We start from the raw sequence: 49,302 nt of genomic DNA, 5'->3' as shown, positions 1-49,302 counted from the left end.
ATGCCGGGTGGAGTTTATTCACCGGGTGGCTGGACTCCTACGGGAAGGTCTTCAACAAGGTGGTGGTGGCAGTGCCGCCCCAGTACACCAGTCAGGACTGTTCTCAGTGTGGTCACAGGGTGAAGAAGACGCTGTCCACTCGCACCCACCGCTGCCCGCGGTGTGGGACGGTGATTGACCGGGATGAGAATGCGGCCATCAACATCCTACGCAAAGGGCTGGAGTTGTTGGGTGAGGAGTGGAACAACGGTACCTTAGGGCATAAGGGAACCGCCCCGCAAGGGGGAACGCCTGGGGAGACGAGCGCCGCTGCCGTGGAGGGGAAGCCTGACACGGTAAGCGCTGTCGCAGAACCAGGAACCAGAATCCCCTGTCTTTAGGCAGGGGAGTATGTCAAATCCCCAAAGAGACTCACCGAGCCGTGAAGCGCATCCTGTTGGAATCGGATCAAGATCTTTCGGAGCTGATCGAGGCGCTGCTCAGCCAGTGGCTGCGTTCTCAGTCGGGAAAGGTTTGAAACCAAAATCTGGGGAAGGGGGGCATCGCGGACCCCACAGCCGCATAGGATCCCGCTGTCGGGGATCGGAGGGAGCACACAGATTCCAGATCAGAACCAGATAAGAATAAGATGAAGGGGCGTGAGGCAGGGATCCCCGAACGCGAGGTGGGGCCGTTCGCAATAGCGGGACGGAGTCCTTGGGCAAGTTGCGCGAGGGGAAGTCTGCGTTGGGAGGACGTCACGCTCTTTCAGGGGTAAAGGGATCCTTTATGCAAGCCATCACCTTGCTCGGCTCCACCGGCTCGATTGGCACCCAAACTCTGGACTTGGTGGCCCAGTATCCAGAGCGTTTTCAGGTTGTTGGCCTGACCAGCTACAGCAACGTTGCCCTCTTGGCCGAGCAGGTGCGGCGGTTTCGGCCCCAGATGGTTGCCATTGGCCGGGAGGAGCTGCTGCCGGAGCTGCGGTCGCTGCTGACCGGGATCCGACCGCTGCCGGAGTTGGTGGCCGGAACGGAGGGGCTGTGTCAGGTGGCGGCTCACCCGGCGGCCCAGCGGGTGGTGACGGGGATCGTCGGCTGCGCCGGTTTGTTGCCAACCCTGGCGGCCATCCGTGCCGGCAAAGACATTGCCCTGGCCAACAAAGAAACCCTGGTGGCAGGGGGGCCGGTGGTGCTGCCCTTGGTGCGGCAGTACGGGGTGAACCTGATCCCCGTCGACTCTGAGCATTCGGCCATTTTCCAGTGTTTACAGGGGGTGCCGGCGGGATCCCTGCGAAGAATCCTGTTGACTGCCTCGGGTGGCGCCTTTCGGGATTGGCCTGCCGAAAAATTGGATCAGGTCACCCTGGCCGATGCCCTCAAGCATCCCAATTGGGTGATGGGGCGCAAAATCACCATCGACTCGGCCACCCTGATGAACAAGGGCCTGGAGGTGATCGAGGCCCACTGGCTCTTCGGCCTGGACTACGACCACATCGACATCCTCATCCACCCGCAGAGCATTGTCCACTCCCTGATCGAGCTGGCCGATACCTCGGTTCTGGCCCAGTTGGGCTGGCCGGACATGCACCTGCCCATCCTCTACGGCCTCAGTTGGCCGGAACGCCTGGCCACCCCCTGGGATCCCCTCGATTTGGTCAAGCTGGGATCCCTCACCTTTAAGGCTCCGGATCACCGCAAGTACCCCTGCATGGAGTTGGCCTATGCCGCTGGACGGAGGGGGGGAACGCTGCCGGCAGTGTTGAATGCGGCCAACGAAGCGGCGGTGGCCCTGTTCTTGCAGGAGCGCATCCGTTTTTTGGATATTCCCCGTCTCTTGGAGCGGGTTTGTGAGCGGCATCAAGTCATTGCCGATCCCAGCCTGGAGGACATTTTGCAGGCAGATGCCTGGGCACGGCGGGAAACGGCGCAACTGGCCCAGCAAGCCCCGGCTCAGGTTCTGGCCTGATCCCTACCGGGGGGATCCGGCTGAACGCTAGAGTGGAAGAGGATGCAGGGAGCAAGTGAGTGACCGGATCCCATCTCCGACAATTGGCCCATTATCTGCGCCCCTATCGACGACAGGTGGGGTTGGGCATTGGATCCCTGCTCCTGGTCAATGGCCTGGGGGTGTTCCTGCCCTGGTACGTCAAGCTGGTCATCGATGACCTCAGCCAGAACCTGGCCACTTTGTCGGACCGGCGCATTGCCCTTTACGCCCTAACGGTGCTGGTCGTCTCCAGCCTGATGATGGGCATTCGCATTGCCTCGCGGGTGTGGATGTTTGGGGTGGGACGGCAGGTGGAGTTTCACCTCAAGCAAGCCATCTTCGAGCATTTGCTCACCCTGCAGCCTTCCTACTTTGCCCAGCAGACCATTGGGGACATTCTCACCCGCATCACCAGCGATGTGGAAAACATCCGCCGCCTGTTGGGCTTTGCCCTACTCAGTTTGGCCAACACGATCTTTGCCTATGCCACCACCTTGCCCGCCATGTTTGGCATCGAGCCCCGTCTGAGCACCTTGGCGCTGTCGGTGTTTCCGGTGATGTTGGTGCTGGTGAAGTTGAGCAGCAACCGCCTGCAGCAGGAGCAGCTCCAGGTGCAGCAGGAGTTGGCGGATCTGAGCGATCTCATTCAAGAGGACCTGAACGGCATTGCCCTGATCAAGGTGTACAGCCAGGAACAGCACGAGCAGCGGGAGTTTCGCCGCCAGAACCAGCGGCTGCTGCAGGCCAATTTGCGCTTGGCCCTCACCCGCAACTTGCTCTTCCCCTCTTTGGTGGCGCTGGTCAGCCTCAGTTTGTTGCTACTGCTGGCGGTGGGGGGGCCGCAAATTGCAGCCGGGACGCTGACCATCGGGGATTTTTCGGCCCTCACCCTCTACGTGGAACGGTTGGTATTTCCCACCGCCCTGCTGGGCTTCACCATCACGGCCTACCAGCGGGGGCAGGTCAGCTTGGAGCGGATCGATGCTCTGTTGGGGGTAGAACCCACCATCCGAGACGCCCCAGGCGCTTTGCCGTTGCCTCTGGAGAGGGTGCAGGGTCGCCTCGAGGCCAGAGGTCTCGCGTTTGCCTTCGCCGGCCCTGCGGCAGCTCCGGCTCTGGAGGGTTTGCACTTTTGCCTAGAGCCGGGTCAGATGGTGGCGGTGGTAGGGCCCATTGGGGCGGGCAAGTCCACCCTGGCCAATGCCTTGCCTCGGCTGCTGGAGATCCAGCCGGGGCAACTGTTTTTGGATGGGCAGGATATCACCCAGATTCAACTGGGATCCCTGCGGCGGGCCATTGCCTATGTGCCCCAGGAGAGCTTCCTGTTCAGCGCCACGGTCCGGGATAACATTCGCTACGGCAAGCCGGATGCCGAAGATTGGGAGGTGGAATGGGTGGCCAAAGCCGCCCACATCCACGCCGAGATCCTCAACTTTCCCAAGGGCTACGACACTCTGGTGGGAGAGCGGGGCATTACCCTCTCCGGTGGCCAGCGACAGCGGGTGGCCTTGGCCCGGGCTTTGCTGGTGGATGCTCCCATCTTGATCCTGGATGACTCTCTCTCCAGCGTGGACAATCAGACGGCTCAGGCCATTCTTCGCCATCTGCGTCGGGTCACGGCCCAGAAAACGGTGATCTTCATCACCCATCGCCTTACGGCTGCGGTGGAAGCCGATCAGATTTGGGTGATGGACAGGGGCCGCCTCGTGCAGAAGGGATCCCATGCCGAATTGCTGGCGGACGAGAAGGGCCTCTATGCTTCCCTGTGGGCCAAGCAGAAGCTGGAGGAGATACTGGCCTGATTTCTTCACCCCTGGCTCCTCTCCCAAGGTAAAGAGGGGATCTCGCTGGCGCTCTGGTCGGAAAGGGGGTTGAGCGGCTACCGTAAGCTGCAAAGCAGGGAGGAGTGGTGGAATGGAGACTGTTGGGATTGTTCGCGCTAGGGGTGCGGAGCGCCCTCTGTGGGAATTGCTCAGCCAAGCCGGGATCCAGCCTCAATTGGCCCAGGGATCCCTGGAGGGGGTGCAGGTCTGGGGCCTCTGTGCCGACTCTCGCCAGGTACAGCCGGGGGATCTCTTCTTGGGGATGCCGGGATCCCGCGTGGATGGAGGTAGCTTCGTGGCCCAAGCCCTGGCGGCAGGGGCAGTGGCGGCCATCATTTCCCAAGAGGCGTGGGAGAGCGTCAGCGGAGAGGCTGGATGGGGAAGTCAGCCCGTCCTGGTTTTGCCTCGCGCCAGCCTGAACAGGGCCGTGGCCCAGGTGGCGGCAGCTTTCTATGGGTTTCCCGCCCGCCAACTGACCTTGGTGGGGGTGACGGGCACCAATGGCAAAACCACCACCACCCACTTAATCGAACATTTGGTGCAAGCTGCCGGCCGCTCCGCGGCTTTGCTGGGCACTCTGTACAACCGCTGGCCTGGCTATAGCGAAGTGGCCTCCCACACCACCCTTTTTCCGCCTGAACTGCAGCGCAGCCTCAGGGAAGCCCAGGGAGCCGGGGCGGAGGTGGCGGTGATGGAGGTGAGCTCCCATGCTCTCGCTCAAGATCGGGTGTGGGGATGTTCCTTTGCCGCTGCCGTCTGGACCAACCTCACCCAGGATCACCTGGACTTTCACCAGACGCTGGAGAACTACTGGCAGGCCAAAGCCACCCTCTTCCGACAGGAGTATCTCCAAGGGCGGGCGGTGATCAACGCCGACGATGCTGGGGGACGGCGGCTCTTGCAAGCCATTCGGCCCGATCTGCAGCCCTGGGCCTACTCGCTGCAGCCCCTGCAGGGGATCCCCGGCCTCTGGCCCGGCCAAGTTCAACTGCGCCCCACCGGCCTGAGCGCGACCCTGCACACCCCTGCGGGCACGTTTGCCGTGGAGGCCCCCCTGGTGGGATCCTTCAACCTGGCCAACCTGCTGGCGGCGGTGGGGGTAGCCCTGCACTTGGGGATCCCTGTCGAGATCATCCAGTCGGCCCTGCCCCACTTTCCGGGCGTACCGGGGCGGATGGAGCGGGTGACCCTGCCGGGGCAGGATATCGCGGTAGTTGTGGACTACGCCCACACCCCCGACGGCCTGGAAAACCTGCTCAAGGCCCTGCGATCCCAGGTGCAAGGGCAACTTATCTGCGTCTTTGGCTGTGGCGGGGATCGGGATCGGGGCAAACGACCGCAGATGGGCCGCATTGCCGCCACCTGGGCCGATCAGGTGATCGTTACCTCCGACAACCCCCGCACCGAAGATCCCCAGCAGATCCTACGGGATATTTTGGCCGGGATCCCTGGATCCCCCAGGGCGGTGGAGGTGGATCGGCGGCAGGCCATTCGCCTGGCCATCCTCGCAGCCCAGCCAGGGGATACGGTGGTCATTGCCGGCAAAGGCCATGAGGACTACCAGATCCTGGGCACCGAGAAGATTCACTTCGACGACCGAGAAGAAGCCCGCGCCGCCCTGGCCCTGAGGGAAAAAAGCCGGGGGTGAGGCTAACGGGAGCGGTGCTGCAGCATCAGCTCCACGAACTCGCGGAAGAGGTGATCGGCATCATGAGGGCCGGGGCTGGCTTCCGGGTGATACTGCACGGAAAACAGGGGCAGGTGACGGTGGCGGATCCCGGCCACGGTACGGTCATTCAAGTTGAGGTAGGTGATTACCACCCCATCGGCAGGGATCGAGTCGGCATCCACCGCAAACCCGTGGTTTTGGCTGGTGATCTCCACTTGCTTGTCCAGCCCACAGGGATGGTTGAGGCCCCGATGGCCAAACTTGAGCTTGTAGGTGGATCCCCCCAGGGCCAAGCTGAGGATCTGATGGCCCAGGCAAATCCCAAATAGGGGCTTCCCGGTTTGCAGCAGAGCTTGGGTGGTGCGGATGGCAGTCGTCTCAGCGGCGGGATCCCCTGGCCCATTGGAGAGGAAGATCCCATCGGGGTTGTAACTCAAAATCTGCTCCGGGCTGGCATTGGCCGGCAACACCATCACCCGACAGCCATAGCGGGTGAGGCGGCGCAAGATGTTGCGTTTGATGCCAAAATCCAGGGCCACCACCCGCAGGGGCGGCTCCGGGATCGGGATCCCTTGGCTGCGCCCATAGTCCCAATCGGCAGGCGTAGGCTCCAGCCACTCGTAGGGTTGAGGAGTAGTAACTTCCGCCACCAAGCTCAACCCCTGCATGGAAGGAGCCTGGCGCACCCGCTCCAACAAAACCTGGGGATCCAAAGTCTCCGTGGAAAGGGCCCCGTTCATCACCCCCTGAGAGCGCAGCCGCCGCGCCAAAGCCCGCGTGTCCACCCCGGCAATGGCCGGGATCCCATATCGTTGCAGGTATTCGGGGAGGGTGGATGTAGCCCGCCAGGAGCTGGTCAGGCGAGACACATTGCGGGCGATGATCCCCGCAACCTGAGGCCGAGCCGATTCTTCGTCCAGCTCATTGACTCCGGTATTTCCCAGCTCCGGACAGGTGAAGGTAACCATCTGCCCCCGGTAGCTAGGGTCGGTGATCACCTCCTGGTAGCCGGTCATGCCTGTGTTGAACACCACCTCGCCCACCGCCGTGCCCGGCGCCCCAAAAGACCAACCGGCAAAGGAAGTGCCATCCGCCAGCACCAAGAGAGCCGGCTGACGAGTTTGCCAGGGAAAAACAAGCGGTGGGGAAGCCGTGAGCATAGAAGGAACCTACAGCATTACCAGCCCCCCAAACCCTCCTCTCCCTTTGGGAGAGGGGCCGGGGGTGAGGGCGGCAGTCCGACCATCCTACCTCAACTATTCTCCCTCTACCACGCTGCCACACTCAGGGTTGTTGTCCTTGCGAATGGTACCGATTGAGGTGCTTACCACCACACAGCGGTTTTCCCCCTGGGAGTAGGTGCTGCTGACTACAAAGCGACCCAGTTGACGGGCCCGGCCATCGGATTCAAAAACCGCCCTTCCGTCATTGAAGGTGTTGGCCACAGTTACAAAATTGTTCAGGCGTAGCCGCTGACAGGGGGTAGGTTCATCGCAGAGGCCCTCCTCATCCTGGATAACCAGAGTCGGCACGTTTGGCTCTGAATTGTCCACCCCCACCACCCAAGCTCGGCCCAGGAGAGAGGCTCTGGCGTTGGTGCGGGCAGTGCGCAAGGCTCGCTCCACCCTGTTCTGCGCATCCTCAAGCTGGATCCGCGCCCAGATGTTGATCCCAGAGGGAACGGACAGCACAGCCAAGATGCCGATGATGACAATAACCGCCAAGACTTCTATCAGCGTAAAGCCCCTTGTCTGGGCAGGTGCAATCCGTCTAAATCGGCTCACTGAGGCCAGCATAGGCAGGGATCCCCCCTCCGAATAAGTCACATAGGCTTGACTAGGCTTGACGATTAAACACACCACGGGCCAACACCCGAGTTTGCATTGTCGTCAGATACCGCGACACCTGCTCCGCATCAACGCTGGTGGCATCTTGGATGTAGCGCCGGAACAGGCCGGGATTGGCTCGCTCCATGGCAGTTGCCGTGATGGTAACAATCACATCTTGGGGAAGGCTGGCGTCGGTACTGCGCCGAACGCAAACATGGAAGCCCACGTCGTTTTGATTGACCTCTAGGCCTGAGAAAGTGACTCCGTCGGGCCTGCCCCCTCCAAAGGCATAGCCCTGTGGGCAATTCGGGGCAACCTGCGGGCTGCCCTGCCGGCTGCTGAAGATGTTGGAGACCAGAGTTACCAGTCGATTACCTTGATTGCCTGCCCCAGCAATGGGAGTTTGGCGAGCCCTAGCTTGCTCAGAGGGCCAAACCAGAAAGCCTTCCCGGAAGGGATCCGGATCCTCGACAAAAAATCGGCTGCGCTCAGTGCATGTGTCATTAAGAGGTTGCAACTCAAACCTAGCAATGCGCGCGTTGCCCTCCCAAGGGGTGTTGCCGTCTGGGTTACCGGCGTTGTTGTAGTTACGTTGCAAGTAGTACACAACCAAGGTGTAAATGTTACGGCGGCTGCGGATGTTATCCCAGTCAGCTTCGGAAATACCCGTAGGTCTCTCCCTCAAAGTTACTCGGCCTTCTCGAATTTGTTGCAACGTCGGAGGGCCTTGATAGCAATCGCGTGGGATCGGATTCAGCTTCCAAAAGGCGACCACTGGAATGGCCCCATCGGGGCGGCGAATCCATCCAGGAGTGTAAAGCCGCTCGATGAGATCCGGCGTTCCATTACCGTTGGGCTGTTCCGCATCGTTGTAAATGTAGAGAGCTTCCGCCAGATCCTGCTGAATATACCGCATGGCCTGGGTCAGCTCCGCCTGCACCTGGGTGCGGCCCGTCTCTTCCCGATCCAGCCGCATCGTCTCGATGACAATCATCGCGGTGGCCAGGAGAAAGATGGAGGCAACCAGCAGTGAGACCAACAGCTCAATGAGGGTAAACCCCGCACTCTGGTAAACCCTGTGGCGAAAAACCTTGAACATAGGAAAACACCACCTTTTTGTGAGCCTGCAGGAGGAGCTTACCCGTCGCTTCAAAGCGAGGTAGGGCTTGGGCTGGGCAGCGGGAAGGCATTGCAGTTGTTGGTCGGTGTTCCACCTCTGGCTTGAACATCGGCCAAAACGGCGCGGCAAACATCCCCCAAGTTGGCAGCAGGGTTAACTTCTACAAAGGAGGTGGCTAGTGGAAAGAGCCAGACATTGGCATTGGCCAAGTTCTGGTTAGCCGAAACCACCTCCGCCCTCAAGCCAGGCAGCGCTTGGCGAGTGTTTGGATCAAAAGAAAAGCGGTGGTAAACCCTCACACCCATGCGAAAGCTGCAGGGCACCCCCTGAATGACCCTGCTTTCACGGCGGTCGATGCAAGGTGCCCCTGCGTCGCGGAAGGTTTGGATGACGTATTCTTCGGGGTTACGCCCCGGCACTTGAACCCGAGCCACGCGAATGGAATAGTTGTTCCCCTCTCTGTCCATGTTGGTGGGAGGTGAGGTATTTGCCAGCGGGTTGGCTCCCACCTTGGGCAGACGGGCCAGTTGATCCTGAAAAGCGCGAGGGTTGGCAGCCAGCTCGATATCCACCAGAGTGCGGATGCGGTCTACCTCTTCCTGGGCTAGGCGGTTGGCCAGCTCCACCCGCTCGCTCATGGCGCGCCGGTAAGCAATTACCGTGAGGGTAGGGGCCAGGGCGGCCATGGCCAGGGCCACGAGGACGACCGAAGCCAAGACTTCAATGAGGGTGAAACCCTCCGCTTGGTGTTGCTGCCAAAGCCGCCACTTGTTCATGGATCCCTCCCTCTTCTGCCCCTACCCTAAATCTGCCCCTGACCGGCCAGGTCAATATCAGTTAAACTCCTCGCAGCCACCAATCCGGGCAGACGGATCCAACTGCACACCCGGCTGATTCTGGAGTGCGCAGCGCAGCCGCCGCACATACGGATCCTGAGGATCCAACTCCCGCAAGAACTCAGTGCGGGCATTGGAGGGGAATTGGAAGCGAGCCGACACCGCGCTGGGACGACGGGCAATTTGCAGACCCACGTCGTAGCCGAAGCGGCGGCTGGGTGGGTAGTAGTAGTCGTAACCGCGCACGAAGGTTGGATCGGCTACCAGATCGGGTGGCTCAAAGCTGTGCTGCAGGAAGGGGCCGGTAGCATAGGTGCTGTAGTTGAGCTGGATCATCGAGCCGCTGAAGAAGAGGTCGGTATTTCTCCACAGCTCGTTGAGGCGCAGGAAGTTGTGCATGCCCCCGCCCGTCTGATTCAGCCGAGACGGGATCACACCGCTGATGGCAATGGCATTTACCCGCGTTTCCCTGGCCGGCTGGAGCTGCCGGTTTTGGGTGCCGTTGTCGTTGCGGCGGCGCTGGTTCACATCGGTTGAAGCCAGCTCCTGGAAGCTCGGGATGGGAATGGGCCGACGGGTCACCTCATCCAGGATTACCCCCAGCACAGGGTTGTTGCCGGCAAAGCCGGTGGTGGGCTTGTTCAGATCCAGGGTGAAGGGCTCTACGTCCACCCACTCCGGTTTATTGCCACTGCCGCCATCCCGATCAACCTGCACCTGGATGGTGTTGCCGTTGGGCTTGACGTAGAAGCAGAGGCCATTGCGAATATCTTCACTGCCCTTGTGGTTAATGTAGTATCCGTCCGCATACTTGGACGCGGGAGTGTAGGCTTGGGTCGCGGCGCTTTTGTTGACGCGGGCGTAAGGGTTGAGCGCCATCTGGGGTTGGATCTCTAGCTCTGGCCGATCCGGCAAGTCTAACCCAAACAGTGGATCCCGCTCCAAAACATTTGAAGGCTCCTCCGGATCCCAAATGCCATTCTTGTTGAGATCCTCGAAGGTAGGATCGGCACCTTTAGGAGAGGTACGCAGAGTGCTGGGTCGGCTGTCACCGGTGTAGGCGGTGTACTTGAAGCGGTCGTTGAAGTTGGGGCGAAACACCCCCGGTACCCAGAAGCCACCGTCGGTGGGAGTGACCTTTTCTTCTGAGTCACAGCGAACAGTTCCATTGGGATTGAGCAATCGCCGCCGCAGTTGCCGCGCCCAGTCGTCGGTGCCTAGGCTAAGAGTTCCGGAAATCGGAGAAGCACCACTCTCGGCAGGGCGAATGCCGGGTTCTTTGCTGGGGTTGGCGATCTGGCTGGAGAGCAAATTGCCTCTCAGTCCGGCGCGGGCAGCATAGGCGGGCTCACCAAACATCCAATTGAAGGCCGCCTGCAGAGCCTCGGCAGGGTTGGGCCACTTGGGCGGCTTGGGCACTCCCGCCTTCACCTCCAGCACCGGCGAGAGCTGCGGCTCCAGAGCAATGGTCACGCCTTCAGTAGAAGCCTTGGCCACCGTGTTCACGCCGATCGTCTCCGGCTCTGGATCGGCTTGGATTTCGTGGACAGGGCGCAGCTCCACCGTGTTGGGCTTGGCTGCCATCCACTCGCCCAAGGGGCTCTTGGAAGGAGCTTCTGGGGCAAAGGTGCTCGACCCGCAAGGCCGCCCTTGACAGGTTAAAGATTGTGTCTGCGTTGTAGTGGGCGAGCAGGTGGGGCTGCTGGTGCTGGCGATGAGGGTGCCCGTCCGGGTTTGGGTAAAGGTTTTGGTTGTGCCGCAGGCGATTTGGTCGATGACCTCATCGCAACTGGCCGGTGACCAAGGGCCCCAGTTGTAGTTGCAGATCTTCTGGCAGGTGACCGTCTGGGTTTGCTGCCTGGTGGTGGTTCCGCAAATCGAGGTGCAGGTTTCGGTGCGGGTCTGAGTTATGGTCAGGCCGCCATTGGCCACCGTGCACGCAGGAGTCCAGTCTGTATAGGTGCAGGTAGCCCCCGGAGGTTGGCAAGTGATGGTTTGGTTTTGGGTTTCAGTAAAGGGGCTTTGGCTGGGACACAGCGGCGTAACCGTGCGGCTGCGGCTCTGCGTAATGGTAGCCCGGCTGCACTGCTGCTGCTGGGTACACTGAGGCGTCCAATCCGACCAAGGCCCGTAGTTGTACTGCGGCTGGCAGGTGATCTGCCGAGTTTCCGGCGTTGGCGCGCTGCCAGGGCAACCGGCAGGCAAGGTGGCAGTTCTGGTTTGGGTAATAGTGGTTTGCTGACAGATGTTGGGGTCACATGCAGGAGTCCAGACTCCCCAGATGGGATTGCAATTGAGAGGGGCTTCGCAGTACTTCTGGTTGGATAACAGAGGTTTATTCCGATCCGGCTGGCAAGGTTGGTTCACCCCCTGCAGCGGCTTCAGGTACCGCAGGTCGTAGTCTTCCAGATCGCTGTCATCGCGAGTGGCAAAGCGCAGGGAGGCACTGCCGGTATTTTCGTAAGTTTGGATCTCCACCAAGTAGGGCGAGGGCTGGGATGGATCCGCGCACTCCAGCTCTAATCGCAGGGTGACCAGGTTACCGCCGCCATCCTGCCAGGCTTCGGCACCCGCAGCATTGGGCCCTAGGCTGAGCGGAGTTCCGTTCCAGGCTCCATTGTTGACAAAAGTGGCACTGGAGCCGTCCCGCCGTCGAATGATCAGCCGCACGCCGTCGTCGCCGTTGAGAATGCGGTAGCTCTGTAGGCCAGGCCAACGCGGATACAGCTCCCCTACCCAGCGCACCGCGAAAAAGTCGTTGCCGTTGCTGTTGCCATTCGGCCCTGAGCCGCTTCTACGCCGCCAGCAGGAGCGCAGGAAGTTGAAGTGACCCGGGAAGTTGAGATCATCTGCGTCGGTCAGCAGATTCGTAAAGCCATTGTTGCCATCTGGCTCTCCGCAACTAGGCATCCAGAACCAGTCGCCGCGATCCCGTCGATCTGGGGTGCCAGCCGGCGCCGACAAGCGGCAAAGGGGCTGCCGAATGTCCGCCAACCTGTCGCACATAGAGTTGTTATACAGCCGCCGCTTGAAGGGAGAGTTGGAGTCCAGCGATGTGCTGCTGCCGAAAAAGTACTGGAAGCCTCCCCACCAGGGAAACTCAGGGCCACCGCTGCGGGCAAAGCGCCCTAGGCTGCTCGGATTGTTGATAGTATCGCGCACGCAGGCCCAGCGTTGGTCATTGTTGGCGCTGCCCAAGTTGGTCGTGGGGCAAGTGTGAGCACTGCTGGTAAAGCCGTTGTTAAACCGACCAAGGGCATCGGGCACGCCTTGCGCTGGGAACACTGGATCTGGCCAGCGCACTGCCCGCAGGTAGGGCAGGTTGCGATCTTGAGCCCCTGAGGGCAGAGGGCCCACAGTCCCGTTCGTGGCAAACTCTGTGTTGCGTTCGTACTGGTCTCTCGGGCTAGTCAGCCAGCCGTTGTAGTACTCGGCCAGCAACCCAGAGCCACCGGGATCCGGGCAGGGTCCCAGCGGAGCCACCAGCACCCAGCGGGAGGTATCCAGCACCGGGTTGCCCAAAGCCGAGATGCGCACACCAAAGTTGGCATAGCCCGTATCGGGCGCCCGCAAGGGCCGCACTGCCGGCACGCCACCGCCCGCCGTTCTGTCATCGTTATTGGGATCCGAATCGGCGTTGTCGAAGGGAGCCAGAATGGTGTCGCGGGCAAACACATCCGGCCAACCCGGCTGGTTGAGGTTGTCGCCCAGGTTCTGGGCCCCGTTCGTGTTGTCAAAGCGCAGAACCCCAGCGCTGTTGGGATCCGGAGCCGGCCAGTTGTTGCCCCGGATCACCAGCGCTTGGTTGAGGAAGGAGGTGTTGAATCCCAGGTTATCCCTGTCCTTCTCACCCCTGAGACAGCCGTAGTAATCCCACCGCCGAGGGGCTGATGCCCGCCCACCGTTGTAGTCCTGCCCGGGGTTGTAGTTAACGCCGCCGCCATTGAGGGTGCCATCCTGGACAAAGGCATCATCAATGCTGCCATCGCAGAAATCGGCAGAGAGGATGTTCACCGAGTCGCCCAACACGTCGCTCGGCCGCCAGAGATCCTCCGCCGCCCGGGCAAAGCGCCGGTCTTCCCGGTCCTCATTGGATCCGGATCGCCGCCGCCCGTAGAAGTTGCTGTAAAGACCGTCTGCTCCGAAGGCAAGGCGAGTGGTAAACTCCTCCAGGGGCTCGCCGCTCTTCGTCTGATGCAGGTTAAAGTCCCCTTGGATATAAACGGGGTTGTCGGAAATGAAGGAGAGGCCAAAAATCGCGTCATCAGGGTTGAACCCACCCCGGGCCAGCACCGCCCCGTTGCGCAGCCGGAAGCCGTAGGGCCGCCGATCCGGATCGGCATAGTAGTCCACCGGTTTGGGGCTGAGTCCACCTGGATTGGAAACAGGGGGATCCCAGACCGTTTGGTTGTTAGCCGTGCCGCGACCTGGCTGACCGGCGTTCATAATACCGGCGCTGCCCAAAGTGCCGCGGGCGTTTGCGTTGTGCCAGCTGGTTAGGTAGCTATCAAAAGTGCCCAAGGGTGGGCGGGCAATGGCATCTTCCCGCACGGCATCTTCCCGGAAGGCGTAGAAAATCCCCCCTTCTCGGTTCTCGCCAATGCCGGCAGGCAGCCAAGTGTCCCCGTTAATCAACCCCCTGGCCTGTCCGTTGACGTTGTTGGTCAGCAGGGCCAGGTCGATGTTGAGGGCCCGCACCGCCATCGCCTCGCGGCCATCGTAGAAGACGGAATCTTTGAAGGGCACGCGATGACACTGGTCGCCAATCCGAATGAGATCAAATTGGTTGCTATTGGGGCCAGCAGCAGTGCAATTGGCTGGGGCATGGGGCAAAGCCCAGTTGCCAATTCCAGAACGGGGCTCCAGAGCAACCTCGTTTAAGTTGGTTACAGCCTGATAGCTGACTGTGCTCGGAAGGAAGGAGTAAGCGCTGCGCCGCTCCGTTTCCAGGGTATCCGTCTGGTTGAAACTGGTGGTCGGGAAGATGTAGCGCAGCGGCAGATAAAACCGGTTGGCTGCTTCTCGGTTCCCAGCTCGGCTGGCTTGAATGTCGTTCCAGAGGGTTTGAGCCGCTGGATCCCCGGCATTGGCAGCCGCCTCAATGCGGAGCATGTTGTCGGCCAGCATGCCCAACATGCAGCCTGCCGTTTGCAGTGTCGATTGATCCGCCAAGCTGAGGTTTGTCGGGTTTTCAATGATTCGCCGCAGCTCCGAGAAGTTGCCAAAAGCCGTAATAAACGGATCCGGGTGAATGCGGCCCGCCTTTTGACGCGGCGGATAGGCCCCATCGGGATCGCCGGCAAAATTGGCCAGGTTGGTGAGGGCCGTCCACAAGGGGGTGCCCGGAGCTAGCCGAGCCTGCATCGGGGTTGGGTCATATTCCCAGACATTGGTGCCCTGCCCGGTAAAGAAGTTGATGCCCAGTTGGGTGCGCTGGTCGCCGGTGGGGAACGTGGAAGCCCGCTGCAAGCTCCAGGGAGAGCCGGGGTGGGCCACCGTAGCCAGGCAGGCTATCGGAAAGCGGCCATCTCTGTGGCTGTGGTGGTAAACGGCTGTAGCCTGCACTGCCGCCGGGTTATCCCGCAGCGTCAGGCGTTGCCGCGCCTCGTTGCTGATGAAAATGGGCTGCAACTTGGTGGGATCGTTGGGATCCCCGGGCGGCACCAGAGGCAAAGGCAAAGAATCTGTGCGAGTCAGCTCCAGCCGCTGGCCCACGATCACCCGCAGCCCTTCCACGCGGGCCCGCCGCTCCCAGTAGCCATCCAAGCCCACCTCGGAAAGGGCGCCTGGGGGTGGGTTGTCTTGCGTTAGAGATTCCCTCTGGTTGTTCTGAGCATCCCCAGGGATCGGAGCACCAGCACTGACACCAAACGTTTGAGTAAAGGTGTCCACATCGCAGCCCCTTGCCGGATCAGGGCTGACCGGTGGGCGGTCATAGCTGGCCTTGGGGCCAAAGCGGTTGTCGGCCCGGTAAACATCGTCCACGTAGGGGGGGCAGACTTGGTCTTCCGTTGACTGAAAGCCGCCTGCTTGAACTCGTCCTGGTGGGCCACTCTCTGAATTCCGCCTGACATTAATTGGAGAGACTGACCATCCCGCTGGATCCTGGGCGTAGGTTCCGCGGGTGCGAATGCGGCCAAAAAGCTGTAGCTCCAGCGGATCCAGAGCTACCATCTCAGGAGCTGCGGTGTTTTGAACCGAATCGAAATTGAGGTTATTCAGGCGGGGAAGCGGCGTACTTGGCGGCACTTTCGCCACCTTAGGGTGGGCATCAAAGATCAATGTATCGCTCGCCTCCTGTCCGGCGTAGCCAATGGCCCCTGCCACCAACTCTCCGAAGGCGGTAATCTCGGAGTTTTCCGGCGGCATGTAGAAGCAAGACTGCTCCGAGCTGATGGTGAAAGCTCGGAACAAATTGTTGCTGGCGTAACGGAAAAAGAGGCTGCCCCCCGCGTAGATGGCACCGTTCCAGTTGTAGCCAGGAGTGAAGAAATACTCTAGGTCGCCGCGGCTGAAGGCTCCCCATTTGTTAAGCAGATCCCTCCGCCGATCCTGCTGAAATTGCAAAGCCGAAATGGCACGGGTGGTGGAGTCGGCACCCGCAATAGGCAAGGTGACGGCATAGACTTGAAAGGGCTTGTACAACGCAGAGCCAACCTGGAACCAATCCCCCACGTTGGGGTTGACCGTCTGTTCAGCCGGAGAATCGGTACACCCCGCCAAGGCCGAACCCTGCAGTGGCCCACTGCGGATCAGCAGCCGCCGCGCCCGCTCGGTATCCGTCAGGTTAGCCTCAAAGTCGCCGCCGGCAGCCCGACGGGTGTTCAGAATAGTATAAACCGTTACGGAGTCATTGATGCCATTGTTGTCGGTATCCGCCAAGAACCACCAAGCGGGCGCCTGAACCCGGACGTTCAAGTTTTGTCCCGGATTTTGCGGATCCTCCACCTGAATGTTGGTGGCGATCACGAACTGAGTTTCGTCGGGGAGGATGTAGGGCTCATCGGGATCCCGAGGAAGCAGACCCCCTGCCCCATCGTTGATGAGGGCTGCGGCAAATTGCGCATCCGTCGGGGCGCTGTTGGGCAGGCGGGGATCCCGAACTAGGTACTCGATCTTAGCTCTAGCCCGGTCAATGGCCGTATTCAGTTGTCGGCTAATGGTTTGCCCCGCTCGTTCCACCTGGGTTTGGATGCTGCGCTGGGTAGAGCGGGTCAGCAGCCCCACCGTCACCAAGCTCAAGACCAGCACGATCAAAATGGCAACCGGCAGGACGAAGCCCCGCTCTCGAATCTTGCGCTGATCCACCCGTGCTTTCAAAGAGGCGAGCAAGCGCAGGGTGAGCTTGAGCAGCAGCGTGGAAGGAGCAGACATACCGTATCTCGGACAACGTGAAGGGGAAGGCGGCACCCCAGGGATCCCTTGTCAAGATGCCAAGCTAGCAACAGTATGGCGGTGATCATGGCCGCCGCAAATCCCCACCTCTGGGGGGAATCCCCAAGCCCTTTCTCCAATTCACAAGATCCCCAGTTGCTGCGCTTTGAGCAGGGCGGTGACACGGTCGCTAGCATCCAGCTTGCGGTAGGCGGTGCTGGCGTATTCTTTGACGGTTTCGATGCTGAGGCCCAGACGGCGGGCAATCTGTTTGTTGGCCAAGCCCTCGCTCATCAGTTGCAGCACACACAGCTCGCGGGGGGTGAGCTTGGGCAGCTCCTGTCGGGCAGGCAGCCAGTCTCGTTCGGGGTTGGACAAAATCTGACGGATGACGCGGGCCAATTCCGCCGGGTCGGTCTCTTTGGAAAGGTAGCCTTTGGCCCCGGCGCGGCGGGCTGCCTCAATCAGACCCGGCTCCTGAAAGGTGGTCATCATCACCACCACCACCGGCAGACCCAGCTCTGTGATTTGCTGGCAGGCGGCGATCCCATCCCCATCCGGCATGCGCACATCCAAAATGGCTACGTCGATGGGGCAACTGCGACAATGGTGGACGGCCTGGGATCCCGTCTCGGCTTCGGCCACCACCTCAAATCCTTGCGCTTGCAGGGCAAACTTCAGCCCCAGCCGGAAGAGGGGATGATCGTCGGCAATGAGAACGCGGACAGGGGAAGTCATGGCAGGGGATCCCAGCCGAGGGGGTGCTGGTTTTAATCTGCCCAAGGGGGGATCCCAAATCAAATGGCGGAGCAAGCGGTAACTCTTGGTCAAGATCCTTCTTTCACGAAAACCATGCCCCAAGCACTAGGGTTGAAGGTGGGATCCAGCCGGGTTTGGGCATTGTACAGGGCGCCGGTCAGATCCGCCCCCTCCAGAAAAGCGCCTCGCAGGTCGGCCCCCCGCAGATCGGCATTGTGTAACTTGGCCCCTGTGAGGTCGGCGCCGGTGAGGATGGCTCGACGCAAGTCGGCCCCGCTTAAGTTGGCCACCTGCAGATTGGCACCCGTCAGATCTGTCTGCTGCAGGTTGGCCTGCGCCAGATCAGCTTCCCACAAGAAAGCCCCTGCCTGAGCTGAGCCACTCAGATTGGCCCCTCTCAAATCGGCCAGATTGAGGATTGCTTGGGAGAGGTCGGCAGCTTGGAGATTGGCCTGTCTGAGGATCGCTTCTTTCAGGTTGGCCCCACTGAGGTCAGCTCCCGGCAGTTCTGCCCCCGTTAGGTTGCAGGCGGGGCAATCTTTGCTGGGAAAAACAATTTGGGAGCGGCCCAGTTGGGCATCCAACTCCAGTTGGGCAAAGGCCGCAGCCGTCGGGATCCCCAGCGCCAACAGCGCTCCCGACCAGAGGCGACTTCCCCTCATCAAGGGCTTTACAGGTTGGAGCCGTGCCCATCCCATGGTTTTCACCGGGATCCCCTCCTACTGCTGATGGTAGCCGCTCTGGCCCATTTCCCCAGGGATCCCCCATATCTTGAGGAGCGCCACTAGCTCTGTTGCGGCTGGCAGCGGGGGCAAAAGTGGGCCGAACGCCCTGCCAGCTTGATCCGCCGAATCGGATGGCCACAGAGGCGACAGGGATCCCCTTCCCGACCGTACACCCACGCTTGCCCTTGATAGTTGCCGTTGAGCCCACGCAGATCCCGGTAATCCCGCAAGGTGGTGCCCCGCTGCTCCAGCCCGGCCCGTAACACCTCGATCAAAGCTTCTCGCAGGCGTGCCTTGGCCACATCCGAAAGCTGAACTGCTGGCGTCAAAGGGTGAATGCCGCTCAGAAACAGGGCTTCGTCGGCGTAAATGTTGCCCACCCCGGCTACCAGCGATTGATCCAGCAGCGCGGTTTTAATAAGACGGCGGCTCTTCTGCAGGGCAGCCTGGAAATAGGCCTCAGAAAAAGCTGGCGAAAAGGGCTCCGGCCCCAAAGTCTGCAGGGTGGGGATCACCGCCTCCAGCTCAACACCGGCAGGCACCAGCCACATCTGGCCAAAGGTGCGCTGATCCACAAAGCGCAAGTCCCACCCTTCCTCGAAGGCCAAACGAACACGAGTGTGAGCTGATAAAGGGGTGGATCCCTGCACCCAGAGCAACTGCCCGGTCATGCGCAGATGCACGCCCAGAACAGCTCTCGAATCCAGGGATCCCAGGAGATACTTTCCTCGCCGCTGCCACTGGGTAAAACGGGTGCCAATCAAGCTCCGCCCAAACATCTCCCCTGCAGGGTAGGCAATGGTGCGGGCCAGGAGCACCTCCACCGCAAGTATCCGCGGCCCCAAGGTGAGGCGTTGCAAATCTTGCCGAACTGTTTCAACTTCCGGCAGTTCAGGCACAGAACGACTTGCTCAAGAACACAGTCCCCGGCATCAGAACCCTTGTTGGTTTAGCTGGCCGGAGCAGCTTTGGCCTTGGCCTTGGGAGCTTCCAACACTTCCAGCTCATCTTCGCGGAAGTTGTTGGTGTTGATGTTGTAGTAGTTGATCTTGTCAAAGCGGACGATCACCGGGTAAAGAATGCCGCTGGTATCCACCGCCGCAACCGTTCCCACATCCCGGTACCAGTAGGATTCTTTCCGCAGCACACGGACTTTGGCACCACGCTGAATTGCCATGAGGGTTATCTCCATTGACCTGAACTCAGATTACCCTAGTCCGTGAGAAGGCTGCGATTTCCGAATTTTTGTAACAGGGATCCGCTTTTGTCTGGCTGGGTTTTCGGGGCCAACAGCAGATGAACCGTCGCACCTGTGGAGCCTGGCTGTTGGGTTCTGCTTTGACCTGGGGCTTGCAGGGGAAATCTGCAGGGCTGCCCCATCCGCGCGATTTTGCCGCCGTCCTCAACCTGAACACCGGTCGTTTAACAAGGGTTTGGCAGCCGGAGCAGGCTTCCAGAATCAGGGCCAGCCCTGGCTCAACCGTCAAATGCGCCGTTGCCGCCGCTGCTCTGCAGACTGGGATCAGCTCTGGGGAGCGCTTGATCCACTGTCCGGGTTGGTGGGATCCGCCGCCGCAACTGGGGTTGGGCCGCCTACCCTGCTGGGATCCCCGCGGCCATGGGGCTTTGAACTTGCGCCAGGCCCTGGCCCACTCTTGCAACGTGCATTTTTACCAGTTGGGCTGGGAGCTGGGGGCCGATACCCTGGTGGAGTGGCTGCGGCGCTTCGGCCTAGGGAGTGTGCAGAATACAACTCCGGCTCCGCTCTTGGCGACCGGTCTGGCTGGGCCGGTGGATCCCTGGGAGCTGTTGGTTTATGGGGGCGTGATTGCCCGCCGAGGTGTACCCCTTTCTGGCGAGGTCTCTCTGCCCGCTTTCTCTTTACCGGCTTGGATTTGGGAGGCTCTCCATGCTGGCATGAGCCTGGCGGCAACAGCGGGCACCTGTCGCGGCATTGCCCCAGAAGGGATCCCAGTGGCAGCCAAGTCTGGCACCATCCTCAATCCTCAACGACGAGGACGACCAATTCTCTGGGCAGAAGATTTTCAAGCCTGGTTGCTGGCCTTTTGGCCCCTGCCGGATCCCAACTGGACGCTGGTGCTGCACCTGCATCAGGGCAAAGCCTATGAGGCGGCCATTCCCCTGGCGCGGCAGATCATCGCCGCCATCGGCAGCGGGTGACCACCTTGCTTGCGATCATGAAGAAATGCAAACTATACTGAAGGTCAAGTGCCGTTCTCGTTTTCGTTCTTTACGGATCCCACTCCCTGTCGTTCCCATTTACCCTGGAGGTTCTCATGTCTAATCCCAATTTGTCTGAGCCCAAGTTTGGCTTTAACGAGTATGCCGAGCGCCTCAACGGTCGGGCTGCCATGATTGGTTTTGTGCTGGCCATTGTCATCGAAGCGGTGACGGGCCAAGGCGTTGCTTCCTGGCTGGGCCTGATCTAAGAGACCTCAACTTACCGCCTTTTGGCTTTTCCTTGGGTCTGCTGGCTTGCAGGCCCTTTATTGTATTGAGCAGGGTATTGAGCAGGAAGCTTGACTGCACCAGTTGTAGCCGTTCTGAATGGCAACAAAGCTTGAGCGGGCACCAACTACTCCAAGCAATTCCGACAGCGCCGAATCTTTCCCTTTCTCCCTCTGACGGAGGAGCTGGTGTGAGGGTATCCCACTAGTTCCATTAGATGATCCCTTCTTGACGCTTGGCGATTGGCATGCGCCAGCCGGTGCCGAAGGCGCGATCGGTAATGCGTAGCCCAGGGGGAGCTTGGTGTCGCTTGAACTCGGCTTTTTGAACCAGCCGCAGCACCTGCTGCACGATGTCGGGATCGAACCCTTGAGCCACCAACTCGGGGCTGGATTGATGCTGCTCGATGTGCCGCTGCAGGATCTTGTCCAGCAAATCGTAGGGGGGCAAGCTGTCGCTATCTTGTTGGCCGGGTCGCAATTCCGCTGAGGGGGGCTTGGTCAGAGTAGCAAGCGGGATCCGCTCCTGCTGTCGGTTGATCCAGCGAGCCAAGCGGTACACCCAGGTCTTGGGCACATCGGAAATCACCGCCAGGCCGCCGGACATATCCCCGTAAATGGTGCAGTAGCCCACTGCTAGCTCTGATTTGTTGCCTGTGGTCAGCAGCAGCCGCCCGAACTTGTTGGAAAGGGCCATGAGGAGGGTGCCGCGAATGCGAGATTGCAGGTTTTCTTCCGTGATGTCTGGGGGGAGGCCGGCAAAGGGCTCTGCCAAAAGCTGGTGGTAGCTCTCCATGATGGACTGAATCGGCAGCTTCAGGGTAGGGATCCCCAGGTTTTGCGCCAGTTGGTAGGCGTCGGTCAGGCTGCCAGGGCTGGAATAGGGAGAGGGCATGAGCACCCCCAGCACCCGCTCCGGCCCCAAGGCATCGGCGGCGATCACAGCAGTGACGGCAGAGTCGATCCCCCCCGACAGGCCCAATAGCACCTCGCGAAAGCCACATTTGCTGACGTAATCGCGGGTGCCCAAAACCAACGCCTCGTACAGCTCAGCTTCCGGCTCAGTCGGCCAGCGGGATCCCGTAGTCGGTGGATTCTGGTCTGGGTTGGGAGACTGGGTCAACTCGTCCACATCCAGGATGAGGTGATCTGGCTGAAAGGCAGCCGCTTGGGCCACAACCCGACCCCAGCGATCCAGGGCGCAACTGGCCCCATCGAAGATGAGATCGTCGTTGCCCCCCACTTGATTGACATAGAGAATGGGCAGGGCGTGCTTGCGGGCCAGGGATCCCAGCATCTCCACCCGCAACTTCTGTTTGCCCAGGCTGAAGGGGGAAGCCGAGAGGTTAATCAGCAGGTCGGCACCGCAGCGGGCCATCTCTTCCACCGGATCCCAGTGGTAGCGACGGTGCTGCCAAAAATCGCGGTCGTTCCAAATGTCTTCACAAATGGTAAAGCCCAGGCGGCGGCCACGGTACTCGATGGGTTGGGGCTGGGATCCCGGCTCAAAATAGCGATCCTCATCGAATACATCGTAGGTGGGCAAGAGCGACTTCTGGAACCAGTGGCGGATCTGGCCCCCCTCCAGCCAGGCAGCAGCATTGTAAAGGGGCCGACCCTCAGGCAGAGGATTGGGCTGCACGGATCCCACGACTACCGGAATGCTGGCCTGTAACCGGCTGGCCAAGTGCTGCAAAACCTGGCTTGCCCTCTCGACCAGGGCCGGATAGAGCAACAAATCGCGGGGTGGATATCCCAGCAACGCCAGCTCGGAGGTGATGGCCAACTCTGCTCCCGCCGCCGCCACTGCCTCAACCGCTGAACGGATGCGCTCGGCATTTCCGCTTAGATCGCCGACGATGTAGTTCAGTTGCAACAGCGCTACCTTCACCCTGCCCCCCATATGGTAAATCTCACCATAAGTGGCCCAAACCGAATCGTCAACAAGATTCTGCTGCGGGCAAGCGAAGAATAAACGTGGTTTGGTGGGCAGTGCTTTCCACCTGCAAAGAGCCGCCCAAGTGGTTGGCAATGGCTTGGGCCAGAGCCAATCCCAAGCCTGTTCCCCCCTGCTGCCAGGGATCCGAGTGGGGGATGCGATAAAACTGCTCGAAAATGCGTTCTTGTTCTTCGAGGGGAATGGTGGTGCCCGTGTTGGTCAAGCGCAGCTCCCAGCGGTCGGAACCTAAAGCAACAGCCTCTAGGACAATGTGTTCGCCGGCGGGCGTGAATTTGTGGGCATTGGTCAAAAGCTCACAGACCAAGCGTTCCAACAGGCGGGGATGGGTGTGCAGATAGGGCAGGTGGGGATCCCAGTGAACTTCTAGGGTTTGCTGCCGCTTGCGCATCCGGTCTTGGAACCGATTGATAAGAGGTGCCAAAAGGAGAGGCAGGTTAACCTGCTCAGAGGGCAGCTTGAGCGTATTGCCCGACAAATTTTGTAGATCCAGAAGATCGTTAATTAGGGAGATCTCTCGCTCGCACGCCTGCTCCAGAACCTCAAGATACTGGATTTGCTTGGGGGTGAGAGGAGAAACTTGATGGCTCAGTTTCAGCAGGTGAACCGAGAGGCTAATGCTGGTAAGGGGAGTGCGCAGCTCGTGGGAGACGGCGGCCAGGAAGTTATCCCTAATTTGGCTGAGCTTTTTCAATTCCGTCACCTGAGCCTGGCTGCTGAGGTAGAGCCTGGCCTGTCGCAGGGCAATCGCACACTGGGCCGCCATTTGCTGGGCCAAATCGATTTCCCAATCGCTAAAACTCTCCTCAGGAGGCCGAGCCAGCCACAGATCCCCAAGAATGCCCTGATCGTCGGCAATGGGGCAGGCCAGCTTGGTCAAATAAGGGGGCAAAGTGTCGGGATCCCGTTGACGATCCCGAGCGCACAGTTGAAAGCACCAGCCTCGCCATAGCTGTTCGTAGAAGAGGGGAAAATCTCTCATCCAAACCCGAGCCCCGACCCCAGAGGTTGAAAGCGTCGTGTATTCATAGCTGATCAGGGAGTAGGTTCGGCGGCTATCGTAAAGGCCGACATTGCAAAAAAGAACGCCCAAAAATTTCCCCAGCTCGTTCACAACCGTCTGCAAGATCTGCTTTTCGTCCAGAGTTGCCCGTATCTGATGGGTAAGGCGGCGCAGAATCGATTCAAACTGCAGACTGCGTTCCAGTTGCTGGGTTCGCTGTTGCACCAGGGCTGTTAATTCAGCTTCTCGTGTTTGCTGGGCCAGCTCCAGGCGCTTGCGCAGGGTGATATCGCGCACCAAAACAATGGCCTCATCCGGCCCAAAGGGCAACAGACGGGCCTCGCGATATTCCGGCAATGCTTCCGCCGCGTCTTGAGAAATTTGAGGAAGCGGATATTCAATAACCTGAATTTCTCCCGTTTGAAAGGCTTTCTCTAGCAAAGGGGCAAAGTAGGTTTTCCAATGCTCTGGAAACAGATCTTGAATGTATTGGTTGAGATAGCGGTCATCGGGATAGGCGGATGCAAATCCTCTGGGGGGCTTATAGGACAAGACTAGCCCTTGCCGATCCACTTGCAAAAGCATATCTGGGATCGCTTCGTAAAGGGCGCGGTAACGTGCTTCGCTGCGGGCCAGATCGGCCAAACTTTCTCGCAGGTGAGTTTCGGCCCTTTTTCGCTCGGAAATATCTTCTAGAAATTGGATGGCAAACAGAGGCTCGTTTTGAGCGTTTCGCACCGCGAAGAGTTGTAAGCGAACCCAGATCTCTCTGCCATCTTTACGGCAAATCACCTTTTCATATTCATAGTTGTGGGTGTACCCGGAAAGCAGTTCATTCCAGAGTATCTCGCCCCGTTCTCGGTCTTCGGGATAGGGAGTGTAATCTTCCGCTTTCAGAGCCGACCAATCTTCCTCGCTGTACCCTGTAATCTCTGCCATTGCCGGGTTGAGGCTGAGATACCGGGGATCAGGATCCAAGCTCATCAGAGCAATCCCTTGGCTACAGAAGTTGAAGATCCCCTGCAATTGGTTTTGAATTTCCTCAAGAGCAGATTTGATGGATCGGCGCTCGCTAATATCATCCAGGAAGTAAACGGCAAACAGAGGCTTTTGTTCTTCATCTCTCACAACATAAACCTGAGACTTTACCCAGATGATTTGGCCATTCTTTCGGGTGTAGCGATGTTCCCATTCATAATGACTGCGCCGACCCTCGATCATCTCCTGCCAGAGGTTTTTTAGGGTTTCAACATCAGCCAAATCTGGGATATAGGCCTCCAGAGGCAAAGCTTTCAGTTCCTCTGCAGAATATCCTGTTATATCCTTGAGGGCTGAGTTCATGCCATGTGGCTTGGATTCTGGCTCAAGAGGCAGCAGAGAAATGCCCAAATTGCAGGATTCTACAATACCCCAGAATCGCTGTTGAATCTCTAACAAAGCCAGCTCTAGACGCTTACGCTCGGTAATATCTTGAATGCAGCCAAGCACGCAATTTGCTCCGTAGGGAACTATGCAAATTTCTTGGTAACGGAGCTCTCCCGCTGAGTTGGTTAGGGGATATTCCAAGGTTTGCCGGGATCCGCTGCTCAAGCAACGGTCAATCAGCCTCTGCAGTTGATCGCCAGCCTCAGGGCCGAACAGCTCTCCCACTGCTTTTCCCTGAATATGCTCTGCTGAGAGTGAAGCAAAATAAGTATTCTCCGGGGAAGAAATCAGCTCCAGGCATTGGCCTTCTCGGCTAAAAATCATCAAGGCTTGTGGAATAGCGCAAACCAGCCTTTCGTAGCGGAGCTGGCTCTCTGCAAGCGCTTGTTCAGCCCGCTTCTGTGCCGTGATGTCTTCCACATACCCCTCAAAACAGAGGGGATCCCCTGCTGGATTGCGGACGACTTGAATTTGTTCTCGCACCCATAAGTCCAAGCCCTTGTGACTGTGGATCAAAAACTCTTGCGCCACTCTCCCGTCGCCGACTTTGCCTGCAAGCAAATCCTGGAAAAACTGGCGACGACCGGCAGCGTCAGCATAGAGACGATGGCCAAAATCCGACAGATGGCGCATCAAATGGGCAGAGGAAGTATAGCCGTATATCTCGGCAAGCTTGGCATTGGCAAACCGGTACCGTCCCTGCAGATCCACACGAAAGATCCCAATGGGGGCATTTTCCAGGAGCACATCAAGTTCGGCCAGCATCAGGATCCCCTATTGGCAAGCAGTACCAGGGCACTGAGAACACCTGTCCTTGGGATTATGTATCATTTCTGCCTTAAGCGATGTTTCCTGCACTACAAGTTCCCCCCTAACCCCGTAAAATCACGGGCGAGGAAGGGCGCTTAGGTTTCTGTGGATGTTACCCCGTGGGCTGCCGGTAGGGCAGGGATCCCTGCGCGGATTCTCAACTACTCCACCTGCGCTGTCTCCGGGGATTCCGCCTGAGTTTCCGGGTGAAAGTAGCGGTAAATCTGCCGGGCAATCTTCGGGCCAATGCCGGGCACTTGAGCCAACTGGTCTTCTGAGGCCACCTGAATGCGGGCAATCGACCGAAATTCTTCCATCAGCAGCTTTTGCCGATACTTGCCCAAGCCGGGGATCTCGTCCAGCGTAGAGGCATGTTGACGCGCTTTCCGTTGCTGGCGATGAAAGGCGAGAGCAAATCGGTGGGCTTCATCTCGCAGGCGTTGCAACAACAAGCGAGCCGGATCTTGGGCCGGCAACCGCAAGGGCACGGGATCCCCCGGCAGAAAGATCTCTTCTTCTCGTTTGGCCAAGGCAATCACCGGCAGGTGATCCAGCCCTAAATCTGCCAAGACGGCCATGACTGCCGACAACTGCCCCTTGCCCCCGTCGATGAGCACCAAATCCGGCTGATCCTCAGGGGTCATTTTGCTGAAGCGACGCCGGGCCACTTCCGCATGGCTGGCAAAATCATCAGAACGACCGGGGCGCACCTCAGGGTTGCGAATCTTGTAGCGGCGGTAGTGCTGTTTGGCAGGCAGGCCATCGATAAACACCACCTGACTGGCCACAGCATCGGATCCCTGGATGTGGGAAATATCGTAGGCTTCTAGACGGCGGGGCACGTCCGGCAAATCCAAGACTTCTGCCAAGCGCTCCAAGGCCGCGGCATCCCGATCCGCCAAGCGCTGAGTGCGGGTTAGCTCCAGTTGGGCATTCCGCTCAACCAACTCGATCAGCTCGGCTTTGCTCTGCCGTTGGGGGGCAACAAGGCTGACCTTGCGGCCTTTTTTCTGACTCAGCCAAGACTCCAGAAAATCGTGATCGGGCAATTCATACTGGGTCAAAATCTCAGAGGGAATTTCCACCGGATCGCAGTATTGATAATGCTCTTGTAAAGCCCGCTGCAAGATAAGGCCTGGGTCGTCACCGCGGTTTTCGGCCACAAACCCCAGCCGCCCCACCAACTTGCCTGCCCGCACCTGAAACAATTGAATGCAGGCTCGTGAATCATTCATGGCCAAGGCCAGAGCATCACGGCTGACGGTAGAGTTAGGCAAAGAGACCTTCTGGGATTCTCCCAATTGTTCCAAACCGCGAATTTGATCCCGATATCGTGCGGCTGCCTCGTAATTTTCCTGTTCGGCGGCCTGGATCATCTTCTCCTGCAGCTCTCGGATCAGCTCATCTGTCTGGCCTTGGAAGATCATGGCCACTTGAGTCAGCGTTTTGCGATACTCTTCTGGGCTGATCAAGCCTTGGCATACCCCGGGGCAGCGCCCAATGTCGTAGTTCAAACAGGTGCGATCTTTGTACAGAGGTTTGGGCCGTTGGCGCAAGGGAAAAATTCGTTTGACCAACCCAAGGGTATGGCGCAACAGGCCAACATCGGTGTAGGGGCCATAGTATTTGTCTTGATTCCGATCAAGGCGACGATGGCGGGTGATGTAAAGCTGGGGATAAGGCTCCGACCAGGTAATGCACAAATAGGGATACTTTTTATCGTCCTTAAGGAGAACATTATAAGGGGGCTGATGGGTCTTAATCAGATTGTCTTCTAGGGCTAGGGCTTCACTTTCATTGTCGGTTACGATAAACTCGATCTCGCAAACCTGAGCTACCATGCGCTGAATGCGAGGGGACAGGTCGCCGGTGAAGCGGAAATAAGATCGCACTCGAGAGCGCAATTTCTTGGACTTGCCCACATAGAGGATCTGATCCGTGGCATCTCGCATTAAATATACGCCGGGTTCAGCAGGAATCTCCTTGAGACGGCTCTCTAGAACGTCACGGCTGTGAATCAGAGGGACGGTCATAAAGTTCAGTTCTACCGGGTAGAGTCAGGGATCCCATGACTTCAATCTAGCAAGGATATGGCTTTTCTCGGCAACACTGACTCCAACCCATGTGGAGACACGGTCATTCTGAACAATCATTCTGAACAAGTTTGGGAAGCTCGTCCTGCTTTCAAGCTCCAACCTGCTAGCACAAATGGCAATAGCTCGTCGCATCGCAGGATCAAAGTACCTCTTTTGACGGGTAGACCTCCATGATTTGGGAAGGATAAGTTGATTTGTGATTAACATAATTTTGTCCAGAGTTCTGGTAGTTCATTTACATAAGATATAGCAGCAATGGAAAGTCGCTTAAGTTTATTAACTAGGGATATATTGACTTCTGAGACAATCTTTTGAGTAGATTCAGGTATAAATTGCCTGTGACAATCCTGGCATCGATAATGCTGCTTTCCATTATGGATCTTGTCGTATCTAAGTTAAAAGAATGACGGCTTGGGCAAGTCAGCATGAGCTTACTCAGAAACACGAAAAATCTAGGGTAATAGTATCATTGCTCCCAGAGCACCACCAGTATAGTCAATAGGGCAAGGGCTCCGTCCCGCTGGCGCGACCCGAATCTCTGAGCTCTATCCTTACAATTGAGCTCCTGGATCCTGGCCTATGTCTTGCTGCAGGGCGGCCAAGTCTATCTTTGGCTTCTGGGTCTTGACTTTTGTCGGCCTGAGGTCTTCTAGGTTCAGCCAGCGATAGACCGTTGCACGCCTGACTTTGTACATTTGTACATCTGTTGTACATCTGTGGGGTTGCCCTCTTCCTGGACATACCCTACGGCTGTCTCCCTACCGCAGTTCTCCACAGGGCCAGTTGCCAGCGAGCGGAGCCGGTGTGAGCTGGCGCATTCGCCCTAGCTTTCTCAGATCGTCCGCAGTCCGTCGGGGAAAGCTGCAGAAGAAACTCGAAAAATCTGTTCATGGCGAGCTTTTTTGTCTTTACTTCGCTGATCCGATTGCCCCAACGGTTGCCCTGTTGGCAAGAGCCAGCCGTGACTTGAGACTGCCCCCCTTTTCCTGTCGGATTGGAGTGCGATATGCTGGTTTTCCACCTCTGAAAGCGTGATTTATTCCAAACTGTTTTTACTCCTATGAATCCCCATCCCTCTCAGGTCTCGGCCCCTATCCTGCAGGAAAACTGGCACTTTCAAGAGCGGGATGCTTGCGGGGTCGGCTTTTTGGTGAATCAGCAGGGGAGAGCCAGCCACGACCTCTTGCAGAAAACCCTTCAGGCCCTCACCTGTATGGAACATCGGGGTGGCTGTGGCGGCGACGGCCAGAGCGGTGATGGGGCGGGCATTGCAACGGCAATCCCCTGGTCGCTGTTGCAGGCAGAGAGGGAAGAAATTCGAGCTTGGGATCCCACTCACAGCGCGGTGGGGATGGTCTTTTTGCCTCAGGATCCTGCTGAGTGTCAGGCGGTGCAGCAGGTGATCGATGAGTACTTGACCACCACCGACTGGCAGCGGGTGGTTTGGCGGCAGGTACCGGTCAATCCCAATTGCCTGGGGCCGATGGCGCGGCAGACCATGCCCTCCATTTGGCAGATGCTCCTCACCCATCCCACGCTGGAAGGAGACGAGCTAGAGCAGCAGCTCTATCTGTTGCGGCGGCGCATTCGGCGGCGGGTAGAGGCTCGGTTTGGCTTTTATGCTCTGTATTTTGCCTCTTTGTCCTGCCGGGTTGTCGTTTACAAAGGCATGGTGCAATCGGCGGTTCTGGGCCAGTTTTATCGAGATCTGCAAAACCCCCTCTACACCACCACCTACGCCACCTACCACCGCCGCTTCAGCACCAATACCCTGCCGCGTTGGTCGCTGGCTCAGCCTTTCCGCTACCTCTGCCACAACGGCGAGATCAACACCTACCTGGGCAATGTCAACTGGATGGCCGCCCGCGAACAAACCCTTTCCCATCCCCGCTGGGGTACAGCGGTCGAGGATCTGAAGCCGATTATTGACCCGGGCACCAGCGACTCAGCAGGTCTGGACGCTGTGTTTGAGCTGTTGATTCAGTCGGGCTACTCCACTCAGCAGGCGATGATGGTGCTGATCCCGGAAGCCTATCGCAACCAGCCAGAACTGCAGAATCGCCCGGAAGTGGTGGATTTCTACGAGTTCTTCGGCGGCCTGCAGGAGCCTTGGGATGGCCCGGCGATGGTGGTTTTCTGCGACGGCAAAACCATCGGGGCCACGTTGGATCGCAATGGCCTGCGCCCAGCCCGCTACGCTCGCAGCCGCGATGGTCTGCTGGTGGTGGCCTCGGAAGCTGGCGTGGTTCCTCTGCCGGAGACCGACATTTTGGAAAAAGGGCGGCTAGGCCCAGGGCAGATGCTGACGGTGGATCTGCAGAGCGGGCAAATCTGCAAAAACTGGGAGATCAAAACCCAGGTGGCAGCCCAGCACCCCTACGGCGAATGGCTCAAAGCCCATCGCGTTCAGCTCAGCACCCAAGGCTTTGAAAATACCCCTCACCTCTCGGAAGAACAACTGTTACAAGCCCAAACCGCCTTCGGGTACTCCTCAGAAGATGTGGAGATGATCATCGAGGAGATGGCGGCTACGGGCAAGGAGCCCACCTTCAGCATGGGGGACGATGCGCCGCTGGCTGTGCTGTCCACCCAGCCTCATCCCCTCTACGACTATTTCAAGCAGCGCTTTGCCCAGGTCACCAACCCTGCCATCGATCCCCTGCGGGAGAGCCTGGTGATGTCTTTGGATGTGTATCTGGGATCCAAGGGCAACCTGCTGGAGATCCGCCCTGAGCATGCCCGCCTGTTGCAGTTGCGCAGCCCGGTGCTCAACGAAGCGGAGCTGGCCGCTCTGCAGCATACCCCTTTTCCCTGCCACACGCTCCCGATTCTCTACCCGGTGGCTGCCGGCCCAGAAGGACTGGAGGTCCAGGTACGGGCCCTCTGCCAGCAGGCGGCTCAGGCAGTGCGGGGGGGAGCTGAGATTTTAATCCTCTCGGATCGCGGCCTTGATGCCGAGCAGGCTCTGATCCCACCTCTGTTGGCGGTGGGCGCCATCCACCATCACCTCATCCAGGAGGGGCTGCGCCTACGCGCTTCCCTGGTGGTGGAGACTGCCCAATGCTGGAGCACCCACCACTTTGCCTGCTTGATCGGCTACGGGGCCAGCGCCGTTTGTCCTTATCTGGCCTATGAAGCTGTGCGGCAGTGGTGGCACAAGCCCAAGACGCAAACCCAGATGGCTGCCGGCAAGTTGCCCCAGCTTTCCCTGGCCGAGGTGCAACTGAAGTACCGCGCCGCCATTGAGGCAGGGCTGCTCAAGATTCTTTCCAAAATGGGCATTTCTCTGCTCTCCAGCTACCACGGAGCGCAGATTTTCGAGGCCATTGGCCTGAGCCAAGAGGTGATCGATCTGGCCTTCCGCGGCACGGTGTCGCGGGTGGGAGGCATGACGCTGGCGGATCTGGCCCGCGAGGGCATGGTGAATCACCAGCGGGCCTTTCCCGAACTCACCTCGAAAAAGCTGGAGAACTTTGGCTTTATCCAGGCGCGGCCCAAAGGCGAATACCACATCAACAGTCCAGAAATGGCCAAACTGCTGCACAAGGCCATCGAATCGGGTCAGCCTGCCCACTATGAGATCTACAGGGCGCACCTGCGCAGCCGCACCCCCACCGCGTTGCGAGACCTGCTGGATTTCCGCAGCGACCGGGATCCCATTCCCTTGGAGGAAGTGGAACCGGTGTCGGAGATTTTCAAACGTTTTGCCACAGGTGGGATGTCCTTGGGGGCCCTCAGCCGCGAGGCCCACGAGACCCTGGCCATTGCCATGAACCGCATCGGCGGCAAGTCCAACTCCGGTGAAGGCGGGGAAGATCCGGAACGATACCTCCCCATCACCGATGTAGGCCCAGATGGCACCTCGGCCCGCTTTCCCCACCTGAAGGGGCTGCGCATGGGGGACAACGCCAGCTCAGCCGTCAAACAGGTGGCCTCGGGACGTTTTGGCGTGACACCGGAGTATTTGCTCAACGCGCGGCAAATTGAGATCAAAATTGCCCAGGGGGCCAAGCCGGGCGAGGGCGGGCAACTGCCGGGCAAAAAGGTCAGCCCCTACATCGCCAAGCTGCGCCGCTCCAAGCCGGGGGTGACCTTGATCTCGCCGCCGCCCCACCACGACATCTACTCCATCGAGGATCTGGCGCAGTTGATCTTCGACTTGCACCAGGTGAACCCCCAGGCACAGGTGTCGGTGAAGCTGGTGGCGGAGGTGGGCATCGGCACGGTGGCGGCAGGAGTAGCCAAGGCCAACGCCGACATCATCCAAATCTCCGGCCATGAAGGGGGCACAGGGGCTTCCCCCTTGAGCTCCATCAAACATGCCGGGGCACCTTGGGAGTTGGGCCTGGTGGAGGTGCATCATACCCTGCTGGAAAACGGCCTACGGCAGCGCTCCATCCTGCGGGTGGATGGCGGCATTCGCACGGGTTGGGAAGTGGTGATGGCGGCCATGCTGGGGGCAGAAGAGTTTGGCTTTGGCACGGTGGCCATGATTGCGGAGGGGTGCATCATGGCGCGGGTGTGCCACACCAACAACTGCCCTGTGGGAGTGACCAGCCAGAAGGAGGAGTTGCGCAAGCGCTTCCCCGGCACGCCAGATCACGTGGTGACCTTCTTCACCTTTGTGGCGGAGGAGGTGCGCCAAGTCTTAGCGCAACTGGGCTACCGCTCTCTGAAGGAGGTGATTGGACGGGTGGATCTGCTCTGTCCGCGGGCCGATGCCGTTCTGCAGAAAACCCCATCCTTGAACTTGGAGTGTCTGCTGCGAACTCCCCCCGGTTTTGATCCCAACACCCTGCCCGACTGGTTGGAGCATGAGCCGGTTCACGCCAACGGCCCGGTGCTGGATGAGCAGATCCTGGCTCAGCCGGAGGTGCAGAAGGCGGTGGAGACCTGCGGCACAGCCACGGTGGAGATCCCTATCGCCAACACCGACCGCTGCGTAGGCGGGCGCATTGCCGGAACCTTGGCCCGCTTGTACGGAGATACCGGCTTTGCCCAACAGGGGGGGCAGTTGGATCTGCGCTTTGTCGGCAGCGCCGGCCAGAGCTTTGGCGCTTTTACACTGGCGGGGATGCGCCTGACCCTGACAGGAGAAGCGAATGACTACGTGGGCAAGAGCATGTGTGGCGGCGAGATCGTCATCCTGGCTCCCCCTGAGGCGCCCCGCGATCCGGCGGAAAATGTAATCCTGGGCAACACCTGTTTGTACGGGGCCACGGGCGGATCCCTGTTTGCCAACGGCCAGGCGGGGGAACGCTTTGCGGTGCGCAACTCGGGAGCGCAGGCGGTGATCGAGGGATCCGGCGACCACTGCTGCGAGTACATGACCGGTGGGGTGGTGGTGGTGCTGGGGCGGGTGGGCCGCAACCTGGGAGCGGGGATGACCGGCGGCCTGGCCTATGTGCTGGATGAGGAGGGCAACTTCCCCGCCAAGGTCAACGGGGAGATCGTGCGCATTCAGCGGGTGCAGACAGCAGCAGCAGAGGCACAACTGAAGAGCCTGATCCAAGAGCACTATCGCCGCACCCATTCCCCCAAAGCGGAGCGCATTCTGCAAAATTGGGAATCCTATTTGCCTCTGTTTTGGCAGGTGATCCCGCCTTCGGAGGAGGGCAGCGAGCTGACGGATCCCTTGCGATCCCAGCCGCTGGCAGTGGAGTCTTAAGGATCTCTCAGAGCCTGCCGGTAACACTTCTTATCCCCACGACGGCCAGAGAGGCTGGTAAACTGCGAGAGTATACCTGGCCTTTTCATCCGCTTTAAATCACTATGAGTCCCAGTTTGCAAGCTGCTCAAACTCAAGCGCGAGTGCCCACCGAGACCATCCTGACGCCGCGCTTCTACACCACCGATTTCGAGGCCATCGGCAAAATGGGCTTAGGGGATCGAGAGGCCGATTTCCGGGCCATCCTGCAGGAGTTTCGCGCCGACTACAACCGCCATCACTTCGTCCGGGGTGAGGAGTTCAACCAAGACTGGGAAAGCCGCCTGGATCCGCAGGCGCGCCGGTTGTTTGTGGAGTTCTTGGAGCGCTCCTGTACAGCCGAGTTCTCCGGTTTTCTCCTCTACAAGGAGCTGTCGCGCAAGCTAAAAGAGACCAACCCCGTTTTGGCCGAGTGCTTTGCCCTGATGAGCCGCGATGAGGCCCGCCATGCCGGCTTTCTGAACCGGGCTATGGGCGACTTCAACATGGCCTTCGACCTGAGCTTTCTCACTAAGCACAAGTCTTACACCTATTTCGCGCCGCGTTTCATCTTCTATGCCACCTATCTCTCGGAGAAGATTGGCTACTGGCGCTACATCCTCATCTACCGCCACCTGGAGGCCCATCCCGAAGACCGCATCTACCCCATCTTCAACTTCTTCAAGAACTGGTGCCAGGACGAGAACCGCCACGGCGATTTCTTTGCGCTCATGCTCCTAAGCCAGCCGCGGCTGCTCAAGGGATGGGTGGCCAAGCTGTGGTGCCGTTTCTTCTTGCTGTCGGTGTTCGCCACTATGTACCTCAACGATGTGGGAGAGCGCCCGGATTTCTACCGCCTCATCGGGCTGGATCCCCATACTTATGACATGGAGGTAATCTACAAGACCAACCGCGAGGCGGCCAAGGTGTTCCCGGTGGTGTTGGATGTGGAAAACCCTGAGTTTGTGCGGCGGCTGCAAAAGTGCGTGGCCAACAACGCTAAGCTGAGGGAGATTGCCCGGGGATCCGGCCCCTTCAAGGGTTTGCGCAAGCTGCCCCTCTACTTGGATAACTTCTATCAGTTTTTGCGGCTGTTCCTCCTGAAACCTCGGAAAGCTGGCTTCTACCTGTGGGAGCAGCCGGAGCCCCGTTTTGAAGGAACGGCTGTTTCTGCTTGAGCCGTCTTGCCCTCAGCTTGGTACCCGTACAGCCTCATAGGTCAGCCATGAACATTGCCGCTGAGATTACGCCGCTCTTTTTGCTGGGAACGCTGGCCTTTTTGGGTTGGGGCTTCTGGAGAGCCCGTCGGCGGGGATCCTTAGCCGTTTGGGTGTGGTTACAGGGATCCCTGCTCCTGTTGCCGTGGGTGGTTTTCCTGGGGCTGCTGCTGCTGGGGATCTACCTCAATTTTGCAGGCTTCCTGGTGTTGCTGTTGGTCTTTACAGGGCTTTACATTGCTGTGGGGCGCAAGACCCGCCAGTTGGCCCAGCAGGAGCTGCAGGCCCGTCGCGAGCAGTTGGCTCGTCTGGAAGAGCAGGGGGAAGCCCCTTCGGCAGGGGAGGCGCCTTTGGAAGCGTCTGCGGTTCTGCAGCGGATCTCGGCTGAGGATCTGCAGGCCATTCAGTCTATTTTCGGCCTCGATACCTTTTTCGTCACCGAGACCGTCCCCTATGGGGAAGGGGCGATTTTTAAGGGCAACCTGCGCCAGGAGGCGGAGGTGGTGGTACCCCTGCTGGTGGAGAAGCTCAAAGAGCAGGTGGGCAGTCGCTACCAGCTCTTTTTGGTGGAGGATCCGGCGGAAAAGCCGGCGGTGGTGGTCTTGCCGGATCCCATCGTCAATTACCGCGCTTCCGTGGGGGCGCAGATCCTGGCGGGGGCGTTGCTGGTCTTCAGCTTCGTCGCCACGTTGGAGGTGGGGGCCAATCTCTTGGGCTTCCGGCTGTTGGATGCGCCAGGGCGCTGGGTGGAAGCCCTGCCGGTGGCGGCCGGGATCTTCGCCATCTTGCTGGTGCATGAGACCGGACACCGCTGGATGGCGGGCAAGTACGGCGTGCGCCTCAGCCCTGCTTTTGTTATCCCCAGCTTGGGGATCGGCACGCTGGGATCCCTAAACCGCATCCAATCGCCGGTGCCCAGCCGCAAGGCCCTCTTCGACATTGCCTTTGCCGGCCCGGCAGCGAGCGGGATCCTGTCGCTGCTGGTGCTCTTGGCTGGCCTGAAGCTCTCCGGCTCCGAGGGTCTGTATGTGCCCACGGAGATCTTCCGCAGCTCCATCCTGGTAGGCACCCTAGCGCGGCTGGTGCTGGGATCCCAGTTGCAGGCGGAGCTGGTTCCCATTCATCCTTTTGTTGCCGTGGGCTGGATTGGCCTGGCAATCACCGCCTTGAGCCTGCTGCCGGCAGGGCAGCTGGACGGGGGTCGCATTGTGCAGGCGGTGTACGGGCGGAAGACGGCGGCCCGCGCCACCTTCATCACCCTGATTGCCTTGGCGGTGGCGGCCATCAGCAACGTCTTGGCCCTCTACTGGGCGCTGCTGATCCTGTTCATCGCCCGCGAGCCAGAGCGTCCACCGCAGGATGAGATTACTGAAACCGACGGTCAGCGGGATGCTTTGGCATTGCTGGCCCTCTTTTTGATGGTCATGACCCTGTTGCCGATTGCTCCGGCCTTGGCGGGCTTTCTCAATTTCCCCAACGGCTGATGGGGTAGAGGCCCAGGATCCGCCGGCGAGAGGAGCTCACTGTGTCTGGACCGGGGAAAGGCTTTGGCCTAGGCAGAGCTGGAAAGGACAGAGGAGAGCACCTGCAGCGTCTGTTGGCCCAAGCCGTTCGCCATCACCAGGCAGGGCAATGGCCACAGGCTGTCTCACTTTACCAGCAGGTGCTGCAAGCCCAGCCCACCCACCCCGAGGCACTGCACCTCTTGGGGGTCTGTCGGCAGCAACAGGGATCCCTGGACGACGCGATTGCCCTGATCCGGCAGGCCCTTGCCCACCAGCCCTGGTTTCCCGACGCCCACTTTAATTTGGGAATTGTTCTCAAGCAGGCGGGGCAGCTGGCGGAGGCGAAAACTCACCTGCAACTGGCCCTAGAGCAGGGGGGGCCGGACGCGGAAGTTTTGTACCAGCTGGGGCTGGTGCTGCGGCAGCAGGGGGATTTGGAGGCGGCCCTTGTCCCCTTGGGACAGGCCCTGGAGCTGCAGCCGGACTTTGCCGATGCCGCCTACACCCTGGCCATCCTGCTGCGGGATTGTGGCCGGGAGGAGGAAGCGGCGGAGCTGTTCTACCAACTCTGGCAAGCGGATCCCGCCGACTTGGCCGCGGCCCTGGGCTGGTGTGTTAGCCAGTTGCCCTTGCTGTACGCCTCGGCAGACCAAGTTTCCGTGGCTCGGGAGCGCTACCGCCAAGCCCTACAACAGGTGAAGGGCCGCTGGGAACACCTGCCGCGGGATCCCGAAACCCTGGAGCGAGCAGCTGCCGGGATCGGCTCCGTCCAACCCTTCTTTTTGCCCTACCAAGGCCAGAACGACCGCGACCTGCAGCAGCTCTACGGATCCTTGGTGAGGGACGTGATGGCGGCCCGCTATCCCCAGCCCTCCGTCCTCTGGCAGCGACATCCTGGCCGAGTGCGGGTGGGCATTGTCTCCGGCCTGTTTCGGGATCACTCCGTTTGGAAGATCCTGACTCGCGGCTGGGTAGAAGCCCTGGATCGTGCTCAAGTGGCCCTCTACGGCTTCCACACCTCGGTCATCCAAGATGAGGTCACGTGCTCCCTGCCCCCTCGTTTTGAGCACTTTGTGGCCGGATCCCGCAGCATAGAAGAATGGCAAGCGGCTATTCGAGAGGCACAGCTGGATGTGCTCCTCTACCCGGAAGTGGGCATTGACCCGGTCTGTGCCCAACTGGCCGCCCTCCGCTTGGCGCCGGTACAGGCGATGGCCTGGGGCCACCCGCAAACTTCTGGCCTGCCGACAATAGACGTTTTCCTCAGCAGCGAGCTGATGGAGCCGCCGGACGGGGCCGGCCATTACACCGAGCAGCTCCTGCCCCTGCCTGGCATCGGCACCTACTATATTCCCCTAGAAGTTGACCCCGCCCCTGTGGACTGGCAAGCTTGGGGGGTGGATCCCGACAGGGTGCTTTACCTCTGCGCCCAATCCCTATTCAAGTACTTACCTCAGTACGACGAGGTGTTCCCCCGCATCGCCCGGGAAGTGGGGAAGTGTCAATTTCTATTTTTGCGGGGCCGCCTCTCCCAAGGGATCCGCGAGCGCTTTTGGCAGCGGCTGCGACGAGCCTTTCAGGCCTATGACCTAGCTGCCGAAGAGTATGTGGTGCTCCTACCGGAACTCTCGCCTGCAGAATATGCCGCCTACAACGCCCTGGGGGATATTTACCTGGATAGCCTCGGCTGGTCAGGGGGCAACACCACCCTGGAAGCCCTGCCCCACGGCCTGCCCATCGTCACCTTGCCCGGATCCCTGCTGCGGGGCCGCCACACCTACGCCATCCTGCAGCAGATGGGGATCCTGGATACCATCGCCCACACCCTCGATGAATACGTCCAGATTGCCAGTCAGTTGGGCTTGGATCCAGAGTGGCGAGAGCAAATGGGCCAGCAGGTGAAAGCACGTCAAGATCGCGTCTACCGGGATCCCGCGCCGATCCGCGCTCTGGAAAAGTGGTTGCGAAGCCTGAAGACCTGAGGGGGCAGTTTGGGTGAAAGGATAAACGGGCGAGTGTTGTCCTCTTGAAGGGATCCCGGACAGATGGCAGGATAGGCGGGGTTGTCTTGCCGGGCTTTGCCCATGTCTTCTGAGTCTGCTCCCGGTCAGTTCCCCAGGCCGGAAAACGCCCCCGACAACTTGCCCTCCCTTTCAACGCGCCTGAAAGAGATTGCCGTGGTATTCCTGCGGCTGGGATCCCTGGGTTTCGGCGGCCCCCAAGCCCACATCGCCATGCAACACGATGAGGCGGTGATCCGGCGGGGCTGGATGAGCCAGGAACAATTTACCGAAGGGGTGGGCCTATGTGAAATGTTGCCAGGGCCAGCTTCTACCCAGATGGGGATCTATGTCGGCTATGTGCGGGCAGGCTGGTTGGGGGCGGTGCTGGCGGGGATTTGCTTCATTGCCCCTGCTTTTGTGATCGAGGTGATTTTTTCTTGGCTTTACTTTCGCTTTCAGGGGGTGCCGCAGCTAGAGGGGATGTTTTTTGGGGTGGCCCCGGTGGTGATCGCCATTATCCTGGCCTTTTGCTGGAAACTGGGCCGTAAAGCTGTGAAGGATTGGAGCCGGGGGCTGATCGCGGTGGCGGCCTTTGCCCTGCTGCTGATTGGGGGGGTGAATATCCTGTTGCTGTTCGGGCTGGCGGCTCTGGTGGGGCTGCTGCTGTATGGGCCCAAAAAAGGCCCACTATCGGGGATCCCGATTTTACTCCCTTGGCCAGTATTGACGTTGGCCCAGACGGTAGTGGCCACGGTTCCACCGGAAACCCTTATCCTGAGCAGCTTTTGGGGTCTGGAGCGGATTGGTGCCTATTTCTGGCCTTTGACCTTGTTTTTCCTGAAAGTAGGCGGCACCATCTTCGGGGGAGGGCTGGTGATCATCCCCTTCATCGCCGACGAGGTGGTGGATCAGTTGGGCTGGTTGACGCCGACAGAGTTCTTGGATGGGGTGGCCATTGGGCAATTTACTCCTGGCCCGGTGGTGCTGACGGCAGCCTTTATCGGCTACAAGGTGGCAGGGGTGCTGGGGGCCCTGACGGCAACAGTGGCCATCTTTGCCCCTTCTTTTGCCTTTATTCTGCTGGCAGCTCCGGTTCTGTTGCGCATACGGCACAATGCTTGGGTGAAGGGATCCCTGCAGGCAATTACCCCAACGGCCCTGGGGGCTGTTGCTGCGGCTACAGTGCCCTTGGCCCAAAATGCGCTGCTACAACAAACAACTCCCGCTTCGCTGGTGGCTTTGGGGATCGGGGTAGCGGCCTTCATTGCCTTGATGCGCTTTCGCCAGCCCACTTGGCTGTTGGTGTTGATGGGAGGGGGGGCGGGTTTGCTGGCCCGAGGTCTGCTGGCCTAAAGGTTTTGCTCCCTGGCCCTGCTTTCTCCTTGGGGGTGAGGGAATGACCCTGATTCAGCCTGATGGCCACGGCACTAACTGGCTTGGGCCAGCCCTTCCTCAGAGGGATCCCTGCCTTCCAGGCGACAAAACAGTTGCCGCATGAGCAGCTCCCGTTGGCCAAGAGACAGGTGAGGGGCAAGGGTGCCGGGAAAGTGGGGCATGGCGAGGGTGACACGATCCAACAGGTCGGCGCGGCGATGTCTCTGTTGAATAGCCCAAGCCCGTTCCAGAAGGTTTTGGGCTGCTTCTGGCGCTAATCCCGCTTGCTCCGATAACCACGCTGCCAGTTGTTCCAAATCGGGGTCGAAGCGCAGCCGGTACATGTAGATCAACATGCCGATCCCGATCACCAAGCCCAAGCCACTGGCTACATAGGCGGCTTTGATGGAAGTTCCCGGCAGATAGGCCACCGCCGACACGCGCAAGATTTCGTAGGGGATGCGGATCAGGCTATAGCCGACAACATAGGTCCAAACCCAAGTGCCATCTTTGAGTTTGGGAAAGCGCCAGAACATTCCCATCAAGAGGGCAAATAGAAGCAGGTTGAGGACGCTTTCGTAAAAAAAGATGGGGTGAAAAAACTCAAATTGGCTGTATTCCGGCTCGCGGGCTTGGGGAGGAATGTACACCCGCAGCGGCCAAGGGCTGTCGGGAGGAATAGGGGCACCGTAGGCCTCAGAGTTGAAAAAGTTGCCCCAGCGCCCGATGGCTTGGCCCAAAATCAACCCCGGCGTGAGCACATCGGCGTACTTCCAGCCGTTGATCCCGGTGGTGCGGCAATAGAGGTAAAGGGCAAGCGCGCCGGCCAACACCCCACCGTGGATGATGAGACCCCCCTGCCAAATGGCAAAGGCCGAGAGGGGGTTGTCTTGGAACTCTGACCAGTGGGTGAGGACGTAGTAGAGGCGGGCGCCCAGAAACCCAGATATTACCAACCACAGGGCCAGTAGCTCCACTCGTTCACTGGCTTTGCCAGGCTCTTTCTCTAGATGACGAGATTCTGCCAACGCTTTGGTCAAGATCAAGCCGACCAACACGGCCACTGCCATCAATAGGCCATACCAGCGTAGGCCCAGCCCTCCCACCAGCGGGGTGCCGGGGGGAAAGCGGAAGACAAATTCTCCAGGTGAGCTGAAGGTAAGGCCCAACAGCCCTGCACTCCATAGGTTCATCGACAACACGCTCTGCACCCCAAAATTGCTCAACTCAGTTCCACCAGTCGGCCTTATCAACCTCACCCGCTTGGGTTAGCGGGACGGAGTTCCTTCCGGGCTCTTCTCCCCTATCCCCGGCAGCCATTCACAGGCTCCAACAGGGATCCATTCTCCCCGATCCTGAAGCAGCGCCAGTCCTCGTTCCCGTACAGGCCCGTCACGGACAAGATTCCACCCTAGAGCCCATACCTTTACCAAAAAGCTAGGTCCAAAGCCCCGCCCTTCCAGGACGGCTTTTGCCCTGTTAGACCTGCGACCTGTTAGACCTGCGATAAGATACACCCACGCTGGTCGGAGATGCCAAACTCCTCAAGGCCACTCCAGCGCAGTACCAAGCCTTCGATGACGGAGTACACCGGCCAAGTGGTGGGGCTGGATGGGGGCGACAGCAGTGGGCAAGCTGTGCCGTGTCTCCAGTCTTTGCGTTGTACCGAAAGGAGATGGAGGATGTCAACCGGACAGGGGTGTGGATCCCGGATGGGTTGCAGTTGGTATCCATTGCTCCTGAGGCCAAGGCGGTGATGCAACACTGTTATGGCGGCTACACCACCAACCTGACTCTGGAGGAGTTCACCCGCCCCGAAAACTACCTGGTTCATACCCTGGAAGGACAACCGCTCCCGGTAGGGCCGGTGCGCACTTTGATCCCTCACCCATATACCTGGAGTTTCCCCCCTGAGATCAACTGAGCTTTTGGGGGAGCAACGGCTACTACATGGGCGGTGAACCCTGGGCGGAAGAACGCTACAGCAATCTATAGAGGCTCTGAGATTTTGCGCTCCTTTAGCAGCGATCCCTCGAAGTTCTTTGCCGCTATCTGCCGTTTTGGCCGCAAACTGAAGAGAGCACCTTGGTTGCCGTTGCTGCGAACGCCTGAGGTGCTTGTGTCTTTAGATCTCAAAGAAAGCTTAAATAGCAAAGCTCAAAAGATCCATTGGACTCCATTCCGCTTACGCAAACACTAGAAATCATGGGATCCCGTTCACCGCGTCCAGCCCGGCCCATCCGTTCCGGCCGCTATCCGGCCAAAGAGCTGTGCAGCCAGTGCGGCCTCTGCGATACCCGCTACGTGGCCCACGTCAAAGAAGCCTGTGCCTTCTTGGACCAGCAACTGACCCAGTTGGAAGAACAGACCCACGGGCGATCCCGGGAATCGCTGCGCTCAGGATCCCTTGCCGTCACTGATACCGATTACTTCGGTGTCTACGAGGCGATGTACACAGCCCGCAAGCGGGATCCGATCCCGGGGGCCCAGTGGACGGGCATTGTCAGCAGCATTGGCATGAAGGCCCTCACCACTGGCTTGGTGGAAGGGGTGGTGTGCGTGCAGGCGGATGAGCGGGATCGCTTTCAGCCACGGCCCATCCTGGCCCGTACCCCCGAAGCGGTCTGGGCGGCGCGAGTTAACAAGCCAACTCTTTCTCCCAACTTGTCTGTGTTGGAGCAGGTGGAGCAAAGCGGCCTCAAGCGCCTATTGGTGATCGGGGTGGGCTGCCAAATTCAGGCTTTGCGGGCGGTGGAAAAAAAACTGGGCCTGGAGAAGCTGTACGTGTTGGGCACGCCCTGTGTGGACAATGTCAGCCGTGCCGGGCTGCAAAAGTTTCTAGAAACCACCAGCCGCTCCCCACAGACGGTGGTGCACTACGAGTTTATGCAAGACTTCCACATCCACTTCAAACACGAAGATGGCTCGGTGGAAAAGGTGCCCTTCTTCGGCCTCAAGACCAAAGAACTCAAGGACGTGTTTGCCCCCTCCTGCCTCAGTTGTTTTGACTATGTGAATGCTCTGGCAGATCTGGTGGTGGGCTACATGGGATCCCCCTTGGGCTGGCAGTGGCTGCTGGTGCGCAATCAGCGGGGGCAAGAGCTGTTGGACTTAGTCTGGGAGGAGCTGGAAACCCAACCGGTGATCTCGCAGGGATCCCGGAGGGCGGCAGTGCAGCAGGGGATCCCTGCCTACGACCAAGCCCTGACCCTACCGATGTGGTTGGCCCAGATCATGGGGGCGGTGATCGAGCGGTTTGGGCCACGCGGTTTGGAATATGCCCGCTTCTCCATCGATTCCCACTTCACCCGCAACTACCTCTACGTGCGCCGCCACTATCCGCACAAGCTAGAGCAGCACGTGCCCCCCTTCGCCCGGCGCATCGTGGAGCAGTATCAACTTCCCAAGGACTGAGAATTACGGTCATTTCGATTCAAGCCAGGACACTGCAACCACCCTAAAACTTTGAAGGAACGGGTCTATAGGGCTTTTCTCAGTGGCGCAGGCGTCTCACCCTAACCTGAAACGACCATATGCGGTCACTTCAAGTAGCCAATCAAAGGGTTTGTCGCGTTGATCCCTAGCTCCCCCTGGGAGAGAGGCCGGGGGTGATGGAGGATCGAGAATGGCTATTGATCTAAATCCTTCAGATCCTTGCCAGAAGGGATCCTCGCGGCTCCTTCATCCTATGGCCATCCTATGGCTCAGCAGTAGCGGATCCCAGCTTCCGCCCAGCGATCGATAGCCTGACCTATGCGCTCGCAATCGGCAATTAGGCTAATCCGCACGTAGCCCTCTCCTCCCTCTCCAAAAGCGCTGCCGGGGGTTACGACCACGCCTGTAGATTCCAGCACCCGCAGGGCAAACTCCGTCGATCCCTCAGGGGTGCCGTCGGCAGCGCGGGGGGTAGGGATCCAGAGATACATCGTCGCCAGTGGCGGCTCGATCCGCCAGCCCAACTCCGCTAGGCGGCCGATCAGATAGTCGCGCCGGCGGCGGTAGCGCTCTTGTACCTGCTCCAGGTAGCTATCCGGCAGGCGCAGGGCAGTTTCGGCGGCCTTTTGGATGGCGGCAAAAATGCCGTAGTCGAGATTGGTTTTCAGGGTGCGCAAGCTCTGGATGATCTGGCGATTGCCCACCACAAATCCCACCCGCCAGCCGGCCATGTTGTAGGTTTTGGAGAGGGTGTGGAACTCCACTGCCAAGTCCTTGGCGCCTGGGATCTGCAGCAGGCTGGTGGGCCGGTAGCCGTCAAAAGCCAGCTCGGCATAGCATAGGTCGTGCACCAGGATGAGATCGTAGCGGCGGGCAAACTCCACCACCTCCTCAAAAAAAGAGCGGGGCGCAACTGCCGCCGTCGGGTTGTTGGGGTAGTTAAAGTAGAGCACCCGCGCTTGCTGGGCCACTTCCGGCGGTATTTCTTGCAGATCGATCAACCACCCCTTCTGCGGGCGCAGCATCATCGGGTAGATCTGCCCGCCGGCAATCATGGGGCCGCGAAAATGGGCTGGATAGGCAGGGCTGGGCACCAACACCAGATCTCCGGGATCCACATAGGCCAGAGCCAGGTGGGTCAGCCCCTCTTTGGATCCCAGCAAAGGCAGCGCCTCTCCATTGGGATCCAGCTCCACCCCGTAGCGGCGCCAGTACCAATCCGTGATCGCCTGGCGGAAGCTGGCCGTGCCCTCAAAGGGCGGGTAGCCGTGGTGGGCGGGATCCGCAATGGCCGCCTGCGCCGCCTCCACCACCGGCTGTGGGGTGGGGCCATCGGGGTTGCCCATGCCCAGATCGATCAAATCCAACCCCTGCTGGCGGGCGCGGGCCTTCAGCTCATCCAAGCGGGCGAAGACATAGGCGGGCAGCTTGTTCAGCCGCTGGGCGGGAACGAGAGCGCGGTTCATGGCAAGAATGGGGAAGGGGCACAGCCGGTGCCTGATGGGAGGATAGGTACCTAACTTACCGCCAGACCTGCATCCAAAGCAATGATCGAGATTGGCGGCTTTGGGCATCCGGGATCCGGAACGGCTAGGATAGATATCCCATCTCAAGTTATCGACGAGCCGAACAGTGCCCCTACCACTTGTGGCCATTGTGGGTCGCCCCAACGTGGGCAAATCTACCCTCGTCAACCGCATGGCGGGGGTGCGTTCGGCCATTGTGCACGATGAGCCCGGCGTGACCCGGGATCGCCTGTACCAGGAGGTGGAATGGAACGGGCGCCGCTTGCGGGTGGTGGACACCGGCGGCCTGGTTTTTGGCGACGACAGCGAATTTCTGCCCCACATTCGCCAGCAAGCGATGGCAGCCATGGCCGAGGCGCAGGCCGTGATCTTCGTGGTGGATGGCCGAGAGGGACTGACACCCGCCGATGTAGAAGTGGCCGATTGGCTGCGCAAACAACCCCTGCCGGTGGTGGTGGCCGTAAACAAGTGCGAGTCGGGGCAGATGGGCCTGGCTCAGGCAGCAGCCTTTTGGGAGCTGGGGCTGGGGGATCCGATCCCCTGTTCCGGCATCCATGGCAATGGGGTAGCCGAGCTGTTGGAGGCGGTGCTGGCTCACTTGCCCGAAGTGACCGCAGAAGCCGCAGGCGAGCCAGATCCCATCGCCGTCTCGATTGTGGGACGGCCCAACGTCGGCAAATCCAGCCTGCTCAACCGCCTGGTAGGATCCGAGCGGGCCATCGTCAGCCCCATTTCCGGCACCACCCGCGATGCCATCGACACCGTGGTCACCTGGGAAGGGCAGCCCTATCGCCTCATCGATACCGCCGGCATCCGCAAAAAAAACCGCGTGCAGTACGGCATTGAGTTCTTCAGCATCAACCGGGCCTTCAAGGCCATCCAGCGCTCGGATGCAGTGCTGCTGGTGATCGATGCTTTGGAGGGGGTTACCGAACAGGATCAGAGGCTGGCCGGGCGCATCGAAGAAGAGGGCCGCGCCTGCGTTGTCGTCGTCAACAAGTGGGATGCAGTAGAAAACAAAGATACCCACACCATCAACGAGTTCACCCGCGAGATTCGCGACAGGCTTTACTTTATTGAATGGGCGCCGCTCCTGTTTGTCAGCGCCCTCACCGGGCAACGCACCCACAAAATCTTTGAGCAGGTGAATACCGTGGTGGCCGCCCACCGCAAACGGGTTCCCACCGCTGTGGTCAACGAAGTGCTCCAGGATGCTCTTGCCTGGCAATCGCCCCCCACCAACCGCCAGGGCAAGCAGGGCAGAATTTACTACGGCACCCAGGTGGCGGATCGGCCCCCCACCTTTGTTCTGTTTGTCAACGATCCCGATTTGTTTAAGGATAACTACCGCCGCTTCCTGGAAAAGCACTTCCGGCAAAACCTGGACTTTACCGGTACCCCCATTCGCTTTCTCTGGCGCGGCAAATCCGAGCGCTTGGTTGGGCGGGCGGTGCGAAAATTGGAGAGATCCCTGACCTCTCGTTAGGCCCTCTGGTCTACTGAAAGCCTATGGCTGTGGATCCCAACGTCAAAACCCTGGTTGACAACCGTCGCGCCCGCTTCGAGTACGACATCTTGGAGACCTATGAGGCCGGGATCCAACTGACCGGCACAGAGGTGAAATCGATACGAGCGGGCAAAGCCAACCTGCAAGACGCTTTTGCCCTCTTTCGGGATGGGGAAGCATGGCTGCACAATCTGCACATCTCCCCCCATGACACCGCCAGCAAAGTGTTTAACCACGACCCTACCCGCCGCCGCAAGTTGCTGCTGCACCGCCGCGAGATCGACCGCCTACGGGGCTTGGTGGAACAAAAGGGCCTGACCGTGGTTCCCCTCAAGCTGGTGCTCAACCGCGGCTGGATCAAAGCCCATCTGGGCGTGGCCCGCGGCAAAAAGCTCCACGACAAGCGGCAGGCAATCAAAGAGCGGCAAACCCAGCGGGAGATTCAGCGGGAACTGAAGGAACGATAAATTTCTCCCTGAGCCCCTGCTGGCTTCCACGTCGTTTGCCAAGCGCCTTTTTGTATTCTCAGATACAGCGATCTGCAGCGGGATCCCGATGATGGATGTAGTCTTCCGGCTTTGGATCCCTGTTCTGTTGGAGCCGCCTGTGAACTGGAATCTTACCCGCGCTTTTTCTCCCTCGAGAGGCTGGGCTATTGGCCTGGCAGTCGCCGCTCTACTGGGATCCACCCCCACAACAGCGCAAGAGACCTTCAAAGTGGGCATGGTGCTGGTGGGGCCGATGCAGGATGGCGGCTGGAGCCAGGCCCATGTGGAGGGCAGCGAATACGTCAAGGCCAAGTTGCCCGGCCTCCAGTTTGATTACCTGGATAAGGTGAACCCGGCGGATCGGCCCAATGTGCGCGCCTCCCAGGTGGCGGATGACATGATCGCCCGAGGTGCGAAGGTTATCATCTTTACTTCCGATGACCACAAAGACGACGCGATTGAAACGGCCCGCAAGCATCCTGAGATCGCAGTTATCCATGCTTCTGGGGACATGGCCTGGAAGGAAGGGAAAAATTACATCGATCTGCCCAACTTGGCCAACATCATGCCCCAGATGGAAGCGATGCGCATGGTGGCTGGCTGTGCTGCAGCCCTGGGCTCCGAAACCGGCAAAATTGGCCTGTTGGGGCCTCTGATCAACGATGAAACCCGCCGTTACGCTGCTGCTGCTTACTTGGGGGCCAAATACTGCTGGGAAACTTACCGAGATCGTCCTGAAGAGTTGCAGTTCCGGGTGACCTGGATTGGCTTCTGGTTCAACATTCCAGGGGTTACTTTGGATCCAAGCAAGGTTGCCGATGACTTTTACAACGGCGGCTTTGATGTGGTGATGTCGGGGTTGGATACACCGGAGGCGGCGGTACAAGGCAAGCGGGCTGCTGAGGCCGGAAAGCGAGTGCGCTACACCCACTACGGCCTGGCCAGCGGTTGTAACTTTGCGCCCGAAATTTGCCTGGGGGTTTCCTACTACAACTGGGGGCCAGGATACAAGCAATTGATCGAGGCAGCTCGCGCGGGCACCTTCGAGAGCCAATTCCTGCGTCCGCCCATCGACTGGTCGGATATCAACAACCCGGACACGTCTTCGGCAGGGTTCATCATGGGAGAAGCCCTGGAGCCAGAAGATAGGGCTAAGTTGGAGGAGTTCATCGCCGGCTTGGGGAATGGCAGCATTCAGCTCTTCAAGGGGCCGCTCAACTTCCAAGATGGCACGCCCTTCTTGGCTGAGGGGGAAGTGGCCAGCGAGGTTGATATTTGGTATCTGGGCCAGTTGCTGCAGGGCATGGAGGGAGCCAGCAATTAGGAGAAAATGTTTCATGCTCCGGGTAGGGGGAAGAACCGGTCGGTTTCTTTCACCCGCTGACACCAGGCTCGGATCTGGGGAAAGGGCTTAAGGTCAAACCCACCCTGCTCCGCCACATGGGTGTATGTGAAAAGGGCGAGATCGGCGATGGTGTAGCGGTTGCCCACAAAAAATGCTTTCCCCTGCAGGTGGCCTTCCATGATCTCCAAGGCCTCTGTTCCAGATTTCAAGTTCTGGGCGATCACGTCAGCATGGGCCTCTGCTTGGCCGGCCCGCACCCAGAAGCGAGTGGTGGCGATGTAGCGGGCGATGCGGGTTTGTTCAAAAAGCAACCACTTCAAAATCTCAGCCCGTTCCAACTTGTTTTGGCCGTAGAGGGGGGTGTCTTCTGCCAGGTAAACCAAGATCGCGGCGGACTCCGCCAAGACCGTTCCATCTTCCAGTTCCAAAGCCGGGATCTGGCCCAGGGGGTTCTTGGCCAGGTACTCGGGGCGGCGGTTTTCTCCGGCCCTGGAGTTGACTTCAACCGTCTCATAGGGGATCCCCAATTGCTTGAGGAGCAATTCCACTTTGTAGCAATTTCCGGAGGTTGGGATCCCGTACAGTCGCAACATTGTGGTTAACCTCAGCCCAAAGCACCTTACAAAGAACTTCGTCCTAACAACGCCAACGGCAACCCAATCAACAAAAACCCTCTGTCCCTAACACTTTTTTAGCTAAACCGCCGAGAAGCCCCGCCCTCTGTCCGCAGGACGTTCGCGCTAGCGGCGCGGAGCGCTTGGGTCGGGATGAGAGGCGGGAGTACCTTGGTTTTCAATGTACTGGCGCAATACCGAGACTGTTACCCCACCGCATGAAGCGATGAAATAAGACTCGTTCCATGGCACATTTTTTCGGTATATCTTGCTGATGTAGTCCGCAAACTCGCTTCTCATCCTGCGACTAGAGACGGATTTGATGTTGTTTACCAATTTGGACAGATCTATCTGCGGATAGTACTGGAACAGCAGATGAACATGGTCTGCCTCGCCGTTGAACTCAATAAGTTTACAGCCCCACTTTCGGCAGAGGTCATACATGAATCCATGTAATCGCTGCAGCATTTCGCCGGTAAATACCTTGCGACGGTACTTGGTGGTTAAGACCAAATGTGCCTTCAAATCAGATACAGCTCTGCCGCTGGAAACGAAATCATGCTTCATGGCTGGTGACATACTCCCATCACTGACCCTATAGGTACAGCGTGGGCTTCTCGCTTCATCGGGGAGCTACTGCAAGAACCCTCTGCGAGCAGACACGGGATGCCCCACCGCGTAGTTGCACCAGATTCCGGCAACGCCGTTTTGTACAACCATGTTGATTATAGTACAGAATA

32 protein-coding genes and 1 pseudogene are annotated in these 49,302 nt (G+C 59.3%); 16 read left to right on the top strand and 17 right to left on the bottom strand.

Annotated features, from left to right (window positions below):
* From NW839_RS09040 to NW839_RS09025, 4 genes are all read left to right on the top strand, one after another.
* A partial coding sequence (locus NW839_RS09040) for an RNA-guided endonuclease InsQ/TnpB family protein (RefSeq protein WP_414380589.1) occupies window positions 1–380 on the top strand: 380 nt, incomplete at its 5' end.
* A 388-nt stretch (window positions 381–768) separates the two neighbouring features.
* Window positions 769–1,947: a 1-deoxy-D-xylulose-5-phosphate reductoisomerase gene (locus tag NW839_RS09035; protein ID WP_414350389.1), complete on the top strand. Its 1,179-nt coding sequence runs from the start codon at window positions 769–771 to the stop codon at window positions 1,945–1,947.
* A 59-nt stretch (window positions 1,948–2,006) separates the two neighbouring features.
* Window positions 2,007–3,770 (top strand): ABC transporter ATP-binding protein, encoded by a 1,764-nt coding sequence (locus NW839_RS09030; protein ID WP_414350387.1) that lies wholly within the window; start codon window positions 2,007–2,009, stop codon window positions 3,768–3,770.
* A gap of 112 nt (window positions 3,771–3,882) precedes the next feature.
* The gene (locus NW839_RS09025; protein WP_414350385.1) at window positions 3,883–5,439 is read left to right on the top strand and encodes a UDP-N-acetylmuramoyl-L-alanyl-D-glutamate--2,6-diaminopimelate ligase; all 1,557 of its coding nucleotides are present in this window, start codon (window positions 3,883–3,885) and stop codon (window positions 5,437–5,439) included.
* Between the two features lie 2 nt (window positions 5,440–5,441).
* Here the strand turns inward: NW839_RS09025 and carA are convergent, their stop codons facing one another.
* The 9 genes from carA to NW839_RS08980 all read right to left on the bottom strand — a co-directional run bounded on the left by carA (window position 5,442) and on the right by NW839_RS08980 (window position 19,280).
* Window positions 5,442–6,620, bottom strand: coding sequence for a glutamine-hydrolyzing carbamoyl-phosphate synthase small subunit (gene carA / locus NW839_RS09020; RefSeq protein WP_414350384.1), 1,179 nt, complete (start codon window positions 6,618–6,620; stop codon window positions 5,442–5,444).
* 96 nt (window positions 6,621–6,716) lie between these two features.
* Window positions 6,717–7,256 carry a Tfp pilus assembly protein FimT/FimU gene (locus NW839_RS09015; RefSeq protein WP_414380587.1) on the bottom strand — a complete coding sequence of 180 codons (540 nt, stop codon included), beginning with the start codon at window positions 7,254–7,256 and terminating at the stop codon, window positions 6,717–6,719.
* 40 nt (window positions 7,257–7,296) lie between these two features.
* The gene (locus tag NW839_RS09010) at window positions 7,297–8,388 is read right to left on the bottom strand and encodes a type II secretion system protein J (protein ID WP_414350381.1); all 1,092 of its coding nucleotides are present in this window, start codon (window positions 8,386–8,388) and stop codon (window positions 7,297–7,299) included.
* A 50-nt stretch (window positions 8,389–8,438) separates the two neighbouring features.
* Window positions 8,439–9,185 carry a prepilin-type N-terminal cleavage/methylation domain-containing protein gene (locus tag NW839_RS09005; protein WP_414350380.1) on the bottom strand — a complete coding sequence of 249 codons (747 nt, stop codon included), beginning with the start codon at window positions 9,183–9,185 and terminating at the stop codon, window positions 8,439–8,441.
* A gap of 57 nt (window positions 9,186–9,242) precedes the next feature.
* On the bottom strand, window positions 9,243–16,619 hold the full coding sequence (gene hpsA / locus NW839_RS09000) for a hormogonium polysaccharide biosynthesis protein HpsA (RefSeq protein WP_414350379.1): 7,377 nt from the start codon (window positions 16,617–16,619) through the stop codon (window positions 9,243–9,245).
* A gap of 141 nt (window positions 16,620–16,760) precedes the next feature.
* The gene (locus tag NW839_RS08995; RefSeq protein WP_414350377.1) at window positions 16,761–17,357 is read right to left on the bottom strand and encodes a response regulator; all 597 of its coding nucleotides are present in this window, start codon (window positions 17,355–17,357) and stop codon (window positions 16,761–16,763) included.
* A gap of 89 nt (window positions 17,358–17,446) precedes the next feature.
* Window positions 17,447–18,076 (bottom strand): pentapeptide repeat-containing protein, encoded by a 630-nt coding sequence (locus NW839_RS08990; RefSeq protein ID WP_414380585.1) that lies wholly within the window; start codon window positions 18,074–18,076, stop codon window positions 17,447–17,449.
* Window positions 18,077–18,162: 86 nt separating this feature from the next.
* Window positions 18,163–19,002, bottom strand: a complete 840-nt coding sequence (locus NW839_RS08985) for a DNA-formamidopyrimidine glycosylase (protein WP_414350375.1) — start codon at window positions 19,000–19,002, stop codon at window positions 18,163–18,165.
* Window positions 19,003–19,052: 50 nt separating this feature from the next.
* Entirely contained in the window at window positions 19,053–19,280 is a 228-nt protein-coding gene (locus NW839_RS08980; RefSeq protein ID WP_414329200.1) for a photosystem I reaction center subunit IV, read from the bottom strand.
* Between the two features lie 119 nt (window positions 19,281–19,399).
* On the opposite strand from NW839_RS08980, the gene NW839_RS08975 reads away from it, so the two are divergent.
* Together NW839_RS08975 and NW839_RS08970 are read left to right on the top strand one after the other, a co-directional pair.
* Entirely contained in the window at window positions 19,400–20,284 is an 885-nt protein-coding gene (locus NW839_RS08975) for a penicillin-binding transpeptidase domain-containing protein (protein WP_414350373.1), read from the top strand.
* A gap of 116 nt (window positions 20,285–20,400) precedes the next feature.
* Window positions 20,401–20,553 carry a chlorophyll a/b-binding protein gene (locus NW839_RS08970; protein ID WP_011429120.1) on the top strand — a complete coding sequence of 51 codons (153 nt, stop codon included), beginning with the start codon at window positions 20,401–20,403 and terminating at the stop codon, window positions 20,551–20,553.
* 232 nt (window positions 20,554–20,785) lie between these two features.
* Here the strand turns inward: NW839_RS08970 and NW839_RS08965 are convergent, their stop codons facing one another.
* The 4 genes and pseudogenes from NW839_RS08965 to NW839_RS08950 all read right to left on the bottom strand — a co-directional run.
* Window positions 20,786–22,474: an NAD+ synthase gene (locus NW839_RS08965; protein WP_414350371.1), complete on the bottom strand. Its 1,689-nt coding sequence runs from the start codon at window positions 22,472–22,474 to the stop codon at window positions 20,786–20,788.
* Between the two features lie 37 nt (window positions 22,475–22,511).
* On the bottom strand, window positions 22,512–25,721 hold the full coding sequence (locus NW839_RS08960) for a PAS domain S-box protein (RefSeq protein ID WP_414350369.1): 3,210 nt from the start codon (window positions 25,719–25,721) through the stop codon (window positions 22,512–22,514).
* Window positions 25,722–25,927: 206 nt separating this feature from the next.
* Window positions 25,928–27,799, bottom strand: a complete 1,872-nt coding sequence (gene uvrC / locus NW839_RS08955; RefSeq protein WP_414350367.1) for an excinuclease ABC subunit UvrC — start codon at window positions 27,797–27,799, stop codon at window positions 25,928–25,930.
* A 614-nt stretch (window positions 27,800–28,413) separates the two neighbouring features.
* Window positions 28,414–28,563 (bottom strand): annotated as a pseudogene (locus tag NW839_RS08950) (IS630 transposase-related protein); the annotation flags it as partial.
* A gap of 359 nt (window positions 28,564–28,922) precedes the next feature.
* Here NW839_RS08950 and NW839_RS08945 point away from each other — a divergent pair.
* From NW839_RS08945 to chrA, 5 genes are all read left to right on the top strand, one after another.
* Window positions 28,923–33,530 (top strand): glutamate synthase-related protein, encoded by a 4,608-nt coding sequence (locus tag NW839_RS08945; RefSeq protein ID WP_414350365.1) that lies wholly within the window; start codon window positions 28,923–28,925, stop codon window positions 33,528–33,530.
* A 104-nt stretch (window positions 33,531–33,634) separates the two neighbouring features.
* Window positions 33,635–34,726: a magnesium-protoporphyrin IX monomethyl ester (oxidative) cyclase gene (acsF, locus tag NW839_RS08940; protein ID WP_414350364.1), complete on the top strand. Its 1,092-nt coding sequence runs from the start codon at window positions 33,635–33,637 to the stop codon at window positions 34,724–34,726.
* A gap of 47 nt (window positions 34,727–34,773) precedes the next feature.
* Window positions 34,774–36,249 carry a site-2 protease family protein gene (locus tag NW839_RS08935; protein WP_414350362.1) on the top strand — a complete coding sequence of 492 codons (1,476 nt, stop codon included), beginning with the start codon at window positions 34,774–34,776 and terminating at the stop codon, window positions 36,247–36,249.
* 41 nt (window positions 36,250–36,290) lie between these two features.
* Complete coding sequence (locus NW839_RS08930; RefSeq protein WP_414350360.1) at window positions 36,291–38,252, top strand: tetratricopeptide repeat protein; 1,962 nt, start codon at window positions 36,291–36,293, stop codon at window positions 38,250–38,252.
* Between the two features lie 102 nt (window positions 38,253–38,354).
* Window positions 38,355–39,626, top strand: coding sequence for a chromate efflux transporter (gene chrA, locus NW839_RS08925; protein ID WP_011432884.1), 1,272 nt, complete (start codon window positions 38,355–38,357; stop codon window positions 39,624–39,626).
* A 74-nt stretch (window positions 39,627–39,700) separates the two neighbouring features.
* Here chrA and lgt read toward each other — a convergent pair whose 3' ends face one another.
* Window positions 39,701–40,840 carry a prolipoprotein diacylglyceryl transferase gene (gene lgt, locus NW839_RS08920; protein ID WP_414350359.1) on the bottom strand — a complete coding sequence of 380 codons (1,140 nt, stop codon included), beginning with the start codon at window positions 40,838–40,840 and terminating at the stop codon, window positions 39,701–39,703.
* Between the two features lie 449 nt (window positions 40,841–41,289).
* On the opposite strand from lgt, the gene NW839_RS08915 reads away from it, so the two are divergent.
* Window positions 41,290–41,571, top strand: a complete 282-nt coding sequence (locus NW839_RS08915; RefSeq protein ID WP_414380583.1) for a molybdopterin-dependent oxidoreductase — start codon at window positions 41,290–41,292, stop codon at window positions 41,569–41,571.
* A gap of 281 nt (window positions 41,572–41,852) precedes the next feature.
* Window positions 41,853–43,061 (top strand): Coenzyme F420 hydrogenase/dehydrogenase, beta subunit C-terminal domain, encoded by a 1,209-nt coding sequence (locus NW839_RS08910; protein ID WP_414350356.1) that lies wholly within the window; start codon window positions 41,853–41,855, stop codon window positions 43,059–43,061.
* Between the two features lie 290 nt (window positions 43,062–43,351).
* Here NW839_RS08910 and NW839_RS08905 read toward each other — a convergent pair whose 3' ends face one another.
* Window positions 43,352–44,548: an aspartate aminotransferase gene (locus NW839_RS08905; RefSeq protein ID WP_414350355.1), complete on the bottom strand. Its 1,197-nt coding sequence runs from the start codon at window positions 44,546–44,548 to the stop codon at window positions 43,352–43,354.
* 166 nt (window positions 44,549–44,714) lie between these two features.
* Between NW839_RS08905 and der the strand changes: the two genes are divergently transcribed.
* The 3 genes from der to NW839_RS08890 all read left to right on the top strand — a co-directional run bounded on the left by der (window position 44,715) and on the right by NW839_RS08890 (window position 47,927).
* Window positions 44,715–46,094, top strand: coding sequence for a ribosome biogenesis GTPase Der (gene der / locus NW839_RS08900; protein WP_011432890.1), 1,380 nt, complete (start codon window positions 44,715–44,717; stop codon window positions 46,092–46,094).
* Window positions 46,095–46,117: 23 nt separating this feature from the next.
* Window positions 46,118–46,582 carry an SsrA-binding protein SmpB gene (gene smpB, locus NW839_RS08895; protein ID WP_011432891.1) on the top strand — a complete coding sequence of 155 codons (465 nt, stop codon included), beginning with the start codon at window positions 46,118–46,120 and terminating at the stop codon, window positions 46,580–46,582.
* A 91-nt stretch (window positions 46,583–46,673) separates the two neighbouring features.
* The gene (locus NW839_RS08890) at window positions 46,674–47,927 is read left to right on the top strand and encodes a BMP family lipoprotein (RefSeq protein ID WP_414380581.1); all 1,254 of its coding nucleotides are present in this window, start codon (window positions 46,674–46,676) and stop codon (window positions 47,925–47,927) included.
* An 11-nt stretch (window positions 47,928–47,938) separates the two neighbouring features.
* On the opposite strand, the gene NW839_RS08885 is transcribed toward NW839_RS08890, so the two are convergent.
* Both NW839_RS08885 and tnpA read right to left on the bottom strand, forming a co-directional pair.
* On the bottom strand, window positions 47,939–48,541 hold the full coding sequence (locus NW839_RS08885) for a glutathione S-transferase family protein (protein ID WP_414342730.1): 603 nt from the start codon (window positions 48,539–48,541) through the stop codon (window positions 47,939–47,941).
* Between the two features lie 147 nt (window positions 48,542–48,688).
* Complete coding sequence (tnpA, locus tag NW839_RS08880; protein WP_414350393.1) at window positions 48,689–49,129, bottom strand: IS200/IS605 family transposase; 441 nt, start codon at window positions 49,127–49,129, stop codon at window positions 48,689–48,691.
* Between the last annotated feature and the right edge of the window lie 173 nt (window positions 49,130–49,302).

The organism is Synechococcus sp. R5-15, from assembly GCF_047462035.1.
Taxonomy (GTDB): Bacteria; Cyanobacteriota; Cyanobacteriia; order Thermostichales; family Thermostichaceae; genus Thermostichus.
Note: the sequence above shows the minus strand (reverse complement) of the source record. Positions and strands in the feature narration are given on the sequence as shown.

Excerpts from the sequence above, each read along its gene's own strand:
- NW839_RS09035 (WP_414350389.1), top strand. The coding sequence starts at position 769 with ATGCAAGCCATCACCTTGCTCGGCTCCACCGGCTCGATTGGCACCCAA.
- NW839_RS09025 (WP_414350385.1), top strand. The coding sequence starts at position 3,883 with ATGGAGACTGTTGGGATTGTTCGCGCTAGGGGTGCGGAGCGCCCTCTG.
- carA (WP_414350384.1), bottom strand. The coding sequence starts at position 6,620 with ATGCTCACGGCTTCCCCACCGCTTGTTTTTCCCTGGCAAACTCGTCAG.
- NW839_RS09015 (WP_414380587.1), bottom strand. The coding sequence starts at position 7,256 with ATGCTGGCCTCAGTGAGCCGATTTAGACGGATTGCACCTGCCCAGACA.
- NW839_RS09010 (WP_414350381.1), bottom strand. The coding sequence starts at position 8,388 with ATGTTCAAGGTTTTTCGCCACAGGGTTTACCAGAGTGCGGGGTTTACC.
- NW839_RS09005 (WP_414350380.1), bottom strand. The coding sequence starts at position 9,185 with ATGAACAAGTGGCGGCTTTGGCAGCAACACCAAGCGGAGGGTTTCACC.
- hpsA (WP_414350379.1), bottom strand. The coding sequence starts at position 16,619 with ATGTCTGCTCCTTCCACGCTGCTGCTCAAGCTCACCCTGCGCTTGCTC.
- NW839_RS08995 (WP_414350377.1), bottom strand. The coding sequence starts at position 17,357 with ATGACTTCCCCTGTCCGCGTTCTCATTGCCGACGATCATCCCCTCTTC.
- NW839_RS08990 (WP_414380585.1), bottom strand. The coding sequence starts at position 18,076 with ATGGGATGGGCACGGCTCCAACCTGTAAAGCCCTTGATGAGGGGAAGT.
- NW839_RS08980 (WP_414329200.1), bottom strand. The coding sequence starts at position 19,280 with ATGGCAATTCAGCGTGGTGCCAAAGTCCGTGTGCTGCGGAAAGAATCC.
- NW839_RS08975 (WP_414350373.1), top strand. The coding sequence starts at position 19,400 with ATGAACCGTCGCACCTGTGGAGCCTGGCTGTTGGGTTCTGCTTTGACC.
- NW839_RS08970 (WP_011429120.1), top strand. The coding sequence starts at position 20,401 with ATGTCTAATCCCAATTTGTCTGAGCCCAAGTTTGGCTTTAACGAGTAT.
- NW839_RS08965 (WP_414350371.1), bottom strand. The coding sequence starts at position 22,474 with ATGGGGGGCAGGGTGAAGGTAGCGCTGTTGCAACTGAACTACATCGTC.
- NW839_RS08960 (WP_414350369.1), bottom strand. The coding sequence starts at position 25,721 with ATGCTGGCCGAACTTGATGTGCTCCTGGAAAATGCCCCCATTGGGATC.
- uvrC (WP_414350367.1), bottom strand. The coding sequence starts at position 27,799 with ATGACCGTCCCTCTGATTCACAGCCGTGACGTTCTAGAGAGCCGTCTC.
- NW839_RS08945 (WP_414350365.1), top strand. The coding sequence starts at position 28,923 with ATGAATCCCCATCCCTCTCAGGTCTCGGCCCCTATCCTGCAGGAAAAC.
- acsF (WP_414350364.1), top strand. The coding sequence starts at position 33,635 with ATGAGTCCCAGTTTGCAAGCTGCTCAAACTCAAGCGCGAGTGCCCACC.
- NW839_RS08935 (WP_414350362.1), top strand. The coding sequence starts at position 34,774 with ATGAACATTGCCGCTGAGATTACGCCGCTCTTTTTGCTGGGAACGCTG.
- chrA (WP_011432884.1), top strand. The coding sequence starts at position 38,355 with ATGTCTTCTGAGTCTGCTCCCGGTCAGTTCCCCAGGCCGGAAAACGCC.
- lgt (WP_414350359.1), bottom strand. The coding sequence starts at position 40,840 with ATGAACCTATGGAGTGCAGGGCTGTTGGGCCTTACCTTCAGCTCACCT.
- NW839_RS08910 (WP_414350356.1), top strand. The coding sequence starts at position 41,853 with ATGGGATCCCGTTCACCGCGTCCAGCCCGGCCCATCCGTTCCGGCCGC.
- NW839_RS08905 (WP_414350355.1), bottom strand. The coding sequence starts at position 44,548 with ATGAACCGCGCTCTCGTTCCCGCCCAGCGGCTGAACAAGCTGCCCGCC.
- smpB (WP_011432891.1), top strand. The coding sequence starts at position 46,118 with ATGGCTGTGGATCCCAACGTCAAAACCCTGGTTGACAACCGTCGCGCC.
- NW839_RS08890 (WP_414380581.1), top strand. The coding sequence starts at position 46,674 with ATGGATGTAGTCTTCCGGCTTTGGATCCCTGTTCTGTTGGAGCCGCCT.
- NW839_RS08885 (WP_414342730.1), bottom strand. The coding sequence starts at position 48,541 with ATGTTGCGACTGTACGGGATCCCAACCTCCGGAAATTGCTACAAAGTG.
- tnpA (WP_414350393.1), bottom strand. The coding sequence starts at position 49,129 with ATGAAGCATGATTTCGTTTCCAGCGGCAGAGCTGTATCTGATTTGAAG.